This is a genomic window from Nonomuraea sp. NPDC005692, assembly GCF_040631115.1.
Classification (GTDB): Bacteria; Actinomycetota; Actinomycetes; order Streptosporangiales; family Streptosporangiaceae; genus Nonomuraea.
Window position 1 is genome coordinate 57064 of sequence record NZ_JBEXYU010000013.1, and the last position, 56838, is coordinate 113901.

Genomic DNA, 56838 nt, shown 5'->3' on the forward strand with positions numbered 1-56838 from the left:
GTCGTTGTCGGTGTCGGCGTACATGGCCGGCGTCGGGCTGATCAGCCTGGTGGCGGTGCTGGCCATGAAGGAGACCCGGACGCCGGCCGCCGCCGGCTGAGTCAGGCCGTGGCACCGCCGTCGATCACGTGGTCCTGGCCGACGACGAAGCTGGACTCCGGCGAGGACAGCCACAGCGCGGCCGCGGCGATCTCCTCCGGGGTGGCGACGCGGCCGATCGGCAGGGCGTGCCGCATGCGCTCGTCGCGCTCGGCGGGCGTCTCGCCGGGACGCGTGGACATGGGCGAGTCGATGGGGCCGGGGCTGACGGCGTTGACGCGGACGCCGTCGGCGATGTGGTCGCGGGCGGCGGTGCGGGTCAGGTGGCTCACCGCGGCCTTCGAGGCGGCGTAGGCGGCGGCCCCGGGCAGTCGCCAGTGGGCGCCGAGGTTGCTGGCCACGTTGACGATCACGCCGCCGCCGTGCTCGCGCATGTAGGCGATCTCGTGCTTCATCGACAGGAACACGCCCTTGAGGTTCACCGCGAGCACGGTGTCCCAGGTGTCCTCGTCGTAGTCGGCCACCGGGGCCAGCATGCCGAACACACCGGCGGCGTTCAGCGCCACGTCGAGCCCGCCGTAGCGGGTGACGGCGGCCTCCACCATGGCGGCGACGGAGGCCGAGTCGGTGACGTCCGCGGTGAAGCCGGCGGCCCGGCCGCCCGCCGCCTCGATCTCCTTGACCACCGCGCCGAGCCGCCCGGTGTCCCGCCCGGCGGCCAGCACGGACGCGCCCTTCCTGGCGTACGCCAGCGCGGCGGCCCGGCCCACGACCCCGGTGGCCCCGGTGACCAGCACGACTTTTCCTTCGAACACGACAAACTCCTAGAACGATCGGTCTCAAATTTGCACGGCGACCATGGCCTGCTCGACCGCGTCGCGCAGGCGGCGCGGGTCGGGGTCGGCCCGCCCGAGCACGCGCAGGCCCTGGAGCAGCACGAGCAGGAACCTGGCCAGCGCGTAGGGATCCTTCGACTCGGGGATCTCCCCCTGGGCGCGGGCGCGCACCAGCGCGGCGGCCAGCGCGGTCTCCAGCTCGGCCCAGCTCGCCGTCACCCGGCGCGCCAGCTCGGCGTCCCGGGAGGCGAACTCCACGGCCGTGTTGACGACCATGCAGCCGCGCCGCAGCTCGTCGGCGAGGATCTCGGCCACGTACGCGTCGAGGAAGGCGCGTACGGCCGGCACCGCGGGCCCAGGCTGGGCCAGCGGCTCGACCACGTTGCGCCGGGCCAGGTAGCGCTCCAGCGCCTTGACGTAGAGCTCCCGCTTGCCGCCGAAGGTGCCGTAGATGCTGGCCCGCGCCAGCCCCAGCCGCTCCACCAGGTCGGCCATCGAGGTCGCCTCGTAACCGCGCTCCCAGAACAGGTCGAGCGCCCGGTCGAGCGCGACCTCGGGATCGAACTCCTTGCTCCGTGCCACGCGGTGAAGCTACCACATTCAAGAACGAACGGTCTAATTAGACTACGCGCCCGGTTCGCGGAACTCCGGGGCCTGGCCGTCGTCCGGCGGGTTCTGGGGCGGGTTGAGGGATTCGAGCGGCGTGTCGTCGGCGACGGCCCGCTCGGCGGCGGCGGTCTCCTCCACCGGCCGCTGCCGCGGGATGCTCAGCAGGCCCAGGCTGTCCTGCTCGCCGCGCCGCCTGATGACGTCGTTGATCGCCTCGGCCATCTCCTCCCTGGAGTAGCTGCCCTCGGGCACCTCGTTGAGATGGGCCAGCATGTCGGCGGGGATGTGCACGTGCGCGGAGACCCGCGCGTACACCTCGCGCATCGCCACCCGGTCCCGTCCCTGGAACGCCTCGTCCAGGGCTTCCTGCAGTTCGTCCAGCACGGCCTGGTCAGTCATCCCGGTTTCCCTTCAGTAGGTCTTCTGCCTGTTCTGTCACGTCGTCCACCGAGACGTCGGCGACCCACGTCCCGTCGTGCTCGCAGCGTTCGGCCTCCACGTCCACGCCGCTCGCGCCGCAGGTCGGGCAGCGGGTGGTCCAGGAGATCAGCGGCCGGTGCGCGGTCCTGCTGAGCGGCCCGGCGTTGATCAAGTTGACGCACGAGTAGACCGCGACCGTGGGCGTGCCGACGGCCGCGGCGAGGTGGCGCGGGCCGGTGTCGTTGGCGACCACCAGGTCGCAGCGTTCGTACAGGGCGGCCAGGCCGCCGAGGGTGAGCGTGCCGACGACGGGGAGCACCGGGTGCGCGCGCCCGCGCATGGCCGCGACCGTCGCCTCCACCAGGTCCTTCTCGGCCCAGCTCCCGGTCACCGCGACGGGCCGGGCCAGCCGGTCGGCCACCTCGGCGAAACGTTCGGGGGGCCAGCGCCGCCGCGGGTCCGTCGCCCCCGGATGCAGCGCGACCAGCCCGGCCGGCGGCTCGCCGAACGACTCGGCCAGCTCCGCCCGGTCGCGGCCGGTGACGGCGACCACCGGTTCGAGCTGCCCGGCGACCCCGCCGACGAGCTCGGCGACCTGGAGGAAGCGCAGCGTCTCGTGCTGGAAGTTCGTGTAGCGCACCCACCGGTCCAGCTCCTCGGCGTCCGGGGAACGCAGCCCGGCGGTCACCCGCGCCCCGAGCGAGCGGAGGAACGGGTTGGAGAAGCGCCCGCCGCCGTGGATCTGCACCGCCAGGTCGAACGCCCGTTCCCGCAGCTCGGCGCGGGCCCCGCCGGGCACCGCGTAGCCGGTCTCCGACGTCGAGACCCCCGTGATCGGCGGCAGCGCCACCACGTCGTCCACCGGCCCGGGCCGCCCGGACAGGAACTCGGCGTGCCACGGCGTGCCGAGCAGGGTGAGCCGGGCGTCGGGGTAGGCCAGCTTGATCGCCTCGATGGCCGGCAGCGCGACCAGGTAGTCGCCGATCGCGTTGGCCCGCAGGACGGCGATGCTCCGCACGCCCTCGACCAGGCCGGGCCGGGCCGTCATGGGGTCCCCGGCATGTAGTCGTAGCATTCCGCGCTCCTGTCCGCGACAGTGGTCGGCAGCTCCAGGTGGCAGGCCCGCCCGGGCAGCAGCCCGGTGTCCGAAGGGCCGTACATAGCGGCCGGGCTACCCGGCAGGGATGGCCCATAACTTCGGTTATGGGACGAACCTATTTGAGCCGTTATGCGTTTGAGCTGGGCTTCTACAGGTACTCGCCCTCTATGGGCACCCTGAGGGAAGAGACGGTCAGCGCGGTCGTCGTCGGCGACGTCATGCTCGACTCGTGGCTGCACGGCTCGGCCAAGCGGCTGGCCCAGGAGGCGCCGGTGCCCGTGATGAGCCTGGAGGCGGTCGAGGACGCGCCGGGCGGGGCCGGCAACACCGCGGCCAACCTGGCGGCGCTCGGGGCCCGCGTCCGGCTCGTCGGCGTCGTGGGCGACGATCCCTGCGGCGACCAGCTCGTCCAGGCATTGCGCCTGCTCGGCGTGGAGACGGACCTGCAGGCGGTGCCGGGGCGGCGTACCGCGCACAAGCGGCGGCTGGTCACCAGCGGCCAGCTCACCGCCCGCTACGACGAGGAGGACCTCGACGTCATCCCGCCCGAGGCCGAACACGAGCTGCTGGCCCGCGTCTCCGCCGCCGTGGCGGGCGCGGACGTCGTCGTGGCCTGCGACTACGGCGGCGGCGTGTTCACCCCGGCGGTGCGCCGGGCGCTGGCCGGGCTGCCGCTGCTCGTGGTGGACGCGCACGCGGTCGCGCCCTGGGGCGAGTGCGCGCCGGCGGCGGTGCTGCCCAACTACGCCGAGGTGGTGGGCCTGCTCGGCGAGGTGGACGCCGCGGCCGACCGGCCGGCGTACCTGATGGCGCGGTCCGCGCAGATCCTGGCCGCCACCGGGGCCCGGATCGTGGTGACCACCCTGGACGGCGAGGGCACGCTGCTGCACCGGGCCGGCTGCCCGCCGTACCGGACCTACGCCCGGCCCGCGCCACAGCACATGGCGACCGGCGCGGGCGACACCTACACCGCGGCCTTCTCGCTCTGGCTGGCCGCCGGCGCGACGCCGGAGGAGGCCGCCGAGGCGGGCCAGGCCGCGGCCGGCGTGGTCGTACGCCGCGCGGGCACGTCCATCTGCACCCGCTACGAGCTGCTGCGCGCCCTGCGCCGCCAGGAGGGCACCGTGCAGGCGGCCGAGCGCCTGGCCCAGCTCCTGGACGAGCACCGGCGCAGGGGCGAGCGCATCGTGTTCACCAACGGCTGCTTCGACGTGCTGCACCGGGGCCACGTCAGCTACCTGGAGCAGGCCGGGCAGCTCGGGGACGTGCTCGTGGTCGCGGTCAACAGCGACGCCAGCGTGACCCGGCTCAAGGGCCCGGGACGCCCGCTCAACCCGTGCGAGGACCGCATGTCGGTGCTGGCCGCCCTGAACGACGTGGACTACGTGACCGAGTTCGACGAGGACACCCCGGAACGCCTGCTCAGGCTCATCAGGCCGGAGATCTACGTCAAAGGTGGCGACTACACCCCGGAGATGCTGCCGGAGGCGCCGCTGGTGCGCTCGCTCGGCGGCGAGGTGCTGGTGCTGGACTACCTGCCCGACCGCTCGACGACCGCCATCATCGGCCGTATGCGCTCGGTGCCCGGCGAGCCGGACGGGGTCAGGCCCGTTCCGCCAGCACGTCCATGACCAGCGAGCGCACCATCCGGACCGCCTCCTCGACCGCTCCGCGCACCGGCTCGCTCAGCTCCACCAGCACGTCGTCGGTGACCAGCCGGGCCGGCTCGCAGCACAGCACGAGCACCCGCGCGGGCACCCGGCCGAGCTCGCGCGCCATGCGCAGCACCTTGACCGGGTCGAGGCCGTGGCTCTCGGCCGCGATGCCGCCCAGGCCGGGCATGTCCGGTTCGAGCAGGGTCAGCGTGCCGGGCGGCTCGCCGCGCGGCGCGGCGTCCACGAGGATCGCGGCCTCGTAGTCGCGCTGGAGCGCGTAGGCCAGGTCGAGGCCGCGGCTGCCGAAGTCGAGCACGTCGGCAGGCAGGTCGTCGTCGGCCAGCCGGCGCACGACCTCGACGCCGAAGCCGTCGTCGCCGAGGAAGACGTTGCCGATCCCGGCCACCAGGACGCGCGGGCGGCAGCCTCCTCCGACGGGTTCGAGCTCCTCGGCCGAGTAGAAGAACCGGTGGCACGGCAGCCTGGACTCGCCCAGGTCGCGCAGCGGGTCGCCGGCCAGGGTGACGCCGACGTGGAAGCCGCCGTCGTCGTCCCGCTCGACGCTCTCGATCACCGCGAGGCGGCCGTTGAGCGCGAGGTCGAGGATGTCGGCGCGGCTCTTCGGGCGCAGGCGCACCCGGCTGCCCGGGGCCAGCCGCACGCCGTCGACGATCGCCTCGGCCGGGCCCGGCCGTTCCGTCGGGTACCGAGTGTCCATGTCACGTCTCCCGCATGGTGCCGTGCAGGCGCATGAGCTCTTCCGGGGTGAGCGCGGCGCAGTGGTCGAGGAGCTGGTCGATCTCCATGTCGTCGAACGTGCCGCCCTCCGGCGCGACCTTGGGATGGTCGTAGAGGATGACCGGGGCCGACAACATCGTGTGCCGCTCGCCCTCCTCGCCCACCAGCACCGGCCAGGTGCCGATGTTGTGGCAGCCCGCGGCGAGCGCGCGCAGCCCCTCGGGCGGCTCCGTCAGCGAGACGAACCGGCCGCCCGGCGAGCTCACGACCGTGTGTGCGGAGATCAGGGTGTGCTTCATGGCCTCCGCGCGCGAGTCGCCCTGCCACGCGCTGGTGTTCGCCACCCGGACGGTGAGCCGGAACAGGCCCTCGCGCAGCCGCTCGGCGAACACCTCGGCCCGGCCGCTCAGCGCCTCCCAGCCGCGCAGCAGCACGCCCTCGCCGTCGAGCCATTCGGCCCGCTGGCCCGGCGGCACGTGGATCTCCATGCCGGCCGGGCAGGCCAGCAGGTCGGCCAGGCGCAGCCCGGTCTCGGCCACCTCGCGCTCCTTGGCCTCCTCCCTGGGCAGGTGGCGGGCGCCGCCGACGGTCAGCTCGGGCACGCAGACCAGCTCGCCCTCGCGCTGCACGGCCACCTCGCAGGTGACCAGGTGCAGGAAGCGCACGTGCACGTCCACGACGTCGTCGCCGCCGGCCTCCAGCAGGCACTGGGTCTGGGTCAGCCACGGGTTGCCCTCGTGCGCCCGGCCGTACGACTCGGGGTGCACGCCGCCGAACGTCCAGCGCCGCCGGTCGGGCGGGGCGGAGTGGCGGCTGGGCCACAGCAGGTAACCGCCGTAGAGGACGGCGCGGGCGATGCGCCTCACGTGGTCCATCTGCCGGCCCCCACGCCGGACGCCGACCGGACGATCTCGACCTGCTCGACCTCGGGGGCCGCGTCGCGCACTGCCCGGCGCACCGCGTCCGCCGAGCCGTCGCCGTCGCCGTCGGCGAGCCGCAGGCGTACGAGGTCGCCCTCGACCGCGATCACCTCGGCGCCGGTGCCGCGCAGCGCGTCCTCGACCCGGGTCCGCACGTCGATCGGGTGGAGGTCGTGCAGCAGCAGCAGGTGTGCGACCACGTCGTCGGCGGCCAGCCGGGCGGCCAGGTCGTCGTCGGCCGCCGCCATGATCCGCGTCAGGCCCTCGCCGTAGAGGTCGAGCAGGGCCTGGGCCAGCTCGACGGCGGGCGGTTCGGCCCGTTCGAGCAGGCTCTCGATCCTGCCGATGCGTGCGTTCAGCGACATGACGCCCCCAGGACGGTCACGCCGTCGGGAAACCTGTCGTATTTAGCGGCATTCATCGGCCTTAAGCCCCCCATGTGGCCAGTGCAGAGGTTTAGCGATGGCGTCGTTCGGTATCCGATCAGTACCTCTACGTAGCGGGCATACCGCGTCGACGAAGGCGGCAAACCATGACCCAGACCCTGCCCACGCGCCCCGGGCTGTCCGAAGAGGCTCAGCCGGCGGAGAAGGAGAGGCGCGGCCACCCGCGCCGCTAGACCAGCCGGACCGGGCCGGCGTCGATCGGCACCCGGAACAGCGCGTACGGGTACCGCCGCCGGTCCCGCCCCTCCTGGTACCTGGCCTGCCGGTGCAGTTGGTTGGCGGTCACGTACAGGTGGCCGTCGGCGACCGACAGCGTGTCCGGCCACAGCAGGCGGGCGTCGTGCACCAGGGTGTCGATCGTGCCGTCGGGCATCCGGCGCAGCACCGCGTTGTGCTCCCAGTCGGTCAGGTAGATGTGCCCGGCGTCGTCGGCCTCCAGGCCGTCGGCCGAGCCGCCCTTGTCGCCCTCGTCCCTGACCGTCGCCGCCACTTCGGCGTCGTCCAGCGTGCGGTCGACCAGGGCGTCCGTGGACACGCTGTACCAGCGGCGGGAGAGCAGGGGGCAGTACCAGAGCCGCTCGCCGCCGGCCGGGAGCGCGATGCCGTCCGACCCCATCAGGACGGGCGACGGCGGCCCGTCCTGCGGCCGTTCCAGGAACGGCCGGCCCTCCACGACCGGCACGAAGTCCGGCGGCCGCTCCGCCTTGGTGCTCGGGTGGTCGTGCAGCCGGCGCCACGCCTGCCCGCTGGCCAGGTCGACCACGACGATCCCGTTGGGCCCCTTGTCGGCGGAGTCGGTGAGATAGGCGACCCCTTTGCGCAGGTCGAACCGCACGTCGTTGAGGTAGGAGGTCTCCAGGGCGACACCGCGGTCGAACATGATGACCTTGACCACGGTGTCGGTCTCCAGATCCACGCAGACGAGCTTCGGGCCGCCCTTCCTGGTGGGCCGGAACATCGGGCTGCCGGTGTCGAGGATCCACAGCCTGTCCATGGGATCGACGACCACGCTCTGCACCGAGACCAGCCACTTCGACGGCTCGTCGGCCTCGGTGTTCCACTCCTGGTCCGGGTAGGGGACGGCGTCGCCGTCCCGCAGCTCGACCACGGTCGCCGGAACGTCGTCACCCCATTTGGGGAAGTTCACGAAAATCCGGCCGGCACGGGAGACCGTGACGCCGGTCGGCATCGGACCGGACTCGAAGGCGTGCACGAGCTCCAGCTTCCCGATGGGCTCATCGACCGGCTGAACGCCGTCGCGGCCGCTCCCCTTCGCCATGTTCCCCCCGTTCCCGGACCCGCCGGGCATCTGCCCAGCTCAGGCCGGGAGAAACAGCGCCTTCTCCAGCCACGGCCGCAGGATCGGCAGCACGTTCGCCGCCTGCATGGCCCCGGCGTGGTCGAGCCCGTCGAGCACCTCGACGTCCCAGCCCAGTGCCTCGATGGCGGCCCGCTCACGGAGCACCGGACCGGCGATGCTGACGTGGGTGCCGCCCCACCGCTCGTCGTAGACGATCTCGTCGGCGGAGCCGACGAAGCACAGCCGGGGGCAGGACAGGCGCACCTGGCCGTCGTCGAACCCGCGCAGCGCCCGGTACAGGGTGGCGAACTGCCTGGCCTGCCCCTCGCTCAGGGTCACCTCGGTCGACGACCAGTCGCCCGGCTCGCCCGTCCCCGTGGCCGGCGGCGTGGCGCTCTTGGGCTCGACGGCCATCCGGTACGTGGCCTCGGTGACCTTCAGCATCTCGGCGTAGGGCCCGCCGAGCGGCGGGTAGCCGCCCATGACCAGCGCCGAGAGCCGGTCGGTGCGCAGGGCGAGCTGGAGCCCGCTGAGCGCCAGCCAGGAGTAGCCGTAGTAGGCGAACCGGTCGGCCCCGACCGCGTCGGCCACCGACAACATGTCGGCCGCCACGTTGTCGGGGGTGAGCGTGTCCGGCTTGGGATGGGCGAGGACGTGGCCCTCGTAGTCGAAGGCCACGACGCGGAAGCCGTCGGAGAGGCCGTCGATGAGCGAGCGGCCGAGCGCCGGGTCGGCCCCCCACTTGCGCATCTCCTCGGCCGCCTCGCCCTCGATCGGCTTGGGGTTGACGGCCAGGAGCAGCACCGGCCCCGAGCCGTGGACCTCTGTCTCGATGGTGCTTCCGTCGTGCAGCTTCGCCGTGGTCACCGGTGGCCTCCGTGAATTCGATACGCCGTAAACGGTTGTCCTCGGCGAGGATAGCTTATGGCGTAAAGAGTCGCAAAGGGCTGGGCATCGGCACGCACCGCATGTCCGCGCCGTCCGCCTCCAGCCAGCGCAGCAGCAGGTTGGCCTTGGCGGGCACGTACGCGCCGGCGAGCAGCTCGCGCAGCTCCTCGGGCTCGCCGTGGTCCTCGGCGCAGCCGGCGAACACCGACCTCGCCCCGGCCCACAGCTCGGCCCGCAGCTCCGGGTGCCGCTCGGCCACGGCTCCGGCGATCTCGCAGAGGTTGTTGACGACCAGGCAGTACAGCAGCCGTTCCCAGCCGTAGGCGGGGCTCACGACGGGCGTGCGGGCGCCGGGCAGGCGGTGGCGGTCCGCGGTCAGCTTGACCCCCTCGTGGTCGCGGAAGATCGCCTGGCCGGGCAGGCCCCGCCCGTCCACGCCGATGAGCACGTTCTGCAGGTGGCATTCGAGCACGACGCCGTGGCGGAAGTAGGCGTGCAGGACCGGCGGCACGACGTGGTCGAGGTAACGCCGCCACCACACGAGCGCCTGGCCGGCGTCGAGGCCGTCCAGCGGGTTGCCGGGGAAGCCCTCGCTGACCCCCGCGGCCAGCAGCGCCGTCAGCCCCGGCCGCAGGTGCCCGCCCAGCCCGTCGCGGACGATCACCGCCAGCGCCTCGCCGCCGTCCCCGCCCAGCTCCAGGCTGCGGTAACCGCGGTCGCCGAGGACGGCGGGCCGCGGCCGGTGCTCGGGCAGGTCGTCGAACGCCACGCCCAGCAGGTCGTCGATCAGGCCCAGCCAGCGCAGGTCGTGCAGCCACAGGCGGCGGATGTCGTTGGTGATCCGCACGTCCAGGCTGAACTTGCAGAACAGGTCCGCCTCCGGCAGGTACACCGTGCGGATCGAGGCCGTCGCCACCGCCCGCGCGGGCGTGGCGCCGAGGTGGCGCAGCTCCTTGAGCCCGCCCAGCAGCTCCACCTGCCAGGGGTGGGCGGGCAGCAGCGTCAGTCCGTCGGGGGCGGGCGGGCCGAGCCGGTCGAGCGCGCTCGCGTCGCCCTGCTCGACCAGCGCCTCGGCGGGCACCCCGAGCAGCGGCAGGGCGAAGCTCGCGCGGGCCTCCGGCGAGTAGGGCAGCCAGGCGTCCGGGCCTGATCCGCCGCGCGCCTTGGGGGCCGGGTGGTAGCGGTGACCGGCGACGAGCGCCTGCTCCGAGCGCAGGTACAGGTCGGCGGGCGGGGTGGTGGCGCGCTGGGCCGACAGCAGCGCGGCCATGACGTCCCGGCTCTCCATGATCTCCTTGGCCAGGGACGGGTTGGCGTGGCCGGTGCGCGTCCGCAGCTCGTCCTCGGTCAGCGCCACCAGGGCGGCCAGGGAGAGCGGGCGCGGGCCGCCCGGGGTGCGCAGGGCGGGGGCGCCGGGGTACCGTCCGGGGCGGACGTGCAGGATGTGCCCGGTCGCGGGCAGCACCCACACGCCGTCCTCGGCGGTCGCGGGTTCGGCCACCTCGCGGAGCAGGCAGTTGAGCAGGGCCGTCACCGCGAGGTCCGCGGCCCCGTCCGCCGCCTGGTGGTCTTGCGCCTCGGATGCCGGGCCGGCCGGTGGGAGGAGGCCGTCGATATATGCCATGGCGACCTGTCCTACCCTTTTGTACCGATCAGTGTCCACAGGGTGCTCACCTGGGCATGTTCCTGGATGCGGGGGGGTTCATGCGGCATTCTGCGGCGCGGTTCGCGAGGGAACTGGCCGCCGTGCGCCCGGACCTCACGCCCGGCTACGCCGCGGCCCTGCCGGGGGCGCGGGCCGCCGTCATGGGACGGCTGTGGCGGGGCCTGCTCTGCGAGCCCCTGCCGGGCCTCGCCGAGCCGGTCGCCGTGGGTGCCGACCTGCGCGTACGGCTCTCGGACGGCCGCGAGCTGACCGGCCGGGCCCGGCTGCCGTACGACCTGGCCGACGAGCCGGTGCTGCGGCTGGACGGCGTCCCGTACACGGACCCGGCCGAGCTGCTGGCGGCGCTCGGCCTGCCCGGCGCGGCGGGGCTGGTCGCCGACCTGGACAACAGCGTCGCCTCCCTGGCGTTGTCCCGGGCGGGCGCGGCCTCCCCGCTCCGCGAGCCGGGACCGGAACGGTACGAGCAGAGCGTGGTCGACGGCCATCCCTACCATCCGGGCTGCCGCAACCGGCCGGGGGTGTCGGTGGCCGAGCAACTGGCGTACATGCCGGAGCACCGGCCCGTCGTCGCGCTCGACCTGGTGGCGGTGCCCGCCGCCGAATGCCTGGTCACCGGGCCGTGGCCGGGCTCGCTCATGGACGGCGACCGGCTGCTGCTGCCCGTCCACCCCTGGCAGACCCGGCACGTGCTGGCCGGGCTGGGGGTGCACCCGTACGCGATCGGGGCGTTGCCGTGCCATCCGCTGATGTCCGTACGGACCCTCGCGCCCCTGGACGGCGGCCCGCACCTCAAGACGGCGTTCACCACCCGGATGACCTCCGGCGTCAGGGACATCTCCCCCGGCTCGGTACGCGACTGCGTCCCCCTGTCGGACCTGCTCACCGCCCTGTCGGCGCGGCTCGGCGGACGTCCGCGCATCGCCCGCTACCTGTCCGGCGCCGCGGGGGCCGTGCGCGGCGAGCACACCGCCGACCTGTCCGTCATGCTGCGCGATCCGACGCCCCGCGTGCCCGGCCACACCGTGCTGCCCGTCGCCGCCCTCACCGCCCCCGCCCAGTGGGACGCGCCACGAGGCGAGCGGGCCGGCGAGTGGCTGGCGGCCTTCGCCGGCGCGGCGACGGCGGCGGCGCTCGGCCTGCTGGCCCTCGGGGTCGCGCTGGAGGCCCACGGCCAGAACCTGCTGGTCGTGCTGGACCGGCGGGGCCGCCCGGTCGAGCTGGTCTACCGCGACCTGGCCGACGTCCGGATCAGCCCGGCCCGGCTGGCCCGCAACGGCTTCGGGACGCCGCCCGTCAGCCCCCGGCTGCTCAGCGACGACCCCGGCGTCCTGCACGCCAAGCTGTTCGGCTCGCTCGTCGGCACCACCTTCGGCAGTCTCGTCTCTCTTCTGGGGGAGGGCGACCGTACCGCCGAGTCACGTCTGTGGGCCGTCGTGGCGCGGGCCGCGCGGCGGGCGTTCGACGCGCTCCCCGACACCGCCGACGTGCGCGCCGACCGCGAGGCCCTGTTCGGCGAGCGGATCCGGGTGAAGGCCCACCTGCTCGCCCAGCTCGCGGGCGCCCCGCCCGGCGACAGCTGGACGACGCTGCCCAACCCCCTCACCCAGGGAGCCTGCTGGACCCTCGCTCACGCACGGTGAGCGCCTGGCTCTTTTCCCGCAGGAGGAGGAGTATGGGGCATGCAGCCGGACCCTGCGGCGCGTCGATCTCCGATCACGCAGAGTTCAGGGAAGGAGCGAATCCGATGATGCAGCTCTCAGTACGGCTCGTGCCCGTGGGCGACACCACCCTGGTGGTCGCCCTGGCGGGCGAGCTCGACTCGACGACCAGCCCCATCCTGGCCGCCTTCCTCGACCCCCTGCCGCGCTCGCGGGTGAAACACGTGATCGTCGCGGCGGGCGACCTCTGGTTCTGCGACCTGAACGGCGTCGAACAGCTGGCGATCACCCACCGCGCCATGTTGGAGAAGGGCGGCCACCTGGCCGTCGCCGAGGCCCAGCCCGCGCTGTGCCGCCTCATCGCGCTCATGACCGAGCACGGCGGCACCGCGATCCCCCTGTTCGGCACGATGCCCGAGGCCCTGGCCGGGACCGGCGTCGAGATCTACGAGCAGACCGGCCCGCCCAGGCCGGTCAACCGCCATCTGGCCTGCTTTCGCCGGGCCCGCGACCCCCGCTCCGAGCAGCACCACGGCACCCGCCGACTGCGGCCGCAACGGGACGAGACGCCCATCACCCCCGACCGCCAGGAGAACCTGCCGCCACCCGGCCGCTGGTCCGCGATCGTCGGCCGGCTGCGCTCGGCCAACGCCGATTTGGAGCGCGCGAACGACGAGCTGCGCTCGGCCAACGCCGAGCTGCGCCACGCCAACGACGCGCTCACCGCCCGCGCGGCCGAGCTGCGCCGCGCCAACGACGCGCTGGTCGCCCGCGCGGCCGAGCTCGACGCGGTCGGCCGGATCACCGCCTCGCTGCTCCACGGGCTGGGCGACGCGGTGGTGGTGCTCGACGCCGACATGCGGGTGCTCATCTGGGGGGCGGGGGCCGAGGAGTTGTGGGGGGTGCGGGCCGGCGAGGCGGTGGGGCGTCCGCTGGCCTCGCTGGGCACGGGGCTGCCGGTGGAGCGGATCGTCCCGCTCGTCCGGGACACACTGGCCGGGGGCACGACCAGGGCCGGAGCCAGGAGGGTCGCGCTCGACGCGGTCAACGGCCGCGGCCGGCCGACGCAGCTCACCGTCGAGCTGTCCCACCTGCGTACCGACGACGACTCGGGGCACGGCCTGATCATCGCCATGAAGGTGCCGCGCCCCGGCGACTCACATGATCGCTAGCTGACCGCCGTCGATCACCAGCTCGGTGCCGTGGACGAACGCGGCGTCGTCCGAGGCGAGGAAGGCGTAGGCGGCGGCGACCTCCTCGGCGAGCCCGGCCCGGCCCAGCGGGATGTGGTCGCGTTCGTAGGCGGAGACGAAGTCGTCGGCGAGCCCCGACGAGATCGAGGCGTTCAGCGGGGTGCGGATGTAGCCGGGGCACAGGGCGTTCACCCGGATGCCGTGCTTGCCGAGCTCGACGGCCATGGTCTTGGTCAGCAGCAGCACGCCGCCCTTGGAGGCGTTGTAGTGGGCGTAGTCGGCCTCGCCGCCGAGGCCGTTGGTCGAGGACATGTTGAGTATCACGCCGCCCGTCCCCCGTTCCACCAGGTGGCGGGCGACGGTCTGGGCCATCAGGAACATGCCGCGCAGGTTCACCGAGATGATCCGGTCCCAGTGGTCGGGGGTGATCTCCAGGAACGGCTCCCGCCAGGCGGTGCCGGCGTTGTTGACGAGCACGTCCACGCCGCCCATGGCCTCGATCGCGCCCGCGACCAGCCGTGCGACGTCGTCCGCCGAGCTGACGTCGCCGGCCAGGCCGCTCACCTCGCCGAGCGGCGCGAGCTCGGCGACGGCGCGCCCGACCTCGTCGCCGTCCAGCCCGGTGAGCACCACCCGCGAGCCCTCCTCCAGGAACCTGCGGGCGGTGGCGGCTCCGATGCCGCTGCTCCCGCCGCTGATCAGCACCCGCTTCCCGGCCAGTCCCCGCATGACGCCGTCCTTCCTCAACGCACCGCGCCGCGTGCCGCGACGCGCAGACCTGTGGTGACCTGCCCGTTCTGGACGCCGTGCGCGACGTCGAAGAGGTTCACGACCGAGCAGGCGTGGCTCGGGACGAGCTGCACGCGCGTGCCGACGGGCAGCTCCCCGACGTGCTCGGGGTCGAGGCGGGCGACGGCGTGCTCCTCGTTGAGGAACACCATGTGCGCGTACGGCCGCCCGGCCACCCTGATCCAGTCGGGCATGCCGCTGCCGTCTGAGGCCAGGCACTTGGTGCCCGCGTCGAACACGACCCGTTCCGGCGTCGGCCTGGCGATCACGGTGGCCAGCACGCGGGCCGCCGTGGTGCCCTCCGTGGCCACGCCGAGCCGCATCATCGAGGCGTCGTTGAAGATGTAGGTGCCGGGCCGGATCTCGGTCACCCCCGCCACGCCCGCCACGTGCCGGGCGGTGGGGGTGCAGCCGACGCTGATCTCGCGCAGCTCGATGCCGTCGCGGGCGCACAGCTCGGCGGTTGCCACCAGGTCCTCGCCCTCCCGGCGGGCGGTCTCGGCCAGCTCCTCCGGGCTGCTTGCGTGGTACGCGTGCCCGGCCAGGGTGAGCAGCCCGACGACGTCCACGCCGGGGACCAGGGCGATCTCGGTCACCAGGTCGGCGGTGGGACGGCCCGGCGGGCGGCCCAGCCGGTGCTGGCCGGTGTCCACCTCGACCAGCACCTCGATCGGCGGCCCCGGCAGCCGGCCGAGACCGGCCGCCACCTCCGGCGAGTCGAGGCTGACCCGCACCCGGGCCCGCTCGCGCAACGCGGCCAGGCGGCGCAGCTTGGCCTCACCCCAGATCGGGAACGCGAGCAGGATGTCGTCGATCCCGGCGTCCGCCATGATCTCGGCCTCGCCCAGCTTGGCGCAGGTGATGCCGGTCGCCCCGGCTTCGAGCTGCAGCAACGCCAGCTCGGGCATCTTGTGGGTCTTGACGTGCGGACGCAGGCGCACGCCATGCCGTGCGGCGGCCTTGGCCATCTCAGTGACGTTGTGTCTGACCACGTCGAGGTCGATGACCAGCGCGGGGGTGTCGATCTCGGGGTACATGCGTGGTTCGCCCCTCTCGAAGGTCATCAGAAAATAGCATTGGTTCCGTATCCCGCACTACCATTCCGTCAAGCGGAACTAGACGGCCATGTCAGGGCCTTCGGAACTGCATTCTGTGACGAGGAAAGAACCCGATGCGCGACCGTGGAGCAGGAAGGCCTCCAGAGCGTCGCACGGCCGGCCACCCGACGCGTAGGGGGTGCCGCGGCCCGGCGAACGGCCGCGACACCCCCCAAGGGTCCCGCTCAGCCCGTGACGGGCAGGGCTCCTGTTACTTGCACGGCTTGTACGGCGTGTCCTTCAGCGAGTAGTCCACGGCCTTCTTGATCGCGTTGATGCCGAGCTTGGCCGCCTTGGGGCAGAAGGACGACGGCGCCGTCTCGTACTCGACCTGGAACACCGGCTTGCCCGCCTTGACGAAGACGCTCAGCTGACCGCACTCGTCGTACTGGAAGCACTCCTCGTTGACGGCGTAGTCGAAGCTGGACACCAGCTCGGCCGCCTGGCTGAGGTCGTTCTTGAGCGCCGCGGACAGGCCCTTGCGGTGGGCCAGGTCGGCCAGCGCCTTGTTGTAGATGAGCTGGGTGGCGGGACTGACGGTCCAGCCGGTGACCGACTTGCCCTCTTCGTGGGCGTTGACGACGTCGAACTCGACCCCGTCGAAGCCGGCCTGGGCGCACTTGTCGACCCGGGCCTCCATCATCTTCAGCAGGAAGTCCCGCTGGCCCTGGTCGTTGTTGATGTTGGCCCAGCGCTCGTTGGGGAACTCGGCGCTGAACGGCTTGCCGAGCAGGGAGTTGCCGTGGCTCTTGTGCCAGGCGACGAACTGCTGGTAGTCGGGCCGGTACTCCTCGATCGAGCCGGCGTCGACGTAGCAGACGGCCTTCGCGCCGCGGGCGTGGACGGCCTTCACCGCCGCGGTGTTAAGCGTGGTGTTGTTGCCCACCACGTCGCCGTCGGCGTAGAGGTCGATGTCGAACACCGCCGGCCTGACGCAGGCGCCGCCCGACTGGGGGGCCACGCAGATGTCGACGTTGACGCCGCCGGTGGCGGCGTACTTGGCGTTGCCCTGGAGCTGGTACTGCCAGCGGCTCTGCAGCGGCGGCTTCCACGGTCCCGCCTGCGCCGTCTCCGCCGTCTCCGCCGCCTCGGCCGTCTGGGCCGTGGCCGGGGCGGCGAGCACCGCGAGCGGCGCGCAGCTCAGGGCCGCGACCGCGGCCAGCCGGACTAAAAGGGTCAAGGTTCGCACGTTCGCGCCCTCATTCCGTCTAGTGGAACTCTAGTCTGCATCGTGGATGCGTGACTATACTCGCCGCACGCAGCGGGCCGCCACGCCCGCCGTGCTCTGTGGAGGGAACCCCATGGCACGACCCATTCACCACATCCGTGAGACCGCCCGATGAGGCCCCGTACGACCCTGGCCGTCGTCGCCCTGGCTCTGGCCGCGGCGAGCTGCGGCGGCGGAGGACAGGAACGGGCGAACGGCCCGGTCGAGATCACCATCTGGCACGGCCAGGAGGACACCTCGGCGAAGTCGATCGAGAAGCTGGTCGCCCGGTTCAACCAGAGTCACCCCGACATCAAGGTCAGCACCGAGTCCGGCGGCGCGACCGCAGACGGCATGCTACCCAAGATCACTGCCGCGCTCACCTCGGACGCCTACCCCGACATCGCCTACCTGTACGGCTCCTGGGCCCCCAACGTGGCCAGGAACCCCAAGACCGCCGACCTCACCTCCCACGTCAAGGACCCGACCGTCGGCTGGGACGACTTCTGGGCCAACGAGCGCGAGGCGGTCACCGTCCAGGGCAAGGTCATCGGCTTCCCCGCCGTGGTGGACAACATGGTCGTCCTCTACAACAGGAAGCTGCTGGCCAAGGCGGGCGTCAAGGCCCCCGGCCCCGACTGGACCTGGGACGACTTCCGCGACATCGCCAGGAAGACCACCGACGCCCAGCAGGGCGTCTTCGGCACCACCTGGGCGATCAGCGGCGGCGAGGAGGCCGTCTGGGGGCTCTGGCCGCTGCTGTGGCAGGCGGGCGGCGACATCCTCACCCCCGACCACAAGAAGTCGGCGTTCAACTCCGCCGCCGGGCAGCAGGCGCTCGGCCTGATCCGGGGCATGGCCGTGGACGACAAGTCGGTCTACCTCGACTCCAGCCCGGCCGAGAAGGGCCAGAAGCTGTTCGAGTCCGGACGGCTGGCCATGTTCCTCTCCGGCCCCTGGGTCCTGCCCGACCTCCAGGCGGCCAAGGTCGACTACGGCGTCGCGCGGCTGCCCGGCACCAACGGCAACCACGAGACCGTCTCCGGCCCGGACAACTGGGTGGTGTTCGAGCACGACGAGCGCCGCGTCAAGGCGGCGACCACGTTCCTGAGCTGGCTGACGGCCGCGGAGCAGCAGCTCGTGTGGATGAGCGACACGGGCTCGCTGCCCATCAGGGAGTCGATCACCAAGCTGCCCGGCTACCAGGACTATCTGCGGAAATACCCGGGCATCGAGGTGATCTCCGGGAACCTGGCCAACGCCAGGCGGGTCAGGCCGCCGACCACCAAGTACCCCCGCGTGTCGTCCTTCGTCGCCGAGGCCATCGCGCAGGCGCTGCTGGGCAAGGCCGACGCCAGGACCGCCCTGGACGAGGCCGCGGCCAAGTCCGACGCGGTGCTGGCGGTGCCGGGCTCATGAGCAGCGCCGCCGTCGGCGCGCCCGCCGCCCGGCACGCCAGGAAGGGCCGCGGGCTCGGCGACCACGTCGCGGGCTGGTCGTTCGCGGGCCCCGCCACGCTGATCATCCTCGGGTTCGCGCTGGTGCCGATGGCGTGGGCGCTGGCGCTGTCGTTCACCGACTCCGACCTGATGAAGACGCCCGAGAACGTCGGCCTGGACAACTACCGGGCGCTGTTCCAGGACCCGGTGTTCTTCCAGGCGGTGCGCAACACCGGGCTGCTGCTGGTGCTCTACATCCCCGCCTCGCTGGTCTTCGGGCTGGTGGTGGCGGTGCTGCTGAACAGGAAGGTGCGCGGGATCGGGTTCTACCGGACCGCCTTCCTGGTCCCGTACGTGGCCTCGGCCACCTCGGCCGGCCTGCTCATGGGCTACATCTTCGACCGCGACTTCGGCCTGATGAACGGCGTGCTCGGCCGGCTCGGCCTGCCGCTCCAGGGCTTCCTGAGCAGCCCGTCACAGGCCATGTACGTGCTCACGCTGATCTTCTTCTGGACCAGGTTCGGCTTCGCCGTGGTGATCTACCTGGCGGCCATCCAGGAGATCGACAAAGCGGTGCTGGAGGCGGCCTCCATCGACGGCGCGGGGCGGTGGGCCACGTTCCGGCACATCATCGTCCCGTCCGTACGGCCGATCACGGTCTTCCTCGCGGTCTGGGGCGTGATCGACGCGCTGCAGTTCTTCGACCTGGTCATGACGACCACCCAGGGCGGCCCGGCCAGCGCGACCGTGACCATCGTCTACTACGTCTGGCAGCTCGCCTTCCGCTACTCGGCCGCCGGGTACGGCGCGGCCGTGGCGTACACGCTGTTCGCCGGGACGCTGCTGCTGATCGTCGTGGGCCTGGTGGTCGCGCGGCGGAGAGGGGCCGTGCGATGAGGCGACGCCTGCCCAGCAAGTGGCACCTGGTGCTGGCACCGATGTCGGTGGTGACGCTGCTGCCGTTCGTGTGGCTGGTGCTCAGCTCGGTCATGACGCAGGCCGAGCTGAACAGGTTCCCGCCGCCGATCCTGCCGGAGGGCATCGACCTCGGCGGCTACCGCACGGTCATGGAGCGCTCCGAATTCCCCCGCTGGTTCCTCAACAGCGTGCTCGTGTCGAGCGCGATCGTGGCGGCCCAGGTCGTGCTCTGCAGCATGGCCGGGTACGCCTTCGCCCGGATCCGGTTCATCGGCTCCCGGCTGACGCTGGTCCTGATCATCGCGACCGCGCTGATCCCGTTCCAGCTCACCGTGATCCCGACGTTCCTGATGTTCAGCCAGGCCGGGCTGGTGGACACGCTCGGGGCGCTGGTGGTCCCGCAGCTCAGCTCGTCGGTCGGGATCTACCTGATGACGTCGTTCTTCCAGTCCTTCCCGAGGGAGCTGGAGGAGGCGGCGCGGATCGACGGGTGCACGCGGGTCGCGCTGTTCTTCCGGGTGGTGCTGCCGGTCGCCAAGCCGGCGCTGGCGGCGCTCGCCGTGATCACGTTCATCACGGCCTGGAACGACCTCTTCTGGCCGCTGGTGGTGATCAACTCCGAGGCGAACTACACCGTGCAGGCGGGGCTGACCACGTTCCAGGGCCAGCACCGGGCCGACTGGCCCGCGATCATGGCGGGCACGGTGCTGACCACGCTGCCGGTGCTGGCCGTGTTCCTGTTCGGCCAGCGCCGGTTCGTGCAGGCGCTGACCGGGGCGGTCAAGGGGTGAGGCCGCGGTAGGGATTGGCGGGCAGGCCGGTGTGGGGCGTGCGGCAGCGCCACAGCTCCCCGCCGGCGCCGCCGTCCCAGGCGGTGGTCACGTAGAGCACGTCGAGGTCGGGGCCGCCGAAGGCGCAGCTCGTCACGTTGGCCGCGGGGACCTCCACGGTGAGGTCCGTACGCCCGTCCGGCCGCAGCCGTACCACCGCCGCGCCGCCCCACAGCGCGACCCACACGTGGCCGGCGGCGTCCACCGTCAGGCCGTCGGGGCCGGGGAGGGCGGCGAACGGCCGGCGGCCGTCGAGCGTGCCGGTCGCCGGGTCGTAGTCGAAGACGTCGATCCGGTCGGTCGCGGTGTCCACGTAGTACATCAGGCGCTCGTCGGGGCTCCAGCCGACGCCGTTCGAGATCGTGACGCCGTCCAGCACCTTGTCGCACGTACGGTCCTGGGCCAGGCGGTAGAGCGAGCCCGCGCCGGGGGTGTCGTCCTCGGCCTTGGTGCCGGCGAAGAAGCGGCCCGCGCGGTCGCAGGCGCCGTCGTTCATCCGGTTGCCCGCGGGCTCGGGCGGCCGGGCGACGAGCTCGGTGCGGCCGTCCGCGTGCCGGGCGAAGCCGTCCCTGAGGGCCAGCATGAGGCCGCCGGAGGCATGGGGCACGGCGACGCCGACCGGCTGCCCCAGCTCGATCGTCTCCCGCTCGTCGCCGGCCGGGTCCAGCCGGTGCACGTGGCCGGCGGGGATGTCGACCCACAGCAGGGTGCCCGTGGCGGCGTCCCACCTCGGGCCCTCCGCGAGGGTGGCACGGGGGACGGGGACCTTCTCCAGCTTCATGCCCTGTGTCCTTCTGGTCCGTGATACGGAATTGGATTCCGCATTCTTTCCGACCGTAGCCGGTCGGGGTCCCTTTTGGGGAGAGGGGGACGAGCCGGCGCCACCGTACGGCGGGGAGCCGAGAGCCCGGCGCTGCGGGGTGCCGGGGGGCGGCGGTGCGGGGGGCGGCAGGCGGGGTGTGGGTGGGGTCAGACCTGGGCGGAGATGGCGCGGCGGAGGCCGTGGCCGACCTCTTCGAGGCGGGCGACCGACATGCGGTCCTTGATCGCGGTCACGCTCACCGCCGCCACCGGCGCGGTCTTGCCCAGGAAGACCGGCGCCGCCACGCACCGCACGCCCGGCTCGTTCTCCTCCAGGTCGAGCGCGTACCCCCGCTGCCTGACCTGGTCGAGGTGGACGGCCAGCTTGGCGGGGTTCGTGATGGTGTTCCTGGTCCTGGCGGACAGCGGCCCGTAGCGCTCGGCCCACGCCTTGACCGCCTCGTCCGTCGGGTACGTCCAGGCCAGCAGCGCCTTGCCCACCCCCGTGCAGTGGGCCGCGTTGCGCCCGCCAACCACCGAGGTCATGGTGATCGACCGCACCGCCTCGACCTTGTCCAGGTAGACGACCTCGCCGCCGTCGAGCATGGCCATGTGCACGGTCTCGGAGAACTCCTCGCTCAGCCGCAGCAGCAACGGCCGGACGAGCGTGCGCAGGTCCATCGTCTCGTAGAACCGGAAGGCCGTGGCCAGCATCTCGGTGCCGAGGAAGTACGGCCCGCTCGGCTCCGGCTGGGCCGCGAAGCCCCGGTGCTTCAACGCCCCGAGCAGGCGGTGGAGCGAGCTCTTCGGCAGCCGCAGCCTGGTGGCCAGCTCGTCGAGCGTCACTCCCCTGCTGTGTCTCCCGATCTCCTGCAGGATCAGCAGGGCACGATCGACGCTCCCCACAGGGGACTGGGTCTCAGCCACTGAACTCTCCCTCGCCTGTTCCGCTGATCGGAATGCTAGCGCGTAATGCGGAACACTCCGCACACGCGGTCGCACAGTGGTTGTCTCAGCGTAGTCAGCACAGCCCTGTGTCAGCACAGGGCTCAGGGAAAGGAACGGGCGGCTACGCCCGGCGGGGGTCGAGCTCGGCGACCGGGAGGCGCCGGAAGGCGATGCTCTCGTACGGCCCGAAGTCGCCGGTCTCGAACAGCAGCCCCACCGTGTCGTCGTCCACCCTGACCAGGTCGGAGTAGGCGGCGGGCAGGCCCGACACGGTGTGCACGGGATGCCAGGTGACCCCGGCGTCGGCGCTCGCCCGTACCGTCATCAGCGCCCGCGCGTCGGGCGCGGCCGGGCCGGAGAACAGCAGCACGCCGGGCGGCTCGCACCACAGCACGCTGCCCTCCACCACCGGCCCCACCAGCCCGGCCTGCGGGCGGAAGGGCAGGTCGAGCCGCTGGCCGCCGTCGGAGGAGCAGGCGTCGGCGCGGGTGCCCGGCGCGGCGGAGTCCGTCCTGGCGTTGAGGTAGAGGCGGCCGTCGGGCAGCTCGGTCGCGGTGGTCTCGTTGACGTTGACGTAGCCGTCGGGGTTGTCGTCCACGTAGCCGATGCGCCAGGTACGGCCGCCGTCGTCGCTGAGCAGCGCGTGGCCGCCGTTGTACCGGCCCTCGGTGCCGTCGTCCGAGCCGGACGGGGGCAGGGAGTGGTTGCCCGGCACCACGACGCGCCCGCTCCGGAGCCGGACGGCGTGCCCGGGGCCGGTGGCGTACCAGCGCCACTCGGGGCGCTTGACCTGCGCGGTGATCTCGCGCGGGGCCGGCCAGGTGACCCCGTCGTCCGTGCTGACCTGGACGAACACCCGCCGCCCCGCGGCCGCAGGCACCTGGCCGCGCCTGATCTTCTCCTCCGTCGCCGACGGGCCCTGCCGGACGGTGACGAGCAGGATCCGGCCGTCGTCCAGCACCACGGGCGCGGGGTTGCCGACCGTGCCGCGGTTCGGTTCCGTGGCGACCACCTGGAGCGGGCCCCACGTCAGGCCGCCGTCGGACGACCGCCTGAGCACCAGGTCGATGTGCCCCGAGTCCCCGGCCGACCCCCGCCGCCCCTCGGCGAAGGCCAGGACGGTCCCCGCCGCCGTCACCACGGCGGCCGGGATGCGGAAGGTGTGATAACCCTCGGACGCCGCCCGGTACACCACGGACGTGGGGTGCGCAGTCATGCGGGCACGCTAGGCCCTCGGGGTTAACGCCGCCCGACCACCGGCGGAACATCTCCGGCACCGGGCCTCTGCCTGGGCTTTCCGTTGTCCCCCGAAAGGGTTGCGGCCCGTGGCCGACGCCGCCGCCTCGGGCGGGACATGAAAGAGTGCGAATCGACGACGAGTGTGGGGAGGCAGCGTGGCTGAGGAGTTCGACGTCATCGTGATCGGGGCCGGTCCGGCGGGCGAGAACGTCGTCGCGCGGGCGGTGCGCGGCGGGCTGAGCGCCGCGATCGTCGAGGAGCGGCTGGCCGGCGGCGAGTGCTCCTACTGGGCGTGCATCCCGAGCAAGGCGCTGCTGCGGCCGGTCGACCTGGCCGGCGAGGTGTCCCGGGTGCCCGGGCTCTCGCTCGGGCCGATCGACGTGGCCGCGGTGCTCGCCCGGCGCGACGAGGCGGTCTCGCGTTACGACGACTCAGGGCAGGTGGGCTGGGTCGAGGGCGTGCCCGCGGAGTTCGTCCGCGGCAGGGGGCGGCTCGACGGCGAGCGGCGGGTGGTCGTCACCACCCCCGACGGCGGCGAGCGGGTGCTCACGGCCCGGCAGGCGGTCGTGCTCGCCACCGGCAGCACGGCGGCGGTCCCGCCGGTGCCGGGCATGGCCGAGGCGAAGCCGTGGACCAGCCACGAGGTCACCGCCGCGAAGAAGGTGCCCGAACGCCTGGTCGTGATCGGCGGCGGCGTGGTCGCCTGCGAGATGGCGCAGGCCATGCACGGGCTCGGCGCGCGGCAGACGACCGTGCTGGTGCGCGGTGGCGGGCTGCTCGGCAGGATCGAGCCGTTCGCGGGCGAGCTGGTCGCGCGGTCGTTCGGCGAGGCGGGCATCGACGTGCGCCTGCACACCGACGTGGTCAGGGTCGAGCGGCCCGAGCCGGGCGGCAAGGTGACCGTGCACCTGTCGGAGGGGCCGCCGCTGGAGGCCGACGAGCTGCTGGTGGCCACCGGCCGCAAGGTCGCCACCCGCGGGGTCGGGCTGGACACGGTCGGACTGCCCGACGACGCGCCCGTCGAGGTCGACGACAGCATGCGGGCCACCGGCGTGCCGGGCGGCTGGCTCTACGCCGTCGGCGACGTCAACGGCCGCGCGCTGCTCACCCACATCGGCAAGTACCAGGCCAGGATCTGCGGCGACGTGATCGCGGCGCGGGCGCACGGCGACGACCTGCCCGCCATGCGCGACCTCGCCGACGGCTTCGGCGTGCCGCAGGTGGTCTTCACCGACCCGCAGGTCTGCGCGGTCGGCCGTACGGAGGCCGAGGCCAGGAAGGCCGGCTTCCGGGTGCGCGCGGTCGAGTACGACCTCGGCGCGGTCTCGGGCGCGTACCTGCTGGGCGACGGCTACCGGGGCCGGGCCAAGGCCGTGGTGGACGAGGACAGGAAGGTGCTGCTCGGCGTCACCTTCGCCGGTCCCGGCGTCGGCGAGCTGCTGCACGCCGCCACGATCGCGGTCACCGGCGAGGTGCCGCTCGACCGGCTCTGGCACGCCGTGCCGTCGTTCCCGACCGTGAGCGAGATCTGGCTGCGGCTGCTGGAGACCTACGGCCTGTAGGCGACGTCCGACGTCCCCCCGGGCCAGGGCGGGGGGACGGGCGGCGGGATGGTGCCCACCGTCAGCTCCGCCACGGTTTCGTCGACGCTGCCGCGCAGCTCGACGTGGGAGAGCAGGTCCGTCAGCCGCAGCACCGACAGCAGGTGGTCGGACGGGCTGACCACGATGATCCGGCCGCCCGGCTCCGCCTCCATCCGCTGGATCGCCGTGGCCAGCACGCCGATGGCGGAGGAGTCGTAGAAGACCAGGTCGGCCAGCTCGAAGACGAGGACGGGACCGGGCGACCAGTCCCACACCGTGTTGATGTGGGCGCTGAACCGGACCCGTCCCGCGTGGTCGAGCTCGCCCGTGGCGCGCATGACCGTGCACTGCTGATGCCGGATCGTCTCGATGCTCAAACCGTTCCCGCCCACCCATGACAACTGCCCTCAGAGCGGCGTTATCACAGGTGATCGCCAGTTTTCCCGCCAAAACGGCGGACTTTCACCGGCTGTCGCAGGTCACACGGGTCAAGGAAGCTCCCGCTAGTCCGAGGTGCCGGACTCCAGCGTCGGCAGGACACCCGGCACCCGCTCGATCACCACGAGGAACGGCGAGACCGTCGGGCTCGGCAGGACGAGCTCGGTGACGTTCCCGTGGACGGTCTGCCCGAAGGGCCCGGCCACGCCGTCCCTGAGGCTGTAGACGCGCTCCACCGTGGGGGCCGCCGTGCCGAGGAGCTTCCTGGTGGCGTGCCGCAGCCAGCGCAGCTCGCTGTTGACCCGCCGCCAGGTCGCCGGGATCATGCTGGCCGCCTCCGCCTTCGTGCCCAGCCGCAGCGTGATCCGCCCGCTGGCCCCGAACGTGTCGCGCAGCACCGGGTTGACCAGGAACATGCCCGACCGCAGGACGCGCACGCCCTGCCGGTTGACGTTGGCCAGGCCGCCGCCGCTGATCAGCGAGGACAGCTCGCAGCGGGAGCCGTCGAGCGTGTCGGGGTCGTAGTCGACGGCGGGCGGCTCCTCGAACACGATCTTGTCCAGCCGCAGCCCGGCCGCCCCGTCGGCCTGGACCCTGCCGGACAGGAACGTGCGCACCTCGTCGCCGACGCCGTCGCCCTCCATGATGTCCAGGGCCTCGACGCAGATCAGGCCGTCGTCCGGGATCTCCTCGGGGGTCAGGTCGAAGGCCACGCGGGCGTGCGGGTTGCGGCCGCGCAGCAGCACGCACTGGCGCAGGCGTCCCTGGGAGCGGATCTGGACGCATCGGGGCGTCGTGAAGTCGGGGCCCGTCCTGCCGGTGTGCCAGCCGCTGACCGACCGCTCGTCCATGGACAGCGACATCTGCACCCGCAGCGGCCGTCCCTGCGCGGACACCTTGAAGCCGACCAGCCCGGACGTCTCGAACCTGCCCACGATCTGGCTGCCCCGGTGCAGCCGGTCGATCACCTGCAGCGCGGGGAACCGCCCGCTGGTCACGTGGGCGGGCGGGATCGCGGGCAGGATCACCGGGTCGAGCTCTGTGCTGGGTCCTGTTCCGGTCATCGGGCGCTCCTCGCGGGGGTCAGTGTGGCCTTGGCCAGGTCCTGGAAGTCGAATCGGGTGAGTACGGGGTCGCGGCGCTCCCACATGCGGCGCACCGCGTCGAAGAGCGGGTCGCCGTCGCGCTCCGCGTGCCGCAGGGCGACCGCCAGGGCCCGCGGATAGTCGGGGCCGAGCTCCCAGCGCGGCAGGATCTGGGTGGGCACGTCGGCGCCGCAGCGTCGCAGCCACAACCACAGGCGGGCGCGCTCGCGCTGCTCCGGGCCGAGGATCGTCTCCGCCTTGCCGTGCACGGCGACGGCCTCGCCGAGCCGGTCGCGCAGCTCCTCCGGCGTGCGCGCGAGGTGGGTGGCCCCGCAGGCGGCGCCCTCCGACCAGCCGGCCTGGATGACGGGGACGCCGAAGGCGGGCAGGTCGCTGCCGCCGAACGTGACCGCGACGTCGGTCATGCTCCACAGGATGTTCGGCGACAGCAGGCCGGAGCGCAGGCGGTCGAGGAACAGCCAGTTGGCCGACTCCTCGGCCTCCGCGTACCGCTCGGCCTCCTCGAACAGCTCGGTGTCGCGGCCCGGCATGTGGCCGAACACCGTGACCGTGGGCCGGCCGGGGTCGAGGCGCAGCCTGGAGCAGCCGTAGAGGCGGAGCTGGCGGCGTTCGGTGTCGGTGCGGACCTGGTAGCCCTCCTTGGCCCGCCAGGCCGTACGCTCGGCGCTCGGCCGGATCGCCTCCCTGTTGGGCCAGACCTGGCGTTCGAAGAACTCCGCGACCCGGCCGGGCAGCTCCTCGCCGAAGGAGACGGGGGTCTGCCCCGGGAACAGCGCGTACGCCTGCAACGACCCGGTGCCGTGCACGTGCACGACCGGGATGTCGGTGCGCACGCCGGGATCGATCCGGCTGGTGACGAGCGCGTCGGGCGGCCCCAGATCGGCGGCGGCCCCGAACGCCTCGGCCAGCGGCCGCCACCGCGGGTCGGTGAGCACGACCAGCCGGGCCGACAGCAGCCCGCACACGGCCTTGGCGACCAGGACGGTGCGCACCACCACCCGGACGTCCTCGTCGAACGCCTCGGCCACCACGCAGCCCGTGTCGCCCGCGCCGTCACCCCAGTACGCCCTGGCGGCCGCGACCAATTGATCGACCTGCTCCTCGTCGTCCACGACACGACGCATGAAACCCTCCACCAAGGCCGGAAGAATCGCCCTGGTGAACGTTGCCAGACCCTCGCGCGCGCACCCGCGCGACAACACGCTTCTTTGCCCGGCGCTGGCCGAATCTCAGACGGCCTCGACCTGGTCGATGACGAAACGGCTGTTGGGGATGGCCGGGGCGCGCCACGACGGCATGCGCAGGTCCTGGGCCGGCACGCCGTACGTCATCCAGCGGGTCAGCGCGGTCACCGCCAGCTTCATCAGGTCCACGGTGATCCACTCGCCGGGGCACCGGTGCCCCTCGTAGTGGTCGCCGCCGCCCTGGGGGACGAAGTCGTACTCGCCGCCGTCCCATTCGGCGAACCGTTCCGGGCGGAACTCGCCGGGGCGGTCCCACAGGCGCGGGTCGTGGTCGATGCCGTACAGGTCGAGCAGCGTCCGCCGGCCCTCGGGGAAGTGCTCGCCGTTCCAGGTGAACGGCTTGGCCACCTTGGCGGCGACGAACGGGAAGAACGGATAGAACCGGCGTACCTCCTGGACGAAGTGCTCGACGAACTGCTCGTCGCCCTCGCGGACGCGCTCGTAGTACTCCGGGTGAGCGTGCAGGGCCATGGCCGCGAACGTCACGAACCTGGCCACCGCCACCGTGGGCCGCAGCACGTTGTGCAGCTCGACGGCCGCGGTTCTGGCCGGGAGCAGGGTGCCGTCGGGGTCGCGGTAGCCCGCGATCAGGCCGGTCACCGTGCCGGCGAAGCGGCCGGGGTCGTCGCGGGCGAAGCGGATCAGGCCGGACAGCCACAGGTCGCCCTTGATCCTGGCGTACCGGCCGCGCAGGTAGCGGGCGCCGAGCCCGCCCGCGCCCTCTATGGCCGCCTGGAGGGTGGCGGTGACCTCGGGCACCCGCGCGGGCGGCAGCGGCACGCCCGTCCAGTCGCAGACCGCCTGGCACAGCAGCCTGCTGACCTCCTCGTACAGGACGACCCGCGGCATGCCCTCCCAGGCGCGGATGCGCTCGCGCCAGCGGCGGCCGGCCAGCTCCGCCAGCCGGTCGCGGCCCTCCCGGCCCATCAGCGACATGAACATGGCCTTGCGCGCCCGGTGGGTCTCGCCGTCGAGCGCCTGCACGCCGTTCCTGCCGAACAGCGTCGCCTGGAGCCGCCGGGGGGCGGCGCCGTCCCGGACGAACAGCTCGGAGTCGTAGAAGACCTCGGCGGCCTGGGCGCCGGTCATGCAGATGGTCGGCTGGAGCAGGAGCCGCGTCTCGAAGACGTCGGAGCCGAGCCGCCGCGCCCGGTCGCCGATGAAGCGGTACGGGTCGAGCAGCACCGTCAGGGTGTCGTCCAGGACCGGCCTCCGGCGGGGAGCGGTGACCGGCTCACGGACCCGCGCCTGCTCGCGTGGCAACACTCGGTGAGAAGTCATGACCACGCCCTATCCCCGCAGACCCACAGGAAACGAATTCGACGGGAAACCCGGCGAACCAAATCCCGTGCTTCGGCGTCTCACCCGGGGTAGAAGCATCCACCGCCGGCGCGCGCTTCGTCTTTTTACAGAGAGCAGGTCATGGGCGGGTTTAGGATGCACCCAAAAGCCGAGATGGGGAGGTTTTTCCGCATGGGTTCCCGAATGTCGAGCATCGTGCGCCTGACCGGGGCTGCGATGGCCGCGGGAGTGGTGGCCGCGGCCATCGCATTGCCGGCGGTCGGCGGCACCGGAGCGATGTTCGTCTCGGCGTCCGAGGAACTGAACATCAAGCCGGAAGACCTCAAAGAACCGCCGCTCGCCGAGAAGACGACGGTCCTCGACGCCAAGGGCAACCAGATCGCCCAGTTCTACGAGGAGTACCGCGAGAACGTCTCGCTCGACCAGGTGGCCGACATCATGAAGACGGCCATCATCTCCATCGAGGACTACCGCTTCTACGAGCACGGCGCGATCGACATCGAGGGCACCGTGCGCGCCCTCGCCAAGAACCTCAGCAGGGGCGGCATCGCCCAGGGTGGCTCCTCCATCACCCAGCAGTACGTCAAGCAGGTGCTGCTCAACTCGGCCACCACCGAGAAGGAGAAGAACGCGGCCCTCGAAGCCAGCTACGCCCGCAAGCTCAAGGAGCTGCGCTACGCGATGGCGGTCGAGGAGAAGTACAGCAAGAACGAGATCCTCGGCAAGTACCTCAACATCGCCTACTTCGGCGCCGGCGCGTACGGCGTCGAGGCGGCGGCCAAGCGCTTCTTCGGCGTGTCGGCGGCCGAGCTGACGCTGTCCCAGGCGGCCACGCTGGCCGGCGCGGTCCAGGACCCCAACCGGACCGACCCCAACCTGGGCAAGGACTCCCGCGCGCAGCTGCTCACCCGGCGCAACGTGGTGCTCGACCGGATGCTGGAGCTCAAAAAGATCACGCCTGAGCAGCACGAGGAGGCCAGGGCCAAGAAGCTCGGCTACAAGGGCACCCCGCTGCCCGGCGGCTGCGGCGCCAGCCAGTACCCGTACTTCTGCATGTACGTGCGCAACGAGATCCTGAGCAACCCGGCCTTCGGCAAGACCAAAAAGGCCCGCACCCAGTTCCTCAACCGGGGCGGCCTGGAGATCAAGACCACGATCGACCCGAAGATGCAGAAGGCCGCCGAGGAGGCCATCAAGAAGCACGTCTACGCCTCCGACAACCCGGTCGCCTCCGAGGCCCTGGTCAAGCCGGGCACGGGCGAGATCAAGGCCATGGCCGCCAGCCGCAAGTACGGCAACTCCAGGCGCAAGCACGAGATGTCGTACAACGTGGTGGCCGACGCGGTGCACGGCGGCGGCGTCGGCTTCCAGGCCGGCTCGACGTTCAAGACGTTCACCCTGCTCACCGCGCTCAAGCAGGGCATGAAGATCAACGACGGCTTCAACGTGGGCAGCGGCTACACCGCCCCCAACTACTGGGCGTTCAAGAACTGCAAGGGCCAGAACGTCGGCGACCCGAGCCACACCGTCACCAACGACGAGGGCGGCGGCGGCTTCAAGTCGCTGGCCACCGGCACCTGGGGCTCGGTGAACACGTTCTTCATGACGCTGGAGCAGAAGGTCGGCCTCTGCAAGGTGGTCGAGACCGCCAAGTCGCTCGGCATCAAGCGCTCCGACGGCGGCAAGCTCCAGGAGTTCGAGACGTTCACGCTCGGCATCAACGAGATGGACCCGGTGACCGTGGCCACGGCCTACGCGGCGATCGGCGCGCGCGGCAAGTACTGCCCGCCGACGGCCATCACCCAGATCACCGACCGCAACGGCAAGGTGACCGAGTACAAGCCCAAGTGCACGCAGGCGTTCGACCCCGAGGTCGCCGACGCGGCGGCGAACATCCTGTCCGGCGTCTTCACCAAGGGCACGATGCGCGCGGTCGGCGGCATCGGCCGTCCGGCGGCGGGCAAGACCGGCACCACCGACGACCAGGCCACCGCCTGGTTCGCCGGGTTCACCCCCGACCTGGCCGGCGCGGTCAGCATCGGTGACCCGCGCGGCTCGACGACCCACAAGCTGAACGGCATCACCATCGGCGGCCGGTACTACTCCTCGGTCTTCGGCGCCTCGATCCCCGGCCCGATCTGGAACGCCACCATGAAGGCCGCGCTCAAGGGCACCCCGGCGACGGCCTTCACCCCGGTCGACTCCTCCCGCTTCGGCGGCTGCGGCCAGGGCTGTGCCCCCCGCAGGCAGGAGCCCGACGACAGGGACCAGGGCTTCACCGACGTCAACCCCAACCCCGACGGCGACTTCGGCCCCGGCCAGGGTTACCAGAACGGCGACGGCAACGGTCACGGCCGCGGCCGTGGCAGGCGCTAGGGACAGGCGACAGGGGTATCCGGCGCGTCCCGGATACCCCTAACGGATGGTCAATATGCCGTGATCCACCTGCGGCGGGAAAACCTCCGGCGGTGACCACCGCCCCCACCTGAGCAGATTCGGCGGGCGTCCGCACACGCGGGCGCACCCCCTGCAAAGGCCCTATTAACAGCGGCGAAACATTGGTAACGTGGGAGCGCTCCCAGGATCTTTCCGCGAGGTGCTCCATGACCGAGCAGCCCACACTGGCACAGGTGGCGGCCGCTGCAGGGGTTTCCCCCGCGACCGCATCTCGAGTCCTCACGGGCTCGGTGCGGGTCAGTACCTCGACCCGCCGGCAAGTCTACGACGCCGTCTCCCGCATGGGCTACGTCCGACAACGCGCGCCCAGGGGCAGCGCCGCCAAGACGCTGACCGACGGCGTCACGGCGGTGATCTGCGACCATCTCCCCCGCCTGTTCTCCGAGCCCTACTACGCCAGGCTCCTGTCCGCCGCCGGAGCGGTGATCGCCGAGCACGGCACCCACCTCATGGTGACGACCGTGACGCCCACCTCCTCCACGCTCCCCTCGCTCTCGGGCGCCGTCCTCATCGTCGGCGCGCGCGAGCGCCATCCGCTGGCCATCAAGCTGTCCACCGCCGGCATCCCGGTCCGCAACATCGGCCGGCCGCCCCACGACCTCAAGCTCCCCTACGCCGACGTGGACAACCTCGACGGCGGCCGGCAGGCGGCCGAGCACCTGCTGTTACAGGGCCGCAGGAACGTGGCGGCCATCGGCGGCCCGCCCTCCCTGCCCGCCGCCCGGGACCGGCTCGAAGGGCTCGTCCGCACCCTGCAGTCGGCCGGCGCCCCCGACGTGCCCGTGGCCTACGGCGACTTCACCGCGGCCTCGGGCACGCACGCCATGCAGTGGCTGTTACGCCACGCGCCCGGCCTCGACGCCGTCTTCGTCGCCTCCGACCTGATGGCGGCCGGCGCGATCCAGGCCCTGCGCCGAGCCGGGCGCAAGGTGCCCGCGGACGTCGCCGTGATCGGCTTCGACGACGCCCCCGTGGCCCGGCACACCGTCCCGGCGCTGACCACCATCCGCCAGCCCGTCGAGGAGCTCGCCACGGTCGCCACCCGCCTGCTCCTGACCGGGGCGACGGGGATCGACCCCGTCCTCCCCACGGAACTGGTCATCCGTGAGTCAGCTTGAACCGGGGGACGTGCTGGCCCGGCGGTACCTGCTGCTGGACCCGCTGGCCCACGGCGGCATGTCGGTCATCTGGCGTGCCTTCGACCAGTCGTTGCAACGGCTGGTCGCGGTCAAGGTGCTGACCGCCTCGCTCCACACCGACCACGGCGAACGCGTCCGGGTGCGCAGCGAGGCCCGCGCCGCGGCCCGGTTCATCCACCGGGACTCGATCGAGATCTACGACTACGGCGAGACCGTCACCGCGAAGGGCGGCGTGGCCGCGTACGTGGTGATGCCCCTGCTCGACGGCACCCCGCTGGCCGAGCGCATCGCCGAAGGGCCGCTGCCGTGGACCGAGGCGGCGGCCATCGCCCTGCGGCTGGCCCGCGTGCTGATGGCCGGGCACGCCCGCGGCCTGGTCCACCGGGACGTCACCGCCGAGAACGTGCTGCTCACCGCCGACGGCCCCAAGCTGCTCGACTTCGGCATCGCGGCCTGGGCAGGCGACCCCGACGACGACCGCGGCACCCCACCCTACGTCGCCCCCGAACGCCTCCTCGGCGCTCCCACCCACCCGGCCGTGGACGTGTACGCCCTGGGCGTGCTGCTGTTCGCCATGCTCACCGGGCGCACCCCGTACCCGGAGACGACCTGGGAGGAGATCGAGGCGGCGCGCCGGACCGATCCCCCGCCCCGGGTGACCGGCGTCCCGCACGGCGTCGCCTCGCTCTGCCAGAGCTGCCTGGCGCACCTGCCCGAGGAGCGGCCCACGGCCGAGGAGATCGTCGCCGCGCTGACCTCGGCGCTCGGCACGGCCGGGGTCGCCCGGCAGGTGCGGCGCGGGCTGACGGTGGCGGGGTCGGCGCTGCTGGCGCTCACCGTGCTGCTGTGGTTCCAGCGGTCCGAGCCGGAGCCGGTGCTGTCGCCGCAGGTCACACCCTCCTCGGTGCGGTCCCCGGCGCCGTCTTCCGCGCCGCCGGCCTCCCGGGCCACGTCGGTCACCGTCGAGCAGGCCGTGGACGGCTTCCACGACTCGCTCGAAGACGGCGAACCGTGCGACGCGACCGACGCGGACGTGGTGCTCGACCTCAAGCAGGTGCTCGACTCGCTGGTCCGCGGCCCCGCGGTCACCGGCACGGCCGAGGTGCGGCGCAAGGTCGCCGACCGGGCCAGGGAGGGCCGCCTGGCCCCCGCCTGCCGGGCGGAGCTGGAGGCCAGGCTCAAGGTGATCGACCGGGCCATGAAACCCGGCTGAGGGGTACGGCGGGATCCGCACCCCTCACGACCGCCGGGTCAGGCGCAGGCGTACCCCGAGGGCACCCGCGTGTCGCCGTCGGGCCGGCCGGCCTGGAAGCCGAACGTCGTGCTCGCGTTCGGGGCCAGGGTGCCGTTGTAGGGGAGGTTCCGCACGGTCACGGTGCCGCCGGTGACGGAGACGTTCGCGCCCCACGAGCCGGTGATCGTGTGGCCCTGCGGGAGCGTGAAGGTGACGGTCCAGCCGTTGAGGGTGGCGGTGCCGCGGTTGGTGACGGTGACCGGCTGGATGACGTAGCCGTTGCTCCAGGCGTTCTGGGTGGTCGCGGTCACGGCGCAGCCGCCGCCTCCGCCGCCGCTCTGGGTGGTGACCGTGACGGCCGCGGACTCGGGTGAGAGGTTGCCGGCGCCGTCGCGGGCCCTGACGCGGTAGCGGTAGGTCGTGGCGGGGGTCAGGCCGGTGTCGGTGTAGGAGGTCGTGGCGCTGGTGCCGACCGGGGTGAAGGTGTCGCCGGTGGCGCGCAGGATGTCGTAGCCGGCGAGGCCGCTGCCGCCGGTGTCGGTGGAGGCGCCCCAGGTGAGCGTGGTGGCGGTGGCGGTCGTGCCGGCGGCGGCCGGTGTGCCCGGCGTGGTCGGCGGCGTCCGGTCGGTCGTGCCGCCGCCCGAGCCGAAGGAGAAGGAGTCCACGGCCAGCCCCGCGCCGCCCACCCAGGGCTCGAACCCGGCCTGGACGCTGGTCAGGTACCACGACCGCTGGGCGTAACCGCGGCCGACGGCGTCGGAGTAGAAGGTGTCGACGGCGAAGTCGAGCGAGGAGGTCGCCGAGGTGCGCACGTAGGAGACGACGTTCCAGCCGATGTTGCCGTACCAGACCTGCCAGGTGCCGCCGGCCAGGGTCGCCGTGCCGACCTGGGAGCCGACCGGCTGGATCGGGCCGCGCTTGTTGAGCCAGATCATCACCTCCGCGCCGGTGTTCTGGCCGTCGGTGCGCGGGGTGGGGTCGAACCAGATGTCGTAGGCGGCGTCCCAGGTTCCGGCGGCGGGGTAGGTCATGGCGACCGTGGACCTCAGCGCGCCGAAGCCGGGCGAGTTCGCCTGCGCGGGCAGGCCGCTGCCGGTGGTGCAGGCGGCGTAGTGGCAGCCGGCGTAGACGGCCGGGTAGGCGGCGGGGGCGCCGTTCGTGGCCTTGTCGTGGTCGGACCGGGTGACGGTGAAGCCGCCGTTGCTGTTGACGTCGACGCACTGCGCGGTGTCGGCGCCCCAGACGTTGTTCATGACGATGTAGCGGCCGTTCTGGACGGTGGTCGAGCCCCACTTCTCGCACAGCACCGGGGCGGCCTGCGCCGGTGCCGCGAACAGGCCGGCGCCGAGTAACGCCGCGACGGCCAGGATGATGATCTGCACGCGCCTCATGGCATGTTGCTCCCGCTTCTCTGGTCGAGGGAGGTGCTGGGAGCGCTCCCATCATCCAGCCTCCCGGCGTCGCCCCTCGTACGGCAAGCGGCCGGTCCCGCGCCCGCCGGCCCGGTGCCGGGCCACCAGGGCAACCGTGACCAAGATCGGCTGAAAGTTTCACACCGCGTTGTCGGGACGGCGCCCCCCATGGTTCAATGCGCTGGCCGGGCGGGCTGATCGTGGGCAGATTCCTGTGTTCCCCTGCGCGAAGGAATCCCCATGAAACACTTTCGAACGGCGGCGCTCACCGCCGCCCTGGTCCTGCTGGCCACCGTCCTGATCGCGCCGCCGCAGGCGCAGGCCCACGGCGTGTCCATGTTCCCCGGCGCCAGAACGTTCCTGTGCTGGCAGGACGGCCTGCGCGAGAACGGCCAGATCCAGTCCTACAACCCGGCCTGCGCGGCGGCCGTCGCCCAGAGCGGCGCGACCCCGCTGTACAACTGGTTCGCCGTGCTGCGCTCCGACGGCGCCGGGCGTACCAGCGGCTTCATCCCCGACGGCCAGCTTTGCAGCGGCGGCACCGGCGGCCCCTACGACTTCACCGCCTACAACGCCGTACGCTCCGACTGGCCGCAGACCCACCTGACAGCGGGCGCGAGCATCCAGATGCGGCACAGCAACTGGGCCCAGCACCCCGGCACGTTCGTCTACTACGTCACCAAGAACGGCTGGAACCCCGACGGTCCGCTCAAGTGGTCGGACCTGGAGTCGTTCGGCAGCGTCACCAACCCGCCCGCCAGCGGCGGCCCCGGCGGGCTCAACTACTACTACTGGAACGCCCAGCTCCCCTCCGGCAAGACCGGGCGGCACATCATCTACACCCACTGGATCCGCTCCGACAGCAACGAGAACTTCTACAGCTGCTCCGACGTCGTCTTCGACGGCGGCAACGGCCAGGTCACCGGCGTCGGCCCCGGCGGCACGCCTTCGGGCACGCCCACGTCCACCCCGACGGTCACCCCGCCCCCCGGTGGCTGCACCGCCACCTGGAAGGCCACCGACACCGGCTGGGCCGGTCACTTCCAGGGCGAGGTGACGGTGAAGAACACCGGCACGGCGTCGCTGAACGGCTGGACGGTCAAGTGGACGTACTCCGGAGGCCAGGGCTTCGACGGCGCACCCTGGAACGGCGTGCTGTCCGCCCAGCCGCCGAACGTCTCCGTCAGGAACGCCTCCTACAACGGTCAGCTCGCGCCGAACGCGTCCACCACGTTCGGCTTCAACGCCACCGGCTCGATCCCGAGCCCCGCACCCGCGCTGACCTGCACGAGCCCGTGACCGGAACACGTCGCGGGAAGATCGCGGCAGGCGTCGCCCTGGCCGGCCTGGCGCTGGCCGGGGCGACGCTGTTCGCCGCCCACCAGGAGTCGGCGCGGCTCGACCAGGAGCTCGCCGCCCAGGTGACGTTGATCCTCGAACGGGCCACGCCCGAGGAGCACCACGACCACGGGCACGGGTTCGGGTCGCGGGTGGTGTGCGCGGTGGAGCCGTTCGGCACGGACCCACCCGACGCCGCCGGCCTGGCCGAGGTGCGCTGGGTCTACGCCCGGCACCTGTGCGCGATCGTCGGCGAGAGCCGCGACTGGGCGATGTCCGTCCGAGCCTCGGGGCCCATCGCCGTCCGGCTGGGCGTGCCGCCGCAGGTGAAGGTGCCTGCCGCCGGGCCCGGATATCCGGAGCGGGTCCGGGCGCTGATCCCCGCCCGCTACCACGACGAGGCGTTCGCCGACTTCTCGGACGAGGCGGCCATCGACGCGGCCCGCGAACGTTTCTCCCACGCCCAGAACCCACGCTGACGACCGGGATGGGCGGGCAGCGACCACGACGGACCGGGGACAGCCGACGGGGACAGCCGACGGGGACCGCGCGCGGGGACAGCCGATGGGGCCGCGCCGGGACGGCCGGTGGGCGGCGCAAACGGACGCGGCCGGCTGGGGGTTCGCCGGCCGCGTCCGTCCCATCCGGGCGGGATGGTGTCGCGGGCAGGATCAGTTGATCGGCCTCACCTCCTCCTTCTCTAGCCGGCGCAGGTGTAGCCGGACGGAACGGACGTGTCGCCGTTCGGACGGCCGGCCTGGACCCCGAAAGCGGTGGCGGCGCCGGGCGCGAGCGTGCCGTTGTAGCTCAGGTTCCGCGCGGTCACGGTCCGCCCGCTGACCGTCACCGCGGCGTTCCAGAAGCCGGTCACGGTGTGGCCCGCGGGCAGCGTGAACGTCACCGTCCAGCCGTTCCTGGCGGTCGTGCCGGTGTTGGTCACCGTGACGGGCTGCAGGACGTACCCGTTGCCCCACTGGCTCTGGACGGTCCCCACGACCGTGCAGCCGCCGTCGCCGCCGCCGGCCAGGGTGGTGAAGGAGGCCGTGGGCGAGGCGGCCGACTGGTTGCCCGCGGCGTCCCTGGCCTTGACGTGCACCTGGTAGGCGGTCGAGGGCGACAGGCCGGTCAGGGTGATCGAGGTGGTGGCCGTCGTCCCGAGCGGGACGCCGGCCGAGGTGTAGACGTCGTACCCGGTCACGCCCACGTCGTCGGTGGCGGCCGGCCAGGTCAGGGTGGCGCCGGACGAGGTGACGTTCGAGGCCGCCGGGGTGCCGGGAGCGCTCGGCGGGGTCGGGTCGGTGGTGCCGCCGTAGACGGAGGCCGGCCTGGCCGTCGCGGCGATGCCGTTGGCGCCGTTGAACAGCCGCTGCCCCCACGAGGTGAGCCGGGTGACGTCGAAGCCGGTGACCTGGTCGAGGTACTCGACGCCGCCGCCGTTGCCGCTCCACGACCAGCCGAGGTAGCCGAGGCCGCGGCTCACGGCCTGGGCCATGATCGTGTCCTCGTCGGGGTCGCCGTCGGAGTGGTTGAACCCGAACTCGCCGATGACCAGCGGCAGCCCGGCCGTCCGGAACGCGTCCAGGTACGACGTGATCTCGGCGACGGTGTCGTAGACGCCGTACATGTGCACCGAGAAGATCGTGTTCTTGTCGGGGTCGGCGGCGAAGACGGAGGCGGCGTTGTCCCGCATGACGTTCTGCCAGTCCTGGCCCCAGGCGGGGGCGTCCACCATCAGCGCGTGGTGGATGCCGTTGGCGCGCAGCTTGGCGATCGCGGCCTTGGTGGCCTCGGCCCAGCCGGGCGTGGTGGCGTTGTTGCCGATCGGCTCGTTGCCGATGTTGACGACGACGTAGTCCTCCTGTCCGGCCAGGGCGCTCTTGACGCTGATCCAGTAGTCGGCGGCCTGGTCGAGCGTGTACGCGCCGCTCTGCTCGCCGTACCCGGTGGTGTCGTGGTCCTCCAGCACGCAGATGAGCTTGTTCTGCTTGCACAGGGAGACCACGCCGGCCACGTCGGAGGCGGAGTTGGCGCTCCACCGGCCGCCGCTGAGCACGACGCGCACGGTGTTGGCCTTCAGCGACTTGATGTCGGCGAACGCCTTGGTCCGGGCCGGGTACCAGGTGTGGGCGTGGCTGGTGCCGCGCATCACGAACTCCTGGCCGTTGCCCTCCAGGATCTTCGTGCCGCTCACGTGGATGCCGGTGGCGGCCTGCGCCGCGGTGCCCGGCAGGATCAACGAGGCGGCCACCAGCGCGTCGGCGAGGGCCGGCGCGGTGAACAGTGATCGCATGGGCTGCCTTTCACTGGGCCGGGGAACCCCCGCCCCCGCCGTCGTCGCGGCGGGGGCGGGGGCTCGGCTCAGGCGGGGGTGCAGGTGAGGTCGGGGGTGGACGGGGTGCCGTTGGCGATGAAGCCGAACGTGGTCGTGGCGCCGGCGGCGAGCCCGCCGTTCCACGCCTCGTTCCTGACCGACACGGACGAGCCGGTCTGGGTGAGCCTGCCGCCCCAGAGCTGGGTGATCTGGTTCGCGGACGTCCAGGCGGCCGTCCAGCCCGTGATGGCCGCGGAGCCGGCGTTCTTGACGGTCACCTCGGCCTGGTAGGCGCCGCCCCAGGAGTTGGTGACCTTGAACGTGGCCGCGCAGCCGCCGGTCGGCGTGTTCGCGGTGGTGAACGCCGTGCCGTCGGAGGCCGCCGAGCTGTTGCCCGCCGCGTCCCTGGCCACCACCGAGACGGTGTACGCCGTCGCGGGGCTGAGCCCGCTCAGGTCGTACGACGTGCCGGTGGCGCTGCCCGCCTTGGCGGACCCGAGGTAGACGTCGTAACCGGTCACCCCGACGTCGTCCGTCGAGGCCGCCCAGCTCACCTTCGCGCCCGAGCCGGTGATGCCGGAGACGGAGGGTTTGCCGGGCTTGGTGGGCGGTGTCCTGTCCACGGTGCCGGTGGTGGTGAACGTCGTCTCGTCCGAGGCCGCCGAGGTGTTGCCCGCCGCGTCCCTGGCCACCACGTGGGCGGCGTAGGCCGTGGCAGGGGTGAGCCCGCTCAGGTCGAAGGAGGTGCCGGTGGCCGTGCCTGCCTTGGTGGACCCCAGGTAGACGTCGTAACCGGTCACTCCCACGTTGTCCGTGGAGGCCGTCCAGCTCAGCTTCGCCGCCGTGCCCGTGATCCCGGAGACCGCGGGCCTGCCCGGCTTGCCGGGCGCTGTCGTGTCCTGCTCCTCCGGCCCCGGGGGCTCACCCCAGATCTTGGTGGCGCCGCTGTGGAGGGTGATGTTCTTCGTCCGCACCGGCGTCGCGCCCGGCGTGGCCGGGATGCCCTGGTACGACCAGTCATCGGCCGGGTTCCAGGTGCCCGCGCTGGTGATCCTGAACTGCACCTCCCTGCGGTGCTGCGACTGCCCGGCCGGGGCGATGGCCTGTCCTGAGCAGTCGATGTCCACGTAGAGCACGCTCCCGCCGGCCGAGCCGAGCGTGGGGGCCTTGCACTGCGTGTAGGCCGACGACACGCTGATCTGCGAGGCGGTCGTCGAGCCGTCGAGGGTGAAGTAGTAGCGGAACGAGCCGTCCGACAGGACCCTGGCGGGCCAGGCCGACTGGTTGCGCACGATGGCCTTGATCTCGGTGAAGTTCGTGCCGGAGGCGTTCACACCGGCCTCGACGAAGATCTCCGGGCCGTCCGGGGTCTCGGCGGGCGGGAAGTTCGCCGCGGGCGCTCCCCCGTACTCCTTGTAGAGCCGGGCCAGGGCGCTGGTGAAGCCGGCGTTGTAGTCGGTCGCGACCTCGTTCATGACGTAGTCGTCGCGCTTGTCGGCGTAGACGTCGTCGGGGTCGGGCGGGCCGCCGACCAGCGCGCCGTAGAGGGTGTGGCGGCTGGCGACCGGGTTGGTGATCTGGTCGGTCCACGAGCCGTGCGCCGTACGGTGGTGCGGGTTCTTCGGCGGGTTGGCCCCGAACCCGATCAGGTACGAGGAGTTGCGCGGGTTGTCGCCGAGCGCGTAGTCGATCTGCCGGACCGCGAAGTCGTGGTAGCGGGCCTTGCGCTCCGGGTCGGTGATCGAGTCGCTGTGCACGAGCGCGACGAACGAGGTGTTGGCCGCGTACCGCAGCGACCCCCACCGGTCCAGCACGGCCTGGCCGCCCGGCGAGTACCTGACCTTGGAGCCGTTGACGCCGACCGTCCACCAGTCGAGCCAGCGGTCGGCGTCGTCCAGGTACCTCTGCTTGCCGGTGAGCTTGTGCAGCAGCACGTACGCGCCGTACGACTTGTCGTCCCAGGCGATCGTCCACTTGTACGACTTCGTCGTGGTCTGCGGCTCGTTGCCCAGGTTGTCGTAACCGGCCTCGGCCTTGGCCAGGTAGGCGGCGTCGTTCGTGGCCCGGTAGAGCCAGATCGCCCCCCAGACCAGCTCGTCGTTGTAGCCGCTCCAGGAGTTGTAGTAGCCCTGGGCGTCGCTGATGCAGTCGCTGTACTTCTTCCTCACCGTGTCGGCGAAGGAGTAGAGCTGCCTGGCGTGCGTCACCAGCTTGTCGGCATACCCCGGATCGGTCGGACGGAAGACGATCGACGAGGCCGCCATCGCCGCCGCCGTCTCCCCCGCCAGGTCCGAGCCGCCGCAGGACGCGTCGATCCTGTAGGCGGGCCGGTTCATCTGCATGGCCTCGGCCGGGCCCCACCAGGCGTGGTCGGCGCCGCCGTTGCCGACCTGCCCGTACAGCACGTCGGCCGACGGGTGGGCCTTGACGAAGTAGTCGTTGACGAACCTCAGGTTGTTCAGCAGGTGGGTGAGCTGGCCGGAGCCCGCGTAGGCGTCGCGGTACTCCACGCCGCCCCAGGCCAGCATCGTGGCCGAGAAGGCCATCGGGAAGCCGAACTTGACGTGGTCGCCCGCGTCGTACCAGCCTCCGGTCAGGTCCAGCCCGGCGTCCTTGCCGTCGTTCAGGCCCGAGTCGCCGCGCCAGGAGACGCGGTTCCAGGCGGGCAGGTCGCCCGACTGCTGGGCCTCGTAGAACCACAGCGACTTCTGCAGCGCCTCACCGTAGGCGAAGGCGGGCGCGGCCGCGTGGGCCACCGGCCCCGCCCCTGCGAGCAGGGGCAGGACCAGCGACGCCGCGGCGATCATCGCCGCCGTTCTCACGGGAAGAGCCGCCCGTACTCGGCCAGGGCCACGGCCACGTCCACCTGCGCCCAGAAGCGGTGGTAGTTGAACGTCGGCGCGGGGCCGGTGCCCTGGAGGTAGGCGTTCACCTCGGGCCAGTCGGGGTCGTTCTTGTAGAACGACCTGATCGACATGAACGTCGAGCTGGAGTTGATCGTGTCGCCGTTCGGCATCTTGCCGGTCCAGCCCGGGGGCACGTAGACCGGGTCGTTCAGCCGCTTGTAGTCGGTCTTGGTCTCCGACACCGACACGCCCTTGGCGTCGCGGTTCTTCCACACGCCGTCCAGCAGCGCCTTGGCCATGGTCCTGGCCGCGGCGTTGTTCGCCTTGGCCGCGTAGTACATCAGGGTCTTGGCGTACGAGCCGGCCACGCCGACGTCGTTGGTGTAGTCGGCGACCGTCACGTGCAGGCCGGGGTTGGCCGGCGGCATGCCGCTCGTGGCGCTGAAGTCACCGACGGGCTGGCCGGTCCACTTCAGCGTCGACGGCATCTGGTACGTGCCGTCCGCGTTGATCGTGGTGTTGGCCATCGCCCAGGTGACCCACTTGTCCAGCAGCGCCTTGGCGTCGGCGTTGCCCGAGGCGTAGTAGAGCTCGGCCACCCGCTCCATGGTCCACGCCTGGAACCCGAACCACTGGTTGGACGGCGGGTCGTGGTAGACGGGCTGCCAGTCGTAGGTCATGCCGTGGAACTTCGGCAGGCCGGCCGGCGGGGTGGCGTAGTGGCCCTCCCAGCTGTTGGTCGCGCCGCCCGCGATGGCGCCCTCGGCCGACTGCAGCCACGTGTAGAACTGCAGCTGCCGGGTCAGGCTGGTGCTCCAGTCGGACGCGCCGGTGCCGCTCTTGGGCTTCAGCTCGGCCACGTTGGCCAGCGCCCAGGCCGCGAGCGGGTTCTGGTAGCCGGAGTGGTTGTGGCTGGAGCCGATGCGCCAGGCCCAGCCCGCGCTGGAGTCGGTCGCGCCGCCCCAGGCGTAGTACCAGGACAGCAGGTAGTTGGAGGCGTCCTTGCCGGTGCCGGGGGCGCACGAGGTGCTGGTGCAGCCGGGCTTCTTGAAGTACTTGTCGTACATCGCGTAGCGCAGGTAGTCGCCCATCTTCGCGGCCTTGGCGACCGACGCCGAGATCTGCGACTCCTTGCCCTGCTGCTTGGCCCACGTCTGCGCCCAGTACGCGGCCTGCACGGCCCTGGCGTCGGCGTCGGGGGCGTTGGTGTACTTCCACTGCTTGGCGTACGAACTGTCCTTGATGAACAGGTCCAGGTAGCCGTTCGGGCCGCCGTGCTTGAAGGTGTCGCAGGACGGCTGCGGGATCGTCTCGAAGACCGACTCCTCCGGCCCGCGCTGGTAGGTGTTGATGTAGGCGGGCCTGGTGGTGCCGTCGCCGCAGCGGCCGAAGCCGTAGGTGTTGTCGACGTCGAGCAGCCAGTGCATGCCGTAGACGTCGCCGGTGCCGTACGCGCTCTTCAGCTCGTTGGCCAGCGGGTCGGAGCCCACGGAGACGCCGGAGTCGATCTGCGTCGGGTACTGCTTGATGTCGTTGTACTCGGCGGCGTACGTGGCCGGCTTCGATGGGTTGTAGAAGGAGTTCGTCGGCTGGTCGGCGGTCGAGGGGATGATGTACTTCTCCATCGAGGCCCACGCGTTGTTGAACTTCGCCCAGTCGCCGGTCACCTGCCCGTAGGTCGCCTCCAGCCACAGGTAGTAGCTGTAGGCCTCGGACGTGGTCTCGTGCCCGTGGTCGGGCGCCTCGACCATGAACGTCTCCACCGAGTGGTACGGCACGCCCTCGGGCGAGAAGTACCCGTTGGCCGGGTCGTGCAGCTCGTTGTACATCTCGACGAAGCGCTTGACGTACTCGTTGTCGCCACCGAGGTCGTCGTCCGCCTCGCTCGAGGTGACCTTGACCGGGGTGTAGCCGGTCGCGCTCACCGTGAACTCGGCGGTGCCGCCGGTGGTGTCGGCGTCGTCCGCCGCCGCCAGGGTGACGTTCTGGACGGTGTTCCAGTTGGCCGGCGTGAAGGTCAGCGAGCCGCCCGAGCCGACGGTGAGGTCGGCGTCGCCGCTGGTGCGGGCGGTGGTGACGGTCACGTTCGCGGCGGGCGCCTGCGAGAGCTTCACGCCGAAGCCCGCGGTGCCCTTCTCCGGCACCGAGATCGTGGTCGGGCTCACCACGAGGGCGGGCCCGGTGTTCTGCGAGACGGTGATCCCGACGGGGGCCGAGGTCGTGGTCGCGCCCGCGTTGTCGGTGGCCTTCGCGGTGATCGAGTAGCTGCCCGCGGCCACGTTCTGCCAGGTGTAGCCGTACGGCGCCGAGGTGTCGGTGCCGAGCAGCGTGGAGCCCTGGTAGAAGTCGACCTTGGAGACCGTGCCGTCGGCGTCGGCGGCGTTCGCGGCGATGGCCACGGTGGCCGGAGCGGTGTACGTCTGGCCGGCGGTGGGCGAGGTCAGCGCGACGGTGGGCGGGGTGTTGGCGTCGCCGCAGGTCACGCCGTTCACGGTGAACGCGGTCGGGCTCGGGTTGCTGCCCGTCCAGATGCCGTTGAAGCCGAGCGTCGTCGAGGCGCCGGTGGCCAGGCTGCCGTTCCACGGCATGTTGGTCGCGGTGACGTGGGTGCCCGACTGCGTCCAGTTGGCGCTCCAGCCGGTGGGCGTGTACTTCTGGCCCGCGGTCGGGAAGTCGAAGCCGAGCGTCCACGAGGTGATCGGGTCGCCGGTGTTCTTCAGGGTCAGGTTGGCGGTGAACCCGCCCTGGCCGGGGCCGCTCGTCCACTGGTTGGCGGCGTACGTGACGTCGCAGGCGACGGCCGCGTGCGCGGGCAGCGCCGCGAGGGTCGTGGTCGTGCCCGCCGCGAGGACGAGCGTCGCGGCTCCGGCGAGCCGCCTCGACAGGCGGGCAAGGCGGGAAGGAGGTCTGTGTTTCAAGGGATCTCCATGGGAGTAGGAGGTGTGGGAGCGCTCCCAAGAGGGATTGTGGGTGACCCGCGGCGTATGTCAACGGATCGCCCGCCCACCGCCCCCCGCGTTTCCTCTCACCAGGCTGCCGATGATGAAAGTTTCATCCAGCTTCCGGGGCATTCGGCGAGCATGCGGCCCGGGAACGCCCGCCGCACGGCCGTCCTCATTTACAGGGCCGGGAGGGCGTCTCACTATGGGAGCGCTCCCAGCCAACTGACGTTCTGGAGATGATCGCTAGTGAGACTCCACAGCGGCCCACGCCGATGGGCCGTGACCATGACCGCCGCGAGCGTCGCGGCCCTCGGGCTCGTCGTCGGCCAGACCACGGCCGCCAGCGCCGCGGTGAACTGCGACGTGACCTACTCCGCCAACTCGTGGACGAGCAGTCCCGGTCAGGGCGGTTTCACCGCGAACATCACGTTGAAGAACACCGGCGACCCGATCACCTCGTGGACGCTGGGCTTCGACTTCCCCGGCACCGGCCAGAAGTACACCCCGACCGGCTGGAGCGCCAACTGGACGCAGTCGGGCACGCACGTCACCGCGACGAACATGCCCTACAACGGCAGCCTGGCCACCGGCGCCTCCACCACCATGGGCTTCAACGGCACCTGGACGGGCAGCAACAACCCGCCCACCTCCTTCACGGTGAACGGCGTGACCTGCGGCGGCGTCACCCCCACCACCCCTTCGGTGGTCACCTCCGCCAGCTCGGTGGCGGTCAACGAGGGCGGCACCGCCACCTTCACCGCCAAGCTGTCCGCCGCCCCCTCCTCGAACGTCACCGTCACCACCCAGCGGACCAGCGGTGACAGCGACCTGAGCGTCAGCGCGGGCGGCTCGCTCACCTTCACCCCCGCCAACTGGAACACCGCCCAGACGGTCACCCTGGCCGCCGCCCAGGACGCCGACACCACCGCGGGCACGGCGGCCTTCTCCGTCGGCGGCACCGGCGTCACCTCGGCCACCGTCAACGCCACCGAGGTGGACGACGACGCGGTCGTGGAGCAGGCGCTGCTCGTGACGCCCACGTCGGTGACCGTGCCCGAGGGCGGGACGGCGGCGTACACGGTCAAGCTGGCCGCGCAGCCGTCCGCGAACGTGACCGTCACCTCGACGGCGGGCAGCGGGGACGCCGACCTGACCGTCTCCGGCGGCGGCAGCCTCACCTTCACGACGGCCAACTGGAACACCGCCCAGACGGTGACCCTGGCCGCCGCCCAGGACGCCGACACGACCAACGGCACCCGTCCCTTCACGGTCGCCGCCACCGGCCTGACCGGCAAGACGGTCACCGCCACCGAGGCCGACGACGACGGCCAGCCGCCCACCGGCCACGTCGAGAACCCGTACGCCGGCGCCACCGGCTACGTGAACCCGCAGTGGAAGGCCAAGGCCGCGGCCGAGCCCGGCGGCAGCGCCGTCGCCAACACCTCCACCGCCGTGTGGATGGACCGCATCGCGGCCATCGCCGGCTCCTCCTCCGCCATGGGCCTCCAGGCCCACCTGGACGAGGCCGTCGCCCAGGACGCGCTCAACGGCTCGGCCCCGCTGACCGTGCAGTTCGTCATCTACGACCTGCCCAACCGCGACTGCTCGGCGCTGGCCTCCAACGGCGAGCTGCTGATCGCCGAGAACGGCTTCAACCGCTACAAGGCCGAGTACATCGACGTGATCGCGAACATCCTGCGCGACCCCAAGTACGCCAACCTGCGCATCGTCACGATCATCGAGCCCGACTCGCTGCCCAACCTGATCACCAACATCAACAACTTCCCGAAGTGCGCCGAGGCCAACGGGCCCGGCGGCTACGTCGACGGCGTCCGGTACGCGCTCAACAAGCTGCACGCCATCACCAACGTCTACACCTACGTGGACGCCGCCCACCACGCCTGGCTCGGCTGGGACTCGAACTTCACCCCCGCCGTGAACCTCTTCTACAACATGGCCGCGGGCACCACGGCCGGCGTGGACAGCGTGGACGGCTTCATCGTCAACACCGCCAACTACTCCGCCACCAAGGAGCCGTACTTCACGATCAACACCATGGTGAACGGCCAGACCGTCCGCCAGTCCAAGTGGGTCGACTGGAACTACTACGTGGACGAGTCCACCTTCGCCACGGCTCTGCGCACCGCGCTGGTCAACAAGGGCTTCAAGCCGGGGCTCGGCATGCTGGTCGACACCTCGCGCAACGGCTGGGGCGGCACCGCCCGTCCGGGCGGCGCGAGCACCTCGACGGACGTGAACACCTTCGTCAACCAGTCACGCGTCGACCGCCGCATCCACGCCGGCAACTGGTGCAACCAGAGCGGCGCGGGCCTCGGCGCCCGGCCGACGGCCAGCCCCGAGGCCGGTTTCGACGCCTACGTCTGGATCAAGCCGCCGGGCGAGTCCGACGGCGCCAGCACCGACATCCCGAACGACGAGGGCAAGAAGTTCGACCGGATGTGCGACCCGACCTACACCGGCAACAACCTCAACGGCAACAACATGTCGGGCGCCCTCGGCGGCGCCCCGCTGTCCGGCCAGTGGTTCTCCGCCCAGTTCCAGGAGCTGGTCAGGAACGCCTACCCGCCGGTCAGCTGACTCACCGAGCCGGCCGGGGGCTCCGGGGCCCCCGGCCGCCGACCGAGGGGCCCGCCTGACCCGGGCCCCTCGTCCGGCGAAGGGGCCCGGGCCGGAACCCGGGCCCCTTCCGTATCTGCCGGTGTGCGACTCAGCGGCTCTCGCGCCACTCCGACACGACATGATCGACGTCGAAGGGCATCAGGTTGAGCGGCGGCCCCGGCAGGCCCTTCCTGATCGCCTCGCGGATCTTGTCGTTGACCTCTTCGAGGATCTGCCGCACCTCGGTCTCGGACCGGGCCCCGCAGGCCTGCCGCAGCGCCTCCTCGGCCTCCTTGCGCAGCGCCAGCGTCGGGGGCAGCGGCATGGACAGCCCCTCGCTCTCCAGCTTCTGCTTGATCCACCACATCTCGTCGTGCCGCCGGTCGAGGCCGGGCAGCGGCTTGCCCGCGCCCGGCAGGTCGTCGAACTCCCCACGCTCGGCCGCCTCGCGGATCTGACGGTCGATCCAGCTCTCGAACGGCATGCCCACCGGCTTGCGGTCGGTCACGGACGCGGCTCCTCTCACGCCAGGTTGTGGCTCGGCGCGACCGGCCCGCGCCAGCCGAGCACGGCCTCGGTCATGCGCACGGACGCGACCGTCGCGGCCACGTCGTGCACCCGCAGGATCCGGGCGCCCTTGAGGATGGAGACGACGTTCGCGGCGATCGTCCCCTCCTTGCGCTCCCCCTGCGGGCGGTCGATGGTCTCGCCGATGAAGTCCTTGTTCGACAGCGCGACCAGGGTCGGGTAGCCGATCGCGGTGATCTCCTCCAGCCGCCGGGTCAGCTCCAGGGAGTGGAAGGTGTTCTTGTTCAGGTCGTGGCCCGGGTCGATGATGATCCGGTCGGGGGCGATGCCGGCCTTGAGCGCGAAGGAGACCCGCTCGCGCAGGAAACCGGCGACCTCGGCGACGACGTCGTCGTAGCTCGGGCGGAAGACCCGCCGGCCGGGGCCGCCGAGGCTGTGGGTGACGACCACGCTGGCGCCGGTCTCGGCCGCGACCTCGGCCAGGCCGGGCTCGCGCAGGCCGTTGGTGTCGTTGATGACGTCGGCGCCGGCCTCGACGGCCGCCCTGGCCACCTCGGGGCGGTGCGTGTCGACCGAGATGACGGCGTCGGTGGCGGCCCTGACCTCGGCGATCACCGGGACCACCCGCTCGATCTCCTCCTCGACGCCGATCGCGGCCTGGGCGGCGCTGAAGGCGAACCCGCCGATGTCCACCCAGTCGGCGCCCGCCTCGACGGCCCGCACGCAGGCCGCGACCGCGCGGTCGAGCTCGTACGTGCGCCCCTGGTCGTGGAAGGAGTTGGGGGTCCTGTTGACGATGGCCATGATGGCGATCTGGCGTTCGAAATCGAACTCCCGCCGCCCGATGCGGCGGACCGGGGAGATGATCTCGGGGGGATTGTTTCCGCCGCTCACGTAGTGGCCCCTTCCGTCTCCTGCCGAGCCTACCCGGGGGCCGTGGCATGGCGGTCGGGCGCCCGCGCTCAGACCTGGAAGTGCCCGGACGACCCGCCGCCGCCGCTGACCCGGATCCGCTTCATGGAGCTCGGGGGGACGGACGGGTGCGGCAGGCGCATGGTGAGCCGGACCGTGGTGCCCTCCGGGCCGGTGCGGAAGTCCACGACGTCGCACAACCGCTGGATCAGGTAGATGCCGCGGCCGGTGTAGGAGAGGCTGGACGGCCGGACGGCGCCGTCGAGGTACGCCTGCGGGATGCCCGTCCCCTGGTCCGTCGTCTCCGAGCGGATGACGCCGTCGACCGTCCACAACGTCAGATGCCCGCGCCCGCCCGCGTGCTCCACGGCGTTGACCACGCTCTCGTGCACGGCGAGCACGAAGTCGTCGAGCCGGCCGTCGCGCAGCCCGCAGCTCTCCGCCTGCTCGGCGACCGCGCGGCGCAGCTTGGTGAGGTCGTGGAGGGTGAAGACCTGGGTCAGGAGAAGGGCCATGGCGCTCCTTCGTGTCGTCACGACACGCAGGCCACGCCTCTGGACCTTGCGTAGAGAACCGTCCCCTTCCCCGGCCGGGCGGTATTACACCTCCGGATCAGGGGTGGGCGCCGACCCCCGTGGCCAGCTCCTTGACCCGGCCCAGCGGGCCGCCGTCGGGGGCGAGCGGCGGGGTCTCCATGCCGGCGCCGTCGTGCAGGCCGTCCAGCAGCTCGCGCATGGCGTCCCAGGAGGAGTGCCGTGGGCGCCAGCCCAGGACCTCCCTGGCCTTGTCGGTCTTCATGACGGGGATGCGCAGGGCCAGTTCGAGCAGTCCGGGCGAGGCGGGCACCAGCCGCAGGTGCCAGCCGGCCGACATCAGTGTCCTGGCCAGCCAGGGCGTGACCGGCATCGTCCGCGTGCCGAGGAGTTTGGCCAGGTCGGCGGGGTCGAGCACGGGTTCGGCGGCCAGGTTGAAGGCTCCTGACACCGTCCTGGTCACCGCCAGCCGGTACGCCTCGGCCGCGTCGTCGGCGTGCAGCACCTGAAGCCGCAGTCCGGGCACGTCGGGCACGAACGGGATGCGGCCGGGCCGGATCAGCCGGCGCGGCAGGAACGGCCCGGCGAACAGGCGGCGCTGCTCGGTGGCCGCCGCCCGCTGGAAGATGAACCCCGGCCGCATCCGCACCACGCGGATCGCCGGGTGGTCGTGCTCGAAGACGTCGAGCACCCGCTCGACGTACGCCTTCTCCCGGCCGTACGCGGCGCCCGGCCAGCCGTGCGTGGGCCAGCTCTCGTCCACCGGCCGGTCCTTGGGGCCCGGCGAGTACGCGCCGACCGAGGAGGCGTGGACCAGCGCGGGCACCCCGGCCTCGGCCACCGCGCGGAACACCCGCATGCTGCCCAGCACGTTAGCCCGCCAGGTCACGGCCGGGTCCCTGGTGGGCTGGAACAGCCAAGCGAGGTGCACGACGGCGTCGGCGCCCTCGAAGATGCGGGACAGGTCACCGGTGGCCACGTCGGCCTGGCGCCACTCGGTGCGGTCGATGCGCCACCCCGGCAGCCGGCGGGCCACGCCCACGATCGACGTCACGCTGTCATCCGCGGCGAGCGCGCGTACGACGCTCGTGCCGACATTGCCGGTAGCCCCGACCACCACGACTCTCATGCCCGCACCGCTGCCCGCGCTCCGGAGGGTGAAACCCCTGCTCAGGGCTGTAGCAGGATCTTGATCGCGCCGTTCGCCTTCTTCTGGAACATCTCGTACGCCTGCGGCGCGTCCTCCAGCCGCATGCGGTGGGTGGTGAGGTCCATGACGCCGAGCGGGTCGGAGTCGTCGGTGACCAGCGGCATGAGCCGGTTGATCCACCGCCGCACGTGGGCCTGGCCCATCCGCAGCGTGATGCCCTTGTCGAACATGCGCAGCATCGGCATCGGGTCGGTCATGCCGCCATAGACGCCGATGACGGAGATGACGCCGCCCCGGCGGACGGTGTCGATGGCCTGGTTGAGCGCGGCGAGCCGGTCGACGCCCGCGTGGGACATCAGCGGCGCGGCCACCGCGTCGGGCAGCAGCCCGGTGAGCGTCTGGGCGATCTTGGCGGCCGGGGAGCCGTGCGCCTCCATGCCGACGGCGTCGATCACCGAGTCGGTGCCGCGCCCCGAGGTGAGCTCGCGGATCGCCCCGGGCACGTCGGAGGTCTCGCTGCCGTCCACGACCTCGATGCCGTGGCGGCGGGCCATCTCCAGGCGTTCGGTGACGCCGTCCACGCCGATCACGCGGTGGCCGAGGTGGCGGGCGATGCGGGCGCACATCTGGCCGATGGGGCCGAGGCCGAAGACGGTGACGCTGCCGCCGTCCGGGATCTCGGCGTGGTCGACGGCCTGCCAGGCGGTCGGCAGCACGTCGGACAGGAACAGGAAACGCTCGTCCGGCGGGCCCTCGGGCACCTTGATCGGCCCGAACTGGGCCTCGGGCACGCGCAGGTACTCGGCCTGGCCGCCGGGCACCTGGCCGTACAGCCTGGTGTAGCCGAACAGCGCGGCGCCCATGCCCTGCTCCTTCACCTGCGTGGTCTCGCACTGCGCGTACAGCTCCAGGCCGCACATGTGGCAGTGGCCGCAGGAGATGTTGAACGGGATGACGACGCGGTCGCCGGGCCTGATGTCGGTGACGGCGGCCCCGACGGCCTCGACGACGCCCATGGGCTCGTGGCCGAGGATGTCGCCCTCGGCCATGAAGGGCCCGAGCACCTCGTACAGGTGCAGGTCCGAGCCGCAGATGCCGGAGCTGGTCACCCTGATCACCGCGTCGTTGGGCTCCTTGATGGCCGGGTCGGGGACCTCCTCGACCCGTACGTCGCGCTTGCCGTGCCAGGTGACGGCCTTCATGACGCCTCCAGATGGGATTCGGACGGCACAAATCCCGCATACCCCCACATAGAGCTCCAAACGGTTTGCCCCATAACACCGTGATAGGGGTGTTTTGAGACGACCACTCCTCGTATTCGGGCTCGTACCGTGCAGACACCCCCCTGTACGCGAGGAGACGTGCACATGCTCCCCAGGAAGACCGTGACGGCGGGCATCGCGATCGCCGTCACCATGATCAGCGTCCCGGCCCTGGCCTTCGCGGCGAAGGGCGCCACGGCCCAGGACGAGACCCCCTACTCCATCGCCCGCACCAACGCCGAAGCCGTCGCCGACCCCCCGCAGGGCCTGGTCGACGCCATGAGCCGGGACCTCGGCATCACCGGCCAGCAGGCCGAGGCCCGCCTGGTCAACGAGGCCGCGGCGGCCGGACTCGAACCCACCCTGCGCGCCCAGTTAGGCGCCTCCTACGCCGGCTCCTGGGTGACCGGCCCCACCTCCACCCCGATCACCGCCACCACCGACCCGGCGCAGGTGGCCGCCATCGCCAAGGCCGGTGTGCAGGCCCGCGTGGTCGCCCGCTCGCTGGGCAGCCTCGACCAGGTCAAGGCCAGGCTCGACGCCGCGTCGGCCAAGGCCCCGAAGACCGCCCCCGTCTGGTACGTGGACGTCGTCAGCAACTCCGTCGTCGTCCTCAGCTCCAGCCCCGCCAAGGCCGCCGCCTGGGTGAAGGCCAGCGGCGCGGACACCTCCGCCGTCCAGGTCGTGCGCTCGGCCGAGAAGCCCACGCTGTTCTACGACGTCCGCGGCGGCGACGCCTACTACATCGGCTCCGGCACCCGCTGCTCCGTCGGCTTCTCGGTCACCAAGGCCGGCTCGCAGGGCGGCTTCGTCAGTGCCGGCCACTGCGGCAACGCCGGGTCCAGCACGTCCGGCTCCAACCGGGTCGCCATGGGCACGTTCCGCGGCTCGTCCTTCCCGGGCAACGACTACTCCTGGGTCGAGGTCAACGGCCAGTGGACCCCGACCGGCGTGGTGTACGGCTACAGCGCCGGCATCCTGCCCGTACGCGGCTCGACCGTGGCCCAGGTGGGTTCGGCCGTCTGCCGCGCCGGATCGACCACCGGCTACCACTGCGGCTCGGTCCAGCAGCTCAACGCCAGCGTCACCTACCAGGAGGGCACCGTCTCCGGCGTGACGCGGACCAACGTCTGCGCCGAGCCCGGCGACTCCGGCGGCTCGTTCATCTCCGGCGACCAGGCCCAGGGCGTGACGTCGGGCGGCTCGGGCAACTGCAGCTCCGGCGGCACGACGTACTTCCAGCCGGTCAACGAGATCCTGTCCACCTACGGCCTGACCCTCGCCACCCAGGGCGGCGGCCCCGGCCCGACCAGCACGCCGACGGTCACCACGACCGTCCCGGGCGGCACGTGGGCCGCGGGCACGACGTACACGGCCGGCTCCACGGTGACGTACGGCGGCTCGACCTACCGCTGCCTCCAGGGGCACACCGCCCAGCCCGGCTGGGAGCCGCCGAACGTGCCGGCTCTCTGGCAGCGCGTCTGATCCCCTAGACGTCCAGGGCGGAGATACCCCCTCACGACCTGGACCGCGCGGCCGGGCGATGTCCCACTCCTCCGTCAGGGACATCGCCTGGCCAATGCGTTCCCCGCGCCCGTCAGGACGCCTCCCCGGCCAGCCGCAGGGCCTCCTCGACCAGCGTCTCCACGATCCGCGACTCGGGGACGGTGCGGACCACCTCGCCCCTGACGAAGATCTGCCCCTTGCCGTTGCCCGAGGCCACCCCCAGGTCCGCCTCCCTGGCCTCGCCCGGCCCGTTGACCACGCAGCCCATCACCGCCACCCGCAGCGGGTGGGGGAACCCGTCGAGCGCCGCGGTCACCCGTTCGGCCAGCCCGTACACATCCACCTGGGCCCGCCCGCACGACGGGCAGGAGACGATCTCCAGCCTCCGCCGCCGCAGCCCCAGCGACTCCAGGATCCCGATCCCGACCTTGACCTCCTCCACCGGAGGCGCCGACAGCGAGACGCGGATCGTGTCGCCGATGCCCTCGTCGAGCAGGATCCCGAACGCCACCGCCGACTTGATCGTGCCCTGCATGAGCGGCCCGGCCTCGGTGACGCCGAGGTGCAGCGGGTAGTCGCAGCTACGGGCCAGCATCCGGTAGGCGGCCGTCATCACCTGCGGGTCGTGGTGCTTGACGGAGAGCTTGATGTCGCGGAAGCCGTGCTCCTCGAACAACGAGCACTCCCACAGCGCCGACTCCACCAGCGCGGCCGGCGTGGCCCTACCGTGCTTGGCCAGCAGCCGGGGGTCGAGCGAGCCGGCGTTGACCCCGATGCGGACGGACACCCCCGCGCCGGACGCGGCCCGCGCGATCTCGCCCACCTTGTCATCGAACTTCTTGATGTTCCCGGGATTGACCCGGACCGCCGCGCACCCCGCCTCGATGGCGGCGAAGACGTAGCGCGGCTGGAAGTGGATGTCGGCGACGACCGGGATCTGCGACTTCCGCGCGATCTCCGGCAGCGCGTCGGCGTCGTCCTGGGTCGGCACCGCGACGCGGACGATCTGACAGCCCGCCGCCGTCAGCTCGGCGATCTGCTGCAACGTGGCGTTGACGTCGGCCGTCACCGTCGTCGTCATCGACTGCACCGAGACGGGCGCGTCGCCCCCCACCGGCACGGAACCCACCATGACCTGCCTGGACGCCCTGCGCGCCCGATGTCGCACCGGCAGTCCGAGATCTACAGCGGCCACCTGTCCAGCTCCCTTCGAACGGTGTGCGCGATGCCCTGGCCGGTGAGCCCGGCCTCGGCGAGCAACCCGGCCCGGCTCCCGTGCGCGACGAACTCGCGCGGCAGGCCGAGGTTGACGATGTGCTGCCGGGGCCCGCACTCCTGCCGGAGCAGGGCGCCGGCCCCGCAGGCGGCCAGGCCGTCCTCGACGGTCACCACCAGCCGGGCGGCACCGGCCGGCCCGCGCAGACCGGCCGGGACCGGGATCACCCAGCGGGGATCGACCACGGTCACGCCGATCCCGGCGGCCGACAACATGGCCGCCGCGCCCAGGCACGGCCCGGCCATCGGCCCGACCGCCACCAGCAGCACGTCGGGGCCGCCCGCGAAGAGAACGTCGGCGTCGCCGACCCGCCCCACGCGCGGGAGCTCGGGACCGGCGACCGCCTTGGGGAAGCGCAGCGCGGTGGGCCCTGGGTGCTCGACCGCCTCCTCCAGCAGCTCGCACAGCCGGCGGGCGTCGCGCGGCGCGGCCACCCGCATGCCGGGCACCATGGCCAGCGCCGCCAGGTCCCACATGCCGTGATGGCTGGGCCCGTCTGGGCCGGTGAGCCCGGCCCGGTCGAGCACGAGCGTCACCGGCAGCCGGTGCAGGGCGACGTCCATCAGCACCTGGTCGAGGGCGCGCCCCAGGAACGTCGCGTAGACCGCGACCACGGGGTGCAGGCCCGCCATGGCCAGGCCCGCCGCCGAGGCCAGGGCCTGCTGCTCGGCGATGCCGACATCGAACATGCGGCCCGGGAAACGCCGCCCGAAGCAGGCCAGCCCGGTCGGCCCCGGCATCGCGGCGGTGACGGCCACCAGGTCGTCGCGGCGCTCGCCGAGCACGCACAGGTGGCGGGCGAACGCGTCGGTCCAGGTGGCGGGCCCGGCGGTGAGGGGGCGGCCGGTGGCCGGGTCGGTGGCCGGGATCGCGTGCAGGTGCTCGTCGTGGTCGCGCTCGGCCGGGTCGTAGCCGCGGCCCTTGCGGGTGAGGCAGTGGACCACGACGGGGGCGCGCAGCTCGCGGGCGGCCCGCAGGGCCGCTTCGAGCGCGGCGATGTCGTGGCCGTCGACCGGGCCCAGGTAGCGCAGGCCGAGCTGCTCGAAGACGGTCACGTCGGCGGCCGTGCGCAGGCGGGCTAGGTGGTCGGCGATGCCGCCGTGGGTGGGGGCGTAGGAGCGGCCGTTGTCGTTGAGCACGACGACGACCGGCCGGTGGCGGCCGGCGCCCAGGTTGTTGAGCGCCTCCCAGGCCATCCCGCCGGTGAGCGCGCCGTCGCCGACCACGGCGACCACGGCCCGGTCCGCGTCGCCGGTCAGCAGCCGCGCCTTGGCCAGGCCGTCGGCGTAGGCGAGCGCGGTGGAGGCGTGGGAGTTGTCGACGTGGTCGTGCACGGACTCCTCCCGGCTCGGGTAGCCGCTGAGGCCGCCGCGGCAGCGCAGGGCGTCGAAGGAGTCGCGCCGCCCGGTGAGGATCTTGTGGACGTACGCCTGGTGCCCGGTGTCGAAGACGATGGCGTCGCCGGGCGAGTCGAACACGCGGTGGAGGGCGATCGTGAGCTCGACGACGCCGAGGTTGGAGCCGAGGTGCCCGCCGCGGGCGCTCACCTTCTCGACCAGGAAGTCGCGGATCTCGCGGGCGAGGCCGGGCAGCAGCTCGGCGGGCAGGGCGCGCAGGTCTTGGGGAGTGGAAACGTACGGCAACAGGGTCGTCATGACATCCCCTGACGGTGTTGCGGTGAGCCAAAAGAATAGTTGAAAGGCCCAAGACACTTTACACGCTCTGTATTCAAGTAGTAACTATTGGTAGTGCGTCCCGACCAGAAGGAGCCGAGCGGATGCCGGTGAGCTTCACTCAGCACTACCTCGGATCGCGGATCGAGCGACGCCTCGCCGACTTCCTCGAGACGTGGCAGGCGCCCGTCTCCGATCCCGACGTGCAGACGGCCTACCGGTTGCTGACCGAGTTCATCCTCGGCGGCGGCAAACGTATCCGCCCGCTGCTGTGCTATTGGGGCTGGCGGGGCGCGGGCGGCGCCGACTGCGACGAGATCGTCAGCGCCGCGGCGGCCCTGGAGCTGTGCCACGCCGGGCTGCTCATCCACGACGACATCATGGACGGCAGCGAGCTGCGCCGGGGCCGGGCGACCATTCACCGCAACCTCGCCGACCTCCACGACGGCCCGTCCGCGGAGGCGTTCGGGCACGCGGGCGGCATCCTGCTCGGCACGCTCAGCCTGGCCTGGTCCGACACCCTGCTGTCGTCGTGCGGCGTCGAGCCCGTCCGCCTGCGCGCCGCGCACCACCTCTTCGACGCCATGCGCACCGAGGTCATCAGCGGCCAGTACCTCGACATCCTCGCCCAGCTCCGCGCCGGCGCGAGCGTGACGGAGGCGCTCACGGTGATCCGCTACAAGACGGCCAAGTACACCGTCGAGCGGCCGCTGCAGATCGGCGGCGCCCTGGCCGGCGCCTCGCCCGAGCTGCTCGACGCCTTCTCCCGGTTCGGCGTGCCGCTCGGCGAGGCGTTCCAGCTGCGCGACGACGTGCTGGGCACGTTCGGCTCGGCGGCCGAGACCGGCAAGTCGGCGCTCGACGACCTGCGCGAGGGCAAGCACACGGTGATGATCGCGCACGCCATGGCGCACGCCTCGCCCGCGCAGCTCGGCCACCTGCGCGCCTGGCACGGCAACCCGGCTCTCACCGAGGAGCAGGCCGCCGGGCTGCGCACCATCCTCATCGACACCGGCGCGCTCGACCAGGTCGAGTCGATGATCGACGAACGCGTGGGCGAGGCCACGGCCGCCCTGGCACGGGCGCCGATCGGGCCCGAGGCCGGCAGCGCGCTGTCCGTCCTGGCCGACCAGCTCGCGCACCGTACCAAGTAGGGGGCTCTCCGATGGGACGCGTACTGCTCGCGGCCCCGCGCGGTTACTGCGCGGGCGTCGAACGGGCCATCTTCTCCGTGGAGGAGGCGCTGCGGCGCTTCGGGCCACCGGTCTACGTGCGCAAGCAGATCGTGCACA

General features: G+C 72.2%; 48 protein-coding genes (2 of these 48 cut by a window edge). 17 read left to right on the forward strand and 31 right to left on the reverse strand.

Annotated features, from left to right (window positions below):
* On the forward strand, nucleotides 1-100 hold the 3' portion of the coding sequence (locus ABZ459_RS26015) for an MFS transporter (protein ID WP_357975055.1). It extends 1196 nt beyond the left edge of the window; the window shows 100 of its 1296 coding nt (coding positions 1197-1296); its start codon lies beyond the left edge, outside the window; it ends in the stop codon at nucleotides 98-100.
* A 1-nt stretch (nucleotide 101) separates the two neighbouring features.
* On the opposite strand, the gene ABZ459_RS26020 is transcribed toward ABZ459_RS26015, so the two are convergent.
* The 4 genes from ABZ459_RS26020 to ABZ459_RS26035 are packed head-to-tail and all read right to left on the reverse strand — an operon-like array spanning nucleotide 102 to nucleotide 2979.
* Nucleotides 102-854, reverse strand: coding sequence for an SDR family oxidoreductase (locus ABZ459_RS26020; protein WP_357975057.1), 753 nt, complete (start codon nucleotides 852-854; stop codon nucleotides 102-104).
* 24 nt (nucleotides 855-878) lie between these two features.
* On the reverse strand, nucleotides 879-1457 hold the full coding sequence (locus ABZ459_RS26025; RefSeq protein WP_352320698.1) for a helix-turn-helix domain-containing protein: 579 nt from the start codon (nucleotides 1455-1457) through the stop codon (nucleotides 879-881).
* Between the two features lie 42 nt (nucleotides 1458-1499).
* Nucleotides 1500-1883 (reverse strand): hypothetical protein, encoded by a 384-nt coding sequence (locus ABZ459_RS26030; RefSeq protein WP_357975060.1) that lies wholly within the window; start codon nucleotides 1881-1883, stop codon nucleotides 1500-1502.
* A complete protein-coding gene (locus ABZ459_RS26035) occupies nucleotides 1876-2979 on the reverse strand; it encodes a glycosyltransferase family 9 protein (protein WP_357975063.1) in 1104 nt (367 codons plus the stop codon). The genes ABZ459_RS26030 and ABZ459_RS26035 overlap by 8 nt, the downstream gene beginning before the upstream one ends.
* A 191-nt stretch (nucleotides 2980-3170) precedes the next feature.
* On the opposite strand from ABZ459_RS26035, the gene rfaE2 reads away from it, so the two are divergent.
* Nucleotides 3171-4634 (forward strand): D-glycero-beta-D-manno-heptose 1-phosphate adenylyltransferase, encoded by a 1464-nt coding sequence (rfaE2, locus tag ABZ459_RS26040; protein WP_357975066.1) that lies wholly within the window; start codon nucleotides 3171-3173, stop codon nucleotides 4632-4634.
* On the opposite strand, the gene ABZ459_RS26045 is transcribed toward rfaE2, so the two are convergent.
* The 6 genes from ABZ459_RS26045 to ABZ459_RS26070 form a co-directional block, all read right to left on the reverse strand.
* Complete coding sequence (locus tag ABZ459_RS26045) at nucleotides 4606-5376, reverse strand: hydrogenase maturation protease (RefSeq protein WP_357975069.1); 771 nt, start codon at nucleotides 5374-5376, stop codon at nucleotides 4606-4608. The two genes, rfaE2 and ABZ459_RS26045, sit on opposite strands and share 29 nt — an antisense overlap.
* A 1-nt stretch (nucleotide 5377) precedes the next feature.
* Nucleotides 5378-6271, reverse strand: coding sequence for a hypothetical protein (locus tag ABZ459_RS26050; protein WP_357975071.1), 894 nt, complete (start codon nucleotides 6269-6271; stop codon nucleotides 5378-5380).
* Nucleotides 6259-6681, reverse strand: coding sequence for a hypothetical protein (locus ABZ459_RS26055; protein ID WP_357975074.1), 423 nt, complete (start codon nucleotides 6679-6681; stop codon nucleotides 6259-6261). Before ABZ459_RS26055 ends, ABZ459_RS26050 begins: the two co-directional genes overlap by 13 nt.
* 250 nt (nucleotides 6682-6931) lie before the next feature.
* On the reverse strand, nucleotides 6932-8041 hold the full coding sequence (locus tag ABZ459_RS26060; RefSeq protein WP_357975077.1) for an L-dopachrome tautomerase-related protein: 1110 nt from the start codon (nucleotides 8039-8041) through the stop codon (nucleotides 6932-6934).
* 39 nt (nucleotides 8042-8080) lie between these two features.
* On the reverse strand, nucleotides 8081-8929 hold the full coding sequence (locus tag ABZ459_RS26065; protein WP_357975080.1) for an alpha/beta hydrolase: 849 nt from the start codon (nucleotides 8927-8929) through the stop codon (nucleotides 8081-8083).
* A 55-nt stretch (nucleotides 8930-8984) separates the two neighbouring features.
* Nucleotides 8985-10574 carry an IucA/IucC family C-terminal-domain containing protein gene (locus ABZ459_RS26070; protein ID WP_357975082.1) on the reverse strand — a complete coding sequence of 530 codons (1590 nt, stop codon included), beginning with the start codon at nucleotides 10572-10574 and terminating at the stop codon, nucleotides 8985-8987.
* An 80-nt stretch (nucleotides 10575-10654) separates the two neighbouring features.
* Between ABZ459_RS26070 and ABZ459_RS26075 the strand changes: the two genes are divergently transcribed.
* Both ABZ459_RS26075 and ABZ459_RS26080 read left to right on the forward strand, forming a co-directional pair.
* The gene (locus ABZ459_RS26075) at nucleotides 10655-12256 is read left to right on the forward strand and encodes an IucA/IucC family protein (RefSeq protein WP_357975085.1); all 1602 of its coding nucleotides are present in this window, start codon (nucleotides 10655-10657) and stop codon (nucleotides 12254-12256) included.
* A 104-nt stretch (nucleotides 12257-12360) separates the two neighbouring features.
* On the forward strand, nucleotides 12361-13446 hold the full coding sequence (locus ABZ459_RS26080; protein ID WP_357975089.1) for a PAS domain-containing protein: 1086 nt from the start codon (nucleotides 12361-12363) through the stop codon (nucleotides 13444-13446).
* On the opposite strand, the gene ABZ459_RS26085 is transcribed toward ABZ459_RS26080, so the two are convergent.
* The 3 genes from ABZ459_RS26085 to ABZ459_RS26095 all read right to left on the reverse strand — a co-directional run bounded on the left by ABZ459_RS26085 (nucleotide 13432) and on the right by ABZ459_RS26095 (nucleotide 16533).
* On the reverse strand, nucleotides 13432-14196 hold the full coding sequence (locus ABZ459_RS26085) for an SDR family oxidoreductase (RefSeq protein ID WP_357975092.1): 765 nt from the start codon (nucleotides 14194-14196) through the stop codon (nucleotides 13432-13434). The two genes, ABZ459_RS26080 and ABZ459_RS26085, sit on opposite strands and share 15 nt — an antisense overlap.
* Before the next feature lie 14 nt (nucleotides 14197-14210).
* Nucleotides 14211-15320 carry an alanine racemase gene (locus ABZ459_RS26090; RefSeq protein WP_357975095.1) on the reverse strand — a complete coding sequence of 370 codons (1110 nt, stop codon included), beginning with the start codon at nucleotides 15318-15320 and terminating at the stop codon, nucleotides 14211-14213.
* 244 nt (nucleotides 15321-15564) lie between these two features.
* Nucleotides 15565-16533, reverse strand: coding sequence for an endo alpha-1,4 polygalactosaminidase (locus tag ABZ459_RS26095; protein ID WP_357975098.1), 969 nt, complete (start codon nucleotides 16531-16533; stop codon nucleotides 15565-15567).
* Between the two features lie 159 nt (nucleotides 16534-16692).
* On the opposite strand from ABZ459_RS26095, the gene ABZ459_RS26100 reads away from it, so the two are divergent.
* Genes ABZ459_RS26100 through ABZ459_RS26110 form a run of 3 tightly spaced genes read left to right on the forward strand, consistent with a single transcriptional unit; the run spans nucleotide 16693 to nucleotide 19708 of the window.
* Complete coding sequence (locus ABZ459_RS26100) at nucleotides 16693-17979, forward strand: ABC transporter substrate-binding protein (protein WP_357975101.1); 1287 nt, start codon at nucleotides 16693-16695, stop codon at nucleotides 17977-17979.
* Entirely contained in the window at nucleotides 17976-18896 is a 921-nt protein-coding gene (locus tag ABZ459_RS26105; RefSeq protein WP_357975104.1) for a sugar ABC transporter permease, read from the forward strand. Before ABZ459_RS26100 ends, ABZ459_RS26105 begins: the two co-directional genes overlap by 4 nt.
* Nucleotides 18893-19708 (forward strand): carbohydrate ABC transporter permease, encoded by an 816-nt coding sequence (locus ABZ459_RS26110; protein ID WP_357975107.1) that lies wholly within the window; start codon nucleotides 18893-18895, stop codon nucleotides 19706-19708. Before ABZ459_RS26105 ends, ABZ459_RS26110 begins: the two co-directional genes overlap by 4 nt.
* Here the strand turns inward: ABZ459_RS26110 and ABZ459_RS26115 are convergent.
* The 3 genes from ABZ459_RS26115 to ABZ459_RS26125 all read right to left on the reverse strand — a co-directional run bounded on the left by ABZ459_RS26115 (nucleotide 19698) and on the right by ABZ459_RS26125 (nucleotide 22712).
* Nucleotides 19698-20528: an SMP-30/gluconolactonase/LRE family protein gene (locus tag ABZ459_RS26115; RefSeq protein WP_357975110.1), complete on the reverse strand. Its 831-nt coding sequence runs from the start codon at nucleotides 20526-20528 to the stop codon at nucleotides 19698-19700. The two genes, ABZ459_RS26110 and ABZ459_RS26115, sit on opposite strands and share 11 nt — an antisense overlap.
* A 188-nt stretch (nucleotides 20529-20716) precedes the next feature.
* Entirely contained in the window at nucleotides 20717-21475 is a 759-nt protein-coding gene (locus ABZ459_RS26120) for an IclR family transcriptional regulator (RefSeq protein WP_357975113.1), read from the reverse strand.
* Nucleotides 21476-21617: 142 nt separating this feature from the next.
* The gene (locus ABZ459_RS26125) at nucleotides 21618-22712 is read right to left on the reverse strand and encodes a sialidase family protein (protein WP_357975115.1); all 1095 of its coding nucleotides are present in this window, start codon (nucleotides 22710-22712) and stop codon (nucleotides 21618-21620) included.
* A gap of 178 nt (nucleotides 22713-22890) precedes the next feature.
* Here ABZ459_RS26125 and ABZ459_RS26130 point away from each other — a divergent pair, with 178 nt between their 5' ends.
* The gene (locus tag ABZ459_RS26130; RefSeq protein WP_357975118.1) at nucleotides 22891-24297 is read left to right on the forward strand and encodes an NAD(P)/FAD-dependent oxidoreductase; all 1407 of its coding nucleotides are present in this window, start codon (nucleotides 22891-22893) and stop codon (nucleotides 24295-24297) included.
* Here the strand turns inward: ABZ459_RS26130 and ABZ459_RS26135 are convergent.
* The 4 genes from ABZ459_RS26135 to ABZ459_RS26150 all read right to left on the reverse strand — a co-directional run bounded on the left by ABZ459_RS26135 (nucleotide 24285) and on the right by ABZ459_RS26150 (nucleotide 28387).
* Complete coding sequence (locus tag ABZ459_RS26135) at nucleotides 24285-24695, reverse strand: STAS domain-containing protein (RefSeq protein WP_357975121.1); 411 nt, start codon at nucleotides 24693-24695, stop codon at nucleotides 24285-24287. The genes ABZ459_RS26130 and ABZ459_RS26135 overlap by 13 nt on opposite strands.
* Before the next feature lie 126 nt (nucleotides 24696-24821).
* The gene (locus ABZ459_RS26140; protein WP_357975124.1) at nucleotides 24822-25820 is read right to left on the reverse strand and encodes a hypothetical protein; all 999 of its coding nucleotides are present in this window, start codon (nucleotides 25818-25820) and stop codon (nucleotides 24822-24824) included.
* Entirely contained in the window at nucleotides 25817-26986 is a 1170-nt protein-coding gene (locus tag ABZ459_RS26145) for a hypothetical protein (RefSeq protein WP_357975126.1), read from the reverse strand. The genes ABZ459_RS26140 and ABZ459_RS26145 overlap by 4 nt, the downstream gene beginning before the upstream one ends.
* Nucleotides 26987-27091: 105 nt before the next feature.
* Nucleotides 27092-28387: a cytochrome P450 gene (locus ABZ459_RS26150; RefSeq protein ID WP_357975128.1), complete on the reverse strand. Its 1296-nt coding sequence runs from the start codon at nucleotides 28385-28387 to the stop codon at nucleotides 27092-27094.
* A 204-nt stretch (nucleotides 28388-28591) separates the two neighbouring features.
* Here ABZ459_RS26150 and ABZ459_RS26155 point away from each other — a divergent pair, with 204 nt between their 5' ends.
* The 3 genes from ABZ459_RS26155 (at nucleotide 28592) to ABZ459_RS26165 (ending at nucleotide 33217) form a co-directional block, all read left to right on the forward strand.
* Nucleotides 28592-30784, forward strand: coding sequence for a transglycosylase domain-containing protein (locus tag ABZ459_RS26155; RefSeq protein WP_357975130.1), 2193 nt, complete (start codon nucleotides 28592-28594; stop codon nucleotides 30782-30784).
* Nucleotides 30785-31011: 227 nt separating this feature from the next.
* Complete coding sequence (locus ABZ459_RS26160) at nucleotides 31012-31983, forward strand: LacI family DNA-binding transcriptional regulator (RefSeq protein ID WP_357975132.1); 972 nt, start codon at nucleotides 31012-31014, stop codon at nucleotides 31981-31983.
* Nucleotides 31970-33217 (forward strand): serine/threonine-protein kinase, encoded by a 1248-nt coding sequence (locus tag ABZ459_RS26165; protein WP_357975134.1) that lies wholly within the window; start codon nucleotides 31970-31972, stop codon nucleotides 33215-33217. The genes ABZ459_RS26160 and ABZ459_RS26165 overlap by 14 nt, the downstream gene beginning before the upstream one ends.
* A 38-nt stretch (nucleotides 33218-33255) precedes the next feature.
* On the opposite strand, the gene ABZ459_RS26170 is transcribed toward ABZ459_RS26165, so the two are convergent.
* A complete protein-coding gene (locus tag ABZ459_RS26170; protein WP_357975136.1) occupies nucleotides 33256-34620 on the reverse strand; it encodes a cellulose binding domain-containing protein in 1365 nt (454 codons plus the stop codon).
* A gap of 270 nt (nucleotides 34621-34890) precedes the next feature.
* On the opposite strand from ABZ459_RS26170, the gene ABZ459_RS26175 reads away from it, so the two are divergent.
* Together ABZ459_RS26175 and ABZ459_RS26180 are read left to right on the forward strand one after the other, a co-directional pair.
* On the forward strand, nucleotides 34891-35949 hold the full coding sequence (locus tag ABZ459_RS26175) for a lytic polysaccharide monooxygenase (protein ID WP_357975138.1): 1059 nt from the start codon (nucleotides 34891-34893) through the stop codon (nucleotides 35947-35949).
* On the forward strand, nucleotides 35946-36467 hold the full coding sequence (locus ABZ459_RS26180; RefSeq protein ID WP_357975141.1) for a hypothetical protein: 522 nt from the start codon (nucleotides 35946-35948) through the stop codon (nucleotides 36465-36467). Before ABZ459_RS26175 ends, ABZ459_RS26180 begins: the two co-directional genes overlap by 4 nt.
* 221 nt (nucleotides 36468-36688) lie before the next feature.
* Here the strand turns inward: ABZ459_RS26180 and ABZ459_RS26185 are convergent, their stop codons facing one another.
* The 3 genes from ABZ459_RS26185 to ABZ459_RS26195 all read right to left on the reverse strand — a co-directional run bounded on the left by ABZ459_RS26185 (nucleotide 36689) and on the right by ABZ459_RS26195 (nucleotide 44063).
* Nucleotides 36689-38278 carry a cellulase family glycosylhydrolase gene (locus ABZ459_RS26185; RefSeq protein ID WP_357975144.1) on the reverse strand — a complete coding sequence of 530 codons (1590 nt, stop codon included), beginning with the start codon at nucleotides 38276-38278 and terminating at the stop codon, nucleotides 36689-36691.
* 68 nt (nucleotides 38279-38346) lie between these two features.
* On the reverse strand, nucleotides 38347-41106 hold the full coding sequence (locus ABZ459_RS26190; RefSeq protein WP_357975147.1) for a glycoside hydrolase family 9 protein: 2760 nt from the start codon (nucleotides 41104-41106) through the stop codon (nucleotides 38347-38349).
* Nucleotides 41107-41117: 11 nt separating this feature from the next.
* Nucleotides 41118-44063: a glycoside hydrolase family 48 protein gene (locus ABZ459_RS26195; protein WP_357975150.1), complete on the reverse strand. Its 2946-nt coding sequence runs from the start codon at nucleotides 44061-44063 to the stop codon at nucleotides 41118-41120.
* Nucleotides 44064-44372: 309 nt separating this feature from the next.
* On the opposite strand from ABZ459_RS26195, the gene ABZ459_RS26200 reads away from it, so the two are divergent.
* Nucleotides 44373-46685, forward strand: a complete 2313-nt coding sequence (locus tag ABZ459_RS26200) for a glycoside hydrolase family 6 protein (protein ID WP_357975153.1) — start codon at nucleotides 44373-44375, stop codon at nucleotides 46683-46685.
* A gap of 130 nt (nucleotides 46686-46815) precedes the next feature.
* Here the strand turns inward: ABZ459_RS26200 and ABZ459_RS26205 are convergent, their stop codons facing one another.
* The 5 genes from ABZ459_RS26205 to ABZ459_RS26225 all read right to left on the reverse strand — a co-directional run bounded on the left by ABZ459_RS26205 (nucleotide 46816) and on the right by ABZ459_RS26225 (nucleotide 51031).
* Nucleotides 46816-47214: a DUF1992 domain-containing protein gene (locus ABZ459_RS26205; protein ID WP_357975156.1), complete on the reverse strand. Its 399-nt coding sequence runs from the start codon at nucleotides 47212-47214 to the stop codon at nucleotides 46816-46818.
* A gap of 14 nt (nucleotides 47215-47228) precedes the next feature.
* Nucleotides 47229-48128, reverse strand: a complete 900-nt coding sequence (gene folP / locus ABZ459_RS26210) for a dihydropteroate synthase (protein ID WP_357975159.1) — start codon at nucleotides 48126-48128, stop codon at nucleotides 47229-47231.
* A 68-nt stretch (nucleotides 48129-48196) separates the two neighbouring features.
* On the reverse strand, nucleotides 48197-48661 hold the full coding sequence (locus tag ABZ459_RS26215; RefSeq protein WP_357975162.1) for an ATP-binding protein: 465 nt from the start codon (nucleotides 48659-48661) through the stop codon (nucleotides 48197-48199).
* A 97-nt stretch (nucleotides 48662-48758) separates the two neighbouring features.
* Nucleotides 48759-49808, reverse strand: coding sequence for an NAD-dependent epimerase/dehydratase family protein (locus ABZ459_RS26220; protein ID WP_357975166.1), 1050 nt, complete (start codon nucleotides 49806-49808; stop codon nucleotides 48759-48761).
* 41 nt (nucleotides 49809-49849) lie between these two features.
* A complete protein-coding gene (locus tag ABZ459_RS26225) occupies nucleotides 49850-51031 on the reverse strand; it encodes a zinc-dependent alcohol dehydrogenase (protein WP_357975169.1) in 1182 nt (393 codons plus the stop codon).
* Between the two features lie 165 nt (nucleotides 51032-51196).
* Between ABZ459_RS26225 and ABZ459_RS26230 the strand changes: the two genes are divergently transcribed.
* Nucleotides 51197-52576: a carbohydrate-binding protein gene (locus ABZ459_RS26230; RefSeq protein ID WP_357975172.1), complete on the forward strand. Its 1380-nt coding sequence runs from the start codon at nucleotides 51197-51199 to the stop codon at nucleotides 52574-52576.
* 112 nt (nucleotides 52577-52688) lie between these two features.
* Here ABZ459_RS26230 and ispG read toward each other — a convergent pair whose 3' ends face one another.
* Complete coding sequence (gene ispG, locus ABZ459_RS26235) at nucleotides 52689-53792, reverse strand: flavodoxin-dependent (E)-4-hydroxy-3-methylbut-2-enyl-diphosphate synthase (protein WP_357975175.1); 1104 nt, start codon at nucleotides 53790-53792, stop codon at nucleotides 52689-52691.
* Entirely contained in the window at nucleotides 53780-55528 is a 1749-nt protein-coding gene (locus tag ABZ459_RS26240) for a 1-deoxy-D-xylulose-5-phosphate synthase (protein WP_357975178.1), read from the reverse strand. The genes ispG and ABZ459_RS26240 overlap by 13 nt, the downstream gene beginning before the upstream one ends.
* A gap of 128 nt (nucleotides 55529-55656) precedes the next feature.
* Between ABZ459_RS26240 and ABZ459_RS26245 the strand changes: the two genes are divergently transcribed.
* Nucleotides 55657-56700: a polyprenyl synthetase family protein gene (locus tag ABZ459_RS26245; protein ID WP_357975182.1), complete on the forward strand. Its 1044-nt coding sequence runs from the start codon at nucleotides 55657-55659 to the stop codon at nucleotides 56698-56700.
* Nucleotides 56701-56711: 11 nt separating this feature from the next.
* A protein-coding gene (locus ABZ459_RS26250) for a 4-hydroxy-3-methylbut-2-enyl diphosphate reductase (protein ID WP_357975185.1) crosses the window boundary here: on the forward strand, nucleotides 56712-56838 show its start. It continues 815 nt past the right edge of the window; the window shows 127 of its 942 coding nt (coding positions 1-127); the start codon lies at nucleotides 56712-56714; the stop codon falls past the right edge of the window.

Coding starts and splice junctions, on each gene's coding strand:
- ABZ459_RS26225 (WP_357975169.1), bottom strand. CDS start 51,031: ATGAAGGCCGTCACCTGGCACGGCAAGCGCGACGTACGGGTCGAGGAG.
- ABZ459_RS26230 (WP_357975172.1), top strand. CDS start 51,197: ATGCTCCCCAGGAAGACCGTGACGGCGGGCATCGCGATCGCCGTCACC.
- ABZ459_RS26050 (WP_357975071.1), bottom strand. CDS start 6,271: ATGGACCACGTGAGGCGCATCGCCCGCGCCGTCCTCTACGGCGGTTAC.
- ABZ459_RS26215 (WP_357975162.1), bottom strand. CDS start 48,661: ATGGCCCTTCTCCTGACCCAGGTCTTCACCCTCCACGACCTCACCAAG.
- ABZ459_RS26155 (WP_357975130.1), top strand. CDS start 28,592: ATGTCGAGCATCGTGCGCCTGACCGGGGCTGCGATGGCCGCGGGAGTG.
- ABZ459_RS26105 (WP_357975104.1), top strand. CDS start 17,976: ATGAGCAGCGCCGCCGTCGGCGCGCCCGCCGCCCGGCACGCCAGGAAG.
- ABZ459_RS26240 (WP_357975178.1), bottom strand. CDS start 55,528: ATGACGACCCTGTTGCCGTACGTTTCCACTCCCCAAGACCTGCGCGCC.
- ABZ459_RS26080 (WP_357975089.1), top strand. CDS start 12,361: ATGATGCAGCTCTCAGTACGGCTCGTGCCCGTGGGCGACACCACCCTG.
- ABZ459_RS26140 (WP_357975124.1), bottom strand. CDS start 25,820: ATGACCGGAACAGGACCCAGCACAGAGCTCGACCCGGTGATCCTGCCC.
- ABZ459_RS26145 (WP_357975126.1), bottom strand. CDS start 26,986: ATGCGTCGTGTCGTGGACGACGAGGAGCAGGTCGATCAATTGGTCGCG.
- ABZ459_RS26030 (WP_357975060.1), bottom strand. CDS start 1,883: ATGACTGACCAGGCCGTGCTGGACGAACTGCAGGAAGCCCTGGACGAG.
- ABZ459_RS26200 (WP_357975153.1), top strand. CDS start 44,373: ATGACCGCCGCGAGCGTCGCGGCCCTCGGGCTCGTCGTCGGCCAGACC.
- ABZ459_RS26100 (WP_357975101.1), top strand. CDS start 16,693: ATGAGGCCCCGTACGACCCTGGCCGTCGTCGCCCTGGCTCTGGCCGCG.
- ABZ459_RS26075 (WP_357975085.1), top strand. CDS start 10,655: ATGCGGCATTCTGCGGCGCGGTTCGCGAGGGAACTGGCCGCCGTGCGC.
- ABZ459_RS26160 (WP_357975132.1), top strand. CDS start 31,012: ATGACCGAGCAGCCCACACTGGCACAGGTGGCGGCCGCTGCAGGGGTT.
- ABZ459_RS26125 (WP_357975115.1), bottom strand. CDS start 22,712: ATGACTGCGCACCCCACGTCCGTGGTGTACCGGGCGGCGTCCGAGGGT.
- ABZ459_RS26090 (WP_357975095.1), bottom strand. CDS start 15,320: ATGACCTTCGAGAGGGGCGAACCACGCATGTACCCCGAGATCGACACC.
- rfaE2 (WP_357975066.1), top strand. CDS start 3,171: ATGGGCACCCTGAGGGAAGAGACGGTCAGCGCGGTCGTCGTCGGCGAC.
- ABZ459_RS26045 (WP_357975069.1), bottom strand. CDS start 5,376: ATGGACACTCGGTACCCGACGGAACGGCCGGGCCCGGCCGAGGCGATC.
- ABZ459_RS26115 (WP_357975110.1), bottom strand. CDS start 20,528: ATGAAGCTGGAGAAGGTCCCCGTCCCCCGTGCCACCCTCGCGGAGGGC.
- ABZ459_RS26070 (WP_357975082.1), bottom strand. CDS start 10,574: ATGGCATATATCGACGGCCTCCTCCCACCGGCCGGCCCGGCATCCGAG.
- ABZ459_RS26035 (WP_357975063.1), bottom strand. CDS start 2,979: ATGCTACGACTACATGCCGGGGACCCCATGACGGCCCGGCCCGGCCTG.
- ABZ459_RS26220 (WP_357975166.1), bottom strand. CDS start 49,808: ATGAGAGTCGTGGTGGTCGGGGCTACCGGCAATGTCGGCACGAGCGTC.
- ABZ459_RS26185 (WP_357975144.1), bottom strand. CDS start 38,278: ATGCGATCACTGTTCACCGCGCCGGCCCTCGCCGACGCGCTGGTGGCC.
- ABZ459_RS26055 (WP_357975074.1), bottom strand. CDS start 6,681: ATGTCGCTGAACGCACGCATCGGCAGGATCGAGAGCCTGCTCGAACGG.
- ABZ459_RS26060 (WP_357975077.1), bottom strand. CDS start 8,041: ATGGCGAAGGGGAGCGGCCGCGACGGCGTTCAGCCGGTCGATGAGCCC.
- ABZ459_RS26110 (WP_357975107.1), top strand. CDS start 18,893: ATGAGGCGACGCCTGCCCAGCAAGTGGCACCTGGTGCTGGCACCGATG.
- ABZ459_RS26175 (WP_357975138.1), top strand. CDS start 34,891: ATGAAACACTTTCGAACGGCGGCGCTCACCGCCGCCCTGGTCCTGCTG.
- ABZ459_RS26085 (WP_357975092.1), bottom strand. CDS start 14,196: ATGCGGGGACTGGCCGGGAAGCGGGTGCTGATCAGCGGCGGGAGCAGC.
- ABZ459_RS26150 (WP_357975128.1), bottom strand. CDS start 28,387: ATGACTTCTCACCGAGTGTTGCCACGCGAGCAGGCGCGGGTCCGTGAG.
- ABZ459_RS26190 (WP_357975147.1), bottom strand. CDS start 41,106: ATGATCGCCGCGGCGTCGCTGGTCCTGCCCCTGCTCGCAGGGGCGGGG.